Annotated in this window: 40 protein-coding genes and 8 tRNA genes (1 of these 48 running past the window's edge); 15 read left to right on the top strand and 33 right to left on the bottom strand. The window is 72.7% G+C overall.

Going from position 1 to position 41,450, the window contains the following annotated elements; translation table 11 throughout:
* Positions 1–144: 144 nt before the first annotated feature.
* From ACGFRB_RS27320 to pgsA, 15 genes are all read right to left on the bottom strand, one after another.
* Positions 145–720, bottom strand: a complete 576-nt coding sequence (locus ACGFRB_RS27320) for an adenine phosphoribosyltransferase (protein ID WP_393246769.1) — start codon at positions 718–720, stop codon at positions 145–147.
* Positions 717–1,796: a protein translocase subunit SecF gene (secF, locus tag ACGFRB_RS27315; RefSeq protein ID WP_393246767.1), complete on the bottom strand. Its 1,080-nt coding sequence runs from the start codon at positions 1,794–1,796 to the stop codon at positions 717–719. Before secF ends, ACGFRB_RS27320 begins: the two co-directional genes overlap by 4 nt.
* A 1-nt stretch (position 1,797) precedes the next feature.
* A complete protein-coding gene (gene secD, locus ACGFRB_RS27310; RefSeq protein WP_393246765.1) occupies positions 1,798–3,615 on the bottom strand; it encodes a protein translocase subunit SecD in 1,818 nt (605 codons plus the stop codon).
* A 148-nt stretch (positions 3,616–3,763) separates the two neighbouring features.
* Complete coding sequence (yajC, locus tag ACGFRB_RS27305) at positions 3,764–4,207, bottom strand: preprotein translocase subunit YajC (protein WP_393246843.1); 444 nt, start codon at positions 4,205–4,207, stop codon at positions 3,764–3,766.
* 293 nt (positions 4,208–4,500) lie between these two features.
* Complete coding sequence (gene ruvB, locus ACGFRB_RS27300; protein WP_363011230.1) at positions 4,501–5,541, bottom strand: Holliday junction branch migration DNA helicase RuvB; 1,041 nt, start codon at positions 5,539–5,541, stop codon at positions 4,501–4,503.
* Between the two features lie 44 nt (positions 5,542–5,585).
* Positions 5,586–6,218, bottom strand: a complete 633-nt coding sequence (ruvA, locus tag ACGFRB_RS27295; RefSeq protein ID WP_393246763.1) for a Holliday junction branch migration protein RuvA — start codon at positions 6,216–6,218, stop codon at positions 5,586–5,588.
* A complete protein-coding gene (gene ruvC, locus ACGFRB_RS27290; RefSeq protein WP_393246762.1) occupies positions 6,215–6,805 on the bottom strand; it encodes a crossover junction endodeoxyribonuclease RuvC in 591 nt (196 codons plus the stop codon). Before ruvC ends, ruvA begins: the two co-directional genes overlap by 4 nt.
* Before the next feature lie 142 nt (positions 6,806–6,947).
* On the bottom strand, positions 6,948–7,700 hold the full coding sequence (locus ACGFRB_RS27285) for a YebC/PmpR family DNA-binding transcriptional regulator (protein ID WP_363011224.1): 753 nt from the start codon (positions 7,698–7,700) through the stop codon (positions 6,948–6,950).
* Between the two features lie 63 nt (positions 7,701–7,763).
* Positions 7,764–8,375: a pyridoxal 5'-phosphate synthase glutaminase subunit PdxT gene (gene pdxT / locus ACGFRB_RS27280; RefSeq protein ID WP_363011222.1), complete on the bottom strand. Its 612-nt coding sequence runs from the start codon at positions 8,373–8,375 to the stop codon at positions 7,764–7,766.
* A 6-nt stretch (positions 8,376–8,381) separates the two neighbouring features.
* Positions 8,382–9,296, bottom strand: a complete 915-nt coding sequence (gene pdxS / locus ACGFRB_RS27275) for a pyridoxal 5'-phosphate synthase lyase subunit PdxS (RefSeq protein ID WP_361236820.1) — start codon at positions 9,294–9,296, stop codon at positions 8,382–8,384.
* A gap of 213 nt (positions 9,297–9,509) precedes the next feature.
* Complete coding sequence (locus tag ACGFRB_RS27270) at positions 9,510–10,052, bottom strand: hypothetical protein (protein ID WP_363011218.1); 543 nt, start codon at positions 10,050–10,052, stop codon at positions 9,510–9,512.
* A gap of 11 nt (positions 10,053–10,063) precedes the next feature.
* On the bottom strand, positions 10,064–10,729 hold the full coding sequence (locus ACGFRB_RS27265) for an MBL fold metallo-hydrolase (RefSeq protein ID WP_393246759.1): 666 nt from the start codon (positions 10,727–10,729) through the stop codon (positions 10,064–10,066).
* Positions 10,730–10,951: 222 nt separating this feature from the next.
* Positions 10,952–12,109, bottom strand: a complete 1,158-nt coding sequence (locus ACGFRB_RS27260) for a glycosyltransferase family 4 protein (RefSeq protein ID WP_393246757.1) — start codon at positions 12,107–12,109, stop codon at positions 10,952–10,954.
* Positions 12,106–13,011, bottom strand: coding sequence for a phosphatidylinositol mannoside acyltransferase (locus ACGFRB_RS27255; RefSeq protein WP_363011212.1), 906 nt, complete (start codon positions 13,009–13,011; stop codon positions 12,106–12,108). Before ACGFRB_RS27255 ends, ACGFRB_RS27260 begins: the two co-directional genes overlap by 4 nt.
* Positions 13,008–13,673 carry a phosphatidylinositol phosphate synthase gene (gene pgsA, locus ACGFRB_RS27250; protein ID WP_363011210.1) on the bottom strand — a complete coding sequence of 222 codons (666 nt, stop codon included), beginning with the start codon at positions 13,671–13,673 and terminating at the stop codon, positions 13,008–13,010. Before pgsA ends, ACGFRB_RS27255 begins: the two co-directional genes overlap by 4 nt.
* A gap of 337 nt (positions 13,674–14,010) precedes the next feature.
* Here pgsA and ACGFRB_RS27245 point away from each other — a divergent pair, with 337 nt between their 5' ends.
* Entirely contained in the window at positions 14,011–16,239 is a 2,229-nt protein-coding gene (locus tag ACGFRB_RS27245; protein WP_393246755.1) for an elongation factor G-like protein EF-G2, read from the top strand.
* Between the two features lie 196 nt (positions 16,240–16,435).
* A complete protein-coding gene (locus ACGFRB_RS27240) occupies positions 16,436–18,091 on the top strand; it encodes a hypothetical protein (RefSeq protein WP_363011206.1) in 1,656 nt (551 codons plus the stop codon).
* A gap of 127 nt (positions 18,092–18,218) precedes the next feature.
* On the opposite strand, the gene ACGFRB_RS27235 is transcribed toward ACGFRB_RS27240, so the two are convergent.
* Positions 18,219–18,785 (bottom strand): HIT domain-containing protein, encoded by a 567-nt coding sequence (locus ACGFRB_RS27235; RefSeq protein ID WP_361236797.1) that lies wholly within the window; start codon positions 18,783–18,785, stop codon positions 18,219–18,221.
* A 65-nt stretch (positions 18,786–18,850) separates the two neighbouring features.
* Between ACGFRB_RS27235 and ACGFRB_RS27230 the strand changes: the two genes are divergently transcribed.
* Positions 18,851–19,510: a potassium channel family protein gene (locus ACGFRB_RS27230; protein WP_393246753.1), complete on the top strand. Its 660-nt coding sequence runs from the start codon at positions 18,851–18,853 to the stop codon at positions 19,508–19,510.
* 95 nt (positions 19,511–19,605) lie between these two features.
* Here ACGFRB_RS27230 and thrS read toward each other — a convergent pair whose 3' ends face one another.
* From thrS to ACGFRB_RS27215, 3 genes are all read right to left on the bottom strand, one after another.
* The gene (gene thrS, locus ACGFRB_RS27225) at positions 19,606–21,582 is read right to left on the bottom strand and encodes a threonine--tRNA ligase (RefSeq protein WP_393246751.1); all 1,977 of its coding nucleotides are present in this window, start codon (positions 21,580–21,582) and stop codon (positions 19,606–19,608) included.
* A 689-nt stretch (positions 21,583–22,271) separates the two neighbouring features.
* Complete coding sequence (locus ACGFRB_RS27220; protein ID WP_393246749.1) at positions 22,272–23,654, bottom strand: hypothetical protein; 1,383 nt, start codon at positions 23,652–23,654, stop codon at positions 22,272–22,274.
* A complete protein-coding gene (locus tag ACGFRB_RS27215) occupies positions 23,654–24,238 on the bottom strand; it encodes a DUF4365 domain-containing protein (RefSeq protein ID WP_363011200.1) in 585 nt (194 codons plus the stop codon). Before ACGFRB_RS27215 ends, ACGFRB_RS27220 begins: the two co-directional genes overlap by 1 nt.
* A 121-nt stretch (positions 24,239–24,359) precedes the next feature.
* On the opposite strand from ACGFRB_RS27215, the gene ACGFRB_RS27210 reads away from it, so the two are divergent.
* A complete protein-coding gene (locus ACGFRB_RS27210) occupies positions 24,360–25,088 on the top strand; it encodes a 3'-5' exonuclease (RefSeq protein ID WP_363011198.1) in 729 nt (242 codons plus the stop codon).
* Between the two features lie 108 nt (positions 25,089–25,196).
* Here ACGFRB_RS27210 and ACGFRB_RS27205 read toward each other — a convergent pair.
* Positions 25,197–25,268: transfer RNA gene (locus tag ACGFRB_RS27205), tRNA-Val, on the bottom strand.
* Positions 25,269–25,308: 40 nt separating this feature from the next.
* Positions 25,309–25,773 (bottom strand): SRPBCC family protein, encoded by a 465-nt coding sequence (locus ACGFRB_RS27200; RefSeq protein WP_363011196.1) that lies wholly within the window; start codon positions 25,771–25,773, stop codon positions 25,309–25,311.
* Positions 25,774–25,864: 91 nt separating this feature from the next.
* Here ACGFRB_RS27200 and ACGFRB_RS27195 point away from each other — a divergent pair, with 91 nt between their 5' ends.
* The gene (locus tag ACGFRB_RS27195; protein WP_393246747.1) at positions 25,865–28,261 is read left to right on the top strand and encodes an SCO7613 C-terminal domain-containing membrane protein; all 2,397 of its coding nucleotides are present in this window, start codon (positions 25,865–25,867) and stop codon (positions 28,259–28,261) included.
* 88 nt (positions 28,262–28,349) lie between these two features.
* Here the strand turns inward: ACGFRB_RS27195 and ACGFRB_RS27190 are convergent.
* Together ACGFRB_RS27190 and ACGFRB_RS27185 are read right to left on the bottom strand one after the other, a co-directional pair.
* Positions 28,350–28,424, bottom strand: a tRNA-Val gene (locus ACGFRB_RS27190).
* Between the two features lie 64 nt (positions 28,425–28,488).
* A complete protein-coding gene (locus ACGFRB_RS27185; RefSeq protein WP_393246745.1) occupies positions 28,489–28,935 on the bottom strand; it encodes a TIGR02611 family protein in 447 nt (148 codons plus the stop codon).
* A 189-nt stretch (positions 28,936–29,124) separates the two neighbouring features.
* Here ACGFRB_RS27185 and ACGFRB_RS27180 point away from each other — a divergent pair, with 189 nt between their 5' ends.
* On the top strand, positions 29,125–29,538 hold the full coding sequence (locus tag ACGFRB_RS27180; protein ID WP_015032345.1) for an SsgA family sporulation/cell division regulator: 414 nt from the start codon (positions 29,125–29,127) through the stop codon (positions 29,536–29,538).
* A 195-nt stretch (positions 29,539–29,733) separates the two neighbouring features.
* Positions 29,734–30,291 carry a CGNR zinc finger domain-containing protein gene (locus ACGFRB_RS27175; protein ID WP_393246743.1) on the top strand — a complete coding sequence of 186 codons (558 nt, stop codon included), beginning with the start codon at positions 29,734–29,736 and terminating at the stop codon, positions 30,289–30,291.
* A 44-nt stretch (positions 30,292–30,335) separates the two neighbouring features.
* On the opposite strand, the gene ACGFRB_RS27170 is transcribed toward ACGFRB_RS27175, so the two are convergent.
* The gene (locus ACGFRB_RS27170) at positions 30,336–30,500 is read right to left on the bottom strand and encodes a hypothetical protein (RefSeq protein WP_361238042.1); all 165 of its coding nucleotides are present in this window, start codon (positions 30,498–30,500) and stop codon (positions 30,336–30,338) included.
* 132 nt (positions 30,501–30,632) lie between these two features.
* A complete protein-coding gene (locus tag ACGFRB_RS27165; RefSeq protein WP_393246741.1) occupies positions 30,633–31,085 on the bottom strand; it encodes a hypothetical protein in 453 nt (150 codons plus the stop codon).
* A 135-nt stretch (positions 31,086–31,220) separates the two neighbouring features.
* On the opposite strand from ACGFRB_RS27165, the gene ACGFRB_RS27160 reads away from it, so the two are divergent.
* Entirely contained in the window at positions 31,221–31,742 is a 522-nt protein-coding gene (locus tag ACGFRB_RS27160) for a DsbA family protein (protein WP_393246739.1), read from the top strand.
* Between the two features lie 136 nt (positions 31,743–31,878).
* On the opposite strand, the gene ACGFRB_RS27155 is transcribed toward ACGFRB_RS27160, so the two are convergent.
* The 3 genes from ACGFRB_RS27155 to ACGFRB_RS27145 form a co-directional block, all read right to left on the bottom strand.
* Positions 31,879–32,718: a GNAT family N-acetyltransferase gene (locus tag ACGFRB_RS27155; RefSeq protein ID WP_393246738.1), complete on the bottom strand. Its 840-nt coding sequence runs from the start codon at positions 32,716–32,718 to the stop codon at positions 31,879–31,881.
* Positions 32,719–32,969: 251 nt separating this feature from the next.
* The gene (locus tag ACGFRB_RS27150) at positions 32,970–33,800 is read right to left on the bottom strand and encodes an aminotransferase class IV (protein WP_393246736.1); all 831 of its coding nucleotides are present in this window, start codon (positions 33,798–33,800) and stop codon (positions 32,970–32,972) included.
* Positions 33,797–34,870: a chorismate-binding protein gene (locus tag ACGFRB_RS27145; RefSeq protein WP_393246734.1), complete on the bottom strand. Its 1,074-nt coding sequence runs from the start codon at positions 34,868–34,870 to the stop codon at positions 33,797–33,799. The genes ACGFRB_RS27150 and ACGFRB_RS27145 overlap by 4 nt, the downstream gene beginning before the upstream one ends.
* Before the next feature lie 334 nt (positions 34,871–35,204).
* Between ACGFRB_RS27145 and ACGFRB_RS27140 the strand changes: the two genes are divergently transcribed.
* The 6 genes from ACGFRB_RS27140 to ACGFRB_RS27115 all read left to right on the top strand — a co-directional run bounded on the left by ACGFRB_RS27140 (position 35,205) and on the right by ACGFRB_RS27115 (position 35,786).
* Positions 35,205–35,277: transfer RNA gene (locus ACGFRB_RS27140), tRNA-Gly, on the top strand.
* A gap of 39 nt (positions 35,278–35,316) precedes the next feature.
* Positions 35,317–35,390, top strand: a tRNA-Cys gene (locus tag ACGFRB_RS27135).
* 1 nt (position 35,391) lies between these two features.
* Positions 35,392–35,463, top strand: a tRNA-Val gene (locus ACGFRB_RS27130).
* 35 nt (positions 35,464–35,498) lie between these two features.
* Positions 35,499–35,570, top strand: a tRNA-Val gene (locus ACGFRB_RS27125).
* Positions 35,571–35,604: 34 nt separating this feature from the next.
* Positions 35,605–35,676, top strand: a tRNA-Val gene (locus ACGFRB_RS27120).
* Positions 35,677–35,711: 35 nt separating this feature from the next.
* Positions 35,712–35,786, top strand: a tRNA-Val gene (locus ACGFRB_RS27115).
* Between the two features lie 156 nt (positions 35,787–35,942).
* Here ACGFRB_RS27115 and ACGFRB_RS27110 read toward each other — a convergent pair.
* From ACGFRB_RS27110 to ACGFRB_RS27100, 3 genes are all read right to left on the bottom strand, one after another.
* Positions 35,943–36,212, bottom strand: coding sequence for a zf-TFIIB domain-containing protein (locus tag ACGFRB_RS27110; protein WP_393246732.1), 270 nt, complete (start codon positions 36,210–36,212; stop codon positions 35,943–35,945).
* Positions 36,213–36,282: 70 nt separating this feature from the next.
* The gene (locus ACGFRB_RS27105; RefSeq protein WP_393246730.1) at positions 36,283–37,371 is read right to left on the bottom strand and encodes a phosphotransferase family protein; all 1,089 of its coding nucleotides are present in this window, start codon (positions 37,369–37,371) and stop codon (positions 36,283–36,285) included.
* 377 nt (positions 37,372–37,748) lie between these two features.
* Complete coding sequence (locus ACGFRB_RS27100) at positions 37,749–37,916, bottom strand: hypothetical protein (protein ID WP_361238067.1); 168 nt, start codon at positions 37,914–37,916, stop codon at positions 37,749–37,751.
* A 461-nt stretch (positions 37,917–38,377) separates the two neighbouring features.
* Here ACGFRB_RS27100 and ACGFRB_RS27095 point away from each other — a divergent pair, with 461 nt between their 5' ends.
* Complete coding sequence (locus ACGFRB_RS27095; protein WP_393246728.1) at positions 38,378–39,739, top strand: protein kinase; 1,362 nt, start codon at positions 38,378–38,380, stop codon at positions 39,737–39,739.
* 53 nt (positions 39,740–39,792) lie between these two features.
* Here ACGFRB_RS27095 and ACGFRB_RS27090 read toward each other — a convergent pair whose 3' ends face one another.
* Together ACGFRB_RS27090 and cobA are read right to left on the bottom strand one after the other, a co-directional pair.
* A complete protein-coding gene (locus tag ACGFRB_RS27090) occupies positions 39,793–40,611 on the bottom strand; it encodes a TrmH family RNA methyltransferase (RefSeq protein WP_393246726.1) in 819 nt (272 codons plus the stop codon).
* A 71-nt stretch (positions 40,612–40,682) separates the two neighbouring features.
* Positions 40,683–41,450, bottom strand: partial view of a uroporphyrinogen-III C-methyltransferase gene (gene cobA / locus ACGFRB_RS27085; RefSeq protein ID WP_393246725.1) — the 3' portion only. It continues 525 nt past the right edge of the window; only the last 768 of its 1,293 coding nucleotides appear in the window; its start codon lies beyond the right edge, outside the window — the gene reads right to left on this strand; the stop codon is at positions 40,683–40,685.

Here is a 41,450-nt window from a genome sequence, read left to right as displayed (position 1 = left end):
GTTTTGTTGTCCCGCGCCGGGTGGGGGGGGGGGCGCGCGGCCCGCCGCTTGGTGGTGGGTGGTGGGGGGGGGGGGGCCCCCCCGCGGGGGGGGGGGCCCCCCCCCCCCCCCCCCCCCCCCCCCCCGTGCCGTGCGGAACGACCGTCAGACGGTGATCAGCGCCGTGAGCGGAGCGTCGCCGAGGGCGGGCTCCAGACGGGCGCGGCCGGGCAGGAAGCCCAGCTCCATGAGGACCGCGACGCCGGCGACCTCGGCCCCGGCGCGCCGGATCAGCTCAAGGGACGCCTCGGCGGTGCCGCCGGTGGCGAGGACGTCGTCGATGATCATGACGCGGTCGCCCGCCGCCAGGTCCTCGGCGTGTACCTCGATCTCGGCGGTGCCGTACTCCAGCTCGTACGCCTGGCTCAGGGTGGCCCCGGGCAGCTTCCCGGCCTTGCGGACCGGGATGAAGCCGAGACCGGCGCGGACGGCGACCGGCGCGGCCAGGATGAAGCCGCGGGCCTCCAGACCGACGATCTTCGTGGCCCCGGCCTCGGCGCACAGCCGGGCGAGGGTGTCGGTGAGCGCGGTGAACGCCTCCGGGTCCGCGAGCAGCGGGGTGATGTCCTTGAACATCACTCCGGGCTTCGGGTAGTCGGGGACGTCCCGGATCCGGCTGAGCAGCAGGTCGCGGGTGGTCTCCGCGTCGCTCAGGACGTCGCTGCGGGTGTCGATGCTCATCCGTGACGCTCCGTGGACCGGCCGCGACGGGAACGCTGGCCGACGACGGCGGGCTCCGCCATGTCGTCGGCGAACGCGTCGCCCGCGTCCTGTTCGTCGCCCTTGGCGGCAGCGGCGGACCGCTTGGCCAGGACGCGCTTCTTGAGGGCCTTCATGGCCGGCTCGCGCTCCTTGAGGTCGGCGACGAGCGGGGTGGCGATGAAGATCGAGGAGTACGCACCGGCGGCGAGGCCGACGAAGAGCGACAGCGAGATGTCGTTCAGCATGCCGGCGCCGAGGACGCCACCGCCGATGAAGAGCAGACCGGCGACCGGGAGCAGGGCCACCACCGTGGTGTTGATCGAACGGACCAGGGTGCCGTTGATCGAGCGGTTGGCGACGTCGCTGTAGGTCCAGCGGGTCTGCTTGGTGATGCCCTTCGTCTGCTCCTTGAGGGAGTCGAAGACGACGACGGTGTCGTAGAGCGAGTAACCGAGGATCGTCAGCAGACCGATGACCGTACCGACCGTGACCTCGAACCCGACCAGCGCGTAGATGCCGACGGTGATCGTGAGGTCGTGGATGAGCGCGACGAGCGCGGCCACGGCCATTCGCCATTCGAAGGCGATGGCGAGGTAGATCACCACGAGGATCATGAAGACCCCGAGGCCGGTCCAGGCCTTGTTGGCGATCTGCTCACCCCAGCTGGGGCCGACCAGCTCGGCCGCGATCTTCGGCTCCTCGACCTGGAGGTCCTTGGCGAGCTGCGCGCGCACCTGGTCGGACTTGCCGGTGTCGAGGCCGCCGACCTGGATGCGCAGCGAGCCGTTGCCGAGCTTTTGGACGATGGCGTCGTGACCGGACGCCTCCTCCGCGTACTCGGTGGCCTTCTCGACCGAGACGGTGGTCTTCGGGGTGGTGAAGACGGCACCGCCCTGGAACTCGATGCCCATGTTCAGTCCGCGGACCGCGAGGGCGACGATCGCCGTGATGGTGATCAGGATCGACAGGCCGTACCAGATCCTGCGGTTGCCGATGAAGCCGTAGCCGACCTCACCTCGGTGGAGCCGGGCGCCGAGATCTCCGAGCTTCGACATCTCACGCCTCCTTCGGTTCGACAGTGCCGGCGGCGGGGGCGGACGTGCGGCGGGAGCGGCGCAGCGGCGGCTTGGCGCCGAGACGCTTGGGGTCCAGGCCGGACCACGGGTGACCGTTGCCGAAGAACTTCGTGCGGGCCAGCAGGGTCATCACCGGCTTGGTGAAGAGGAAGACCACGACGATGTCGAGCAGGGTGGTCAGGCCGAGCGTGAACGCGAAGCCCTGGACCTTGCCGACGGTGACGATGAAGAGCACCGCGGCGGCGAGGAACGACACGAAGTCGGAGACCAGGATGGTGCGCCGGGCCCGCGGCCAGGCACGCTCGACGGCCGGGCGCAGGGTGCGGCCCTCGCGGATCTCGTCGCGGATGCGTTCGAAGTAGACGATGAACGAGTCGGCGGTGATACCGATGGCGACGATGGCGCCACAGACGGCCGGCAGGTTCAGCGCGAAGCCGATGGCCGGGCCGAGCAGGGCCATGAGCACATAGGTCAGCAGGGCCGAGACGCCGAGGCTGAGGAGCGCGATGAACGACAGGCCGCGGTAGTAGGCCACCAGGTAGAGGATGACCAGGGCGAGACCGATGGCACCGGCGATGAGACCGGCCTGCAGCTGGTCGCTGCCGAGAGCGGCGGTGACGGTGTCGACGCTCTGGGTCACGAAGGACAGCGGCAGGGCACCGTACGACAGGATGTTGCCGAGGTCCTGGGCGGACTGCTGGGTGAAGCTGCCGGAGATCTGCGCGTTGGCGCTCAGCGTGGTCTGGACGCGGGGCGCCGAGACGACCTCGCCGTCGAGGACGATCGCGAACTGGTTCTGCGGCTCGGCCTGCTGCGAGAGCTTGCCGGTGATCTTCTGGAACTTCTTGGAGCCGGCGTTCGTGAACTGCATGTCCACGATCCACTGGCCGGTCTGCGGGTCGAACGAGGCGCGGGCCTTGTCGACGTCCTTGCCGTCGACCTCGGCGGGGCCGAGGAGGTACTTCTCCCACATGCCGCCGTTCTCGCCACAGGCGACAGCCGGCTCGTTCGGCTTGACGCCCTGGCCGACGGCGCTGCGCTGCTTGGGGTCGAGGCAGTCCAGCGCCGCGAACTTCTGCTGGAGCGCGGCGGTGGCCGGGTCGACGGGCTGGGCCGGCGGAGTGGTCTCCTTCGCCGCGCCGGACGCGGAGGCGGAGGCGCTCGCCGTCGGGCTCGGGGCCTTCAGGCCCTCGGTGACGGCGCGGCCCTGCGGAGCGGTGGTCGCGGTCGGGGAAGCGGACTTCCCGTCCTTGCCGCCTTTGTCGTCCGCGGTGCTCTCGTCACCCTTGTCGCCCTTGCCGCCCTTGTCGGCGGGGGTGCCGGAGGCGGCCGGCGCCTTCGGCGTGGCGGATCCGTTCGGCTTGGCGCTCGGGTCCGCGGGCGGCTGGGCGGCGGCGACGGTCAGGACCGGCCGGAAGTACAGCTGAGCGGTGGTACCGACCTGCTCGCGAGCCTGCTTCTCGTTCGTCCCCTTGGGGATGTTGACGATGATGTTCTCGCGGCCCTGGGTCTGGACCTCGGCCTCGGAGACGCCGAGCCCGTTGACACGGCGCTCGATGATGCCGACCGCCGTGTTCATGTTGGACTCGTTGACGGCGGACTCCTGGCCGGGCTCCGCCTTGGCCTTGAGCGTGATCGACGTGCCGCCGGCGAGGTCGATGCCTAGACGCGGGGTGGTGTGCCCCGACCAGAACATGCCGCCGGTGAGCGCGACCATGGCGATCAGAATGAACGCCAGGGCACGGCCCGGCCGGCTCTGGCCCCCCGCCGGCCTTCGGCCCTTCTTCGGTGCTGCCACCTGTCGTTTCTCCCTGTCCGAACCGCCCCGCGCCACACGGCCGGGGACGGCCACGAAGTGTGTGTGGGGACTCGCCCCCGCAGACGTGAGACCACCGCGGGAGCCGCGCGCCCCCGAGAGGGGGACCGCGCGGCTCCCGCGCGTTGACTTACTTGGCTTCGGTCTCGCCGTTCGCCTTGGCGTCCTTGTCGCCCTCGGCAGCGCCGGTCTTCTTGGTGAGGTCGGCCTTGGGCTCGCCCACGGCCTCCTCGGAGGTCTCGGCGTCCTGGCCGGCGGCCTCGGTCAGCGAGGACACGTCGTCCGGGACGACGGTGTCGGGCTCGTCACCGTGCACGATGCGGTTGTACTCCGCGTCGTCGAGGACGGCGCCGATCGAGTTCTTCGCGTAGACGGCGTGGACGCCGGGCGCGACCTCCAGGAGGACGGTCTCGTCGCCGATCTCCTTGACCGTGGCGTACATCCCCCCGATCGTGCGTACGCCGGTGCCGGGCTGCATCTGGTTGCGCATCTCCACCGCCTGCGCCTGCTTCTTCTTGGCAGAGCGGGTCATGAGGAACATGGCCCCGATGAGCACGATGAACGGGAGGAGCATGCCGATGTTAGTCACGGGACGGAATTCCTTCGCAAGGCCGTGGAGAACTCCGCGGCCTGATTCGGGGGTGGGTGCGCCGACCATAAGGGCGGCATCGGCGGAGTCTAGGCGAGTCCGCAGCATTGGAACAACGTCCAGCATCGCATTCCGGTTCCCTAACGGGCGAGTCTCCGCGCCGTCGCGCCCCGAAGAGCCCCGGTTGTCCGGCCGGCCGATTCCCGGTGGTGAGGCGGCCTCCCGCGGCCTCGGCCGGGTCGGGAAAAATCTTGTCCGGCCGCCGGGCGGGAGCGGCGCTATTTCCCGGACACGGCCTCCGGCGGGACCATGCCGAGGTGGTCCCAGGCCGCCGGAGTGGCGACCCGGCCACGGGGCGTACGGGCGAGCAGCCCCTCCCGTACGAGGAAGGGCTCGGCGACCTCCTCGACGGTCTCGCGCTCCTCACCCACCGCGACGGCGAGGGTCGACAGTCCGACCGGGCCGCCGCCGAAGAGCTTCAGCAGGGCCGTGAGGACGGCGCGGTCGAGCCGGTCGAGGCCGCGGCTGTCGACCTCGTACACCCCGAGCGCGGCGGCGGCGATCTCGCGGGTGATCTCTCCGTCGGCCCTGACCTGGGCGTAGTCGCGCACCCGGCGCAGCAGCCGGTTGGCGATCCGGGGGGTGCCGCGCGAGCGGCCGGCGATCTCGGCCGCGCCCGCCGCGTCTATGACGACGTCGAGGAGTCCGGCGGAGCGGCACACCACACGCTCCAGCTCGTGCGGCTCGTAGAACTCCATGTGGGCGGTGAAGCCGAAGCGGTCGCGCAGCGGCGGCGGCAGCAGGCCGGCCCGGGTGGTGGCGCCGACCAGGGTGAAGGGCGGCAGGTCCAGCGGGATGGCGGTGGCGCCGGGGCCCTTGCCGACGATGACGTCGACGCGGAAGTCCTCCATCGCCATGTAGAGCATCTCCTCGGCGGGCCGGGACATCCGGTGGATCTCGTCGAGGAAGAGGATCTCGCCCTCCTGAAGGGAGGACAGGATCGCGGCGAGATCGCCGGCGTGCTGGATGGCGGGGCCGCTGGTGATCCTGATCGGGGCGTTCATCTCGGCCGCGATGATCATGGAGAGCGTGGTCTTGCCCAGGCCGGGGGCGCCGGACAGCAGCACATGGTCGGCGGTGGCGCCGCGCTGGCGGGCCGCCTTCAGGACGAGATCGAGCTGCTGGCGGACCTTCTCCTGGCCGACGAACTCGGCGAGGTCCTTGGGGCGCAGCGCCGCCTCGACGGCCTGGTCGTCGCTCTCCGCGGAGGCCGCGACGATCCGCTCCTCGGCGGCGGCCGTCTCGTCGTCCCAGTTCACGGTGGTGGTTGCCTTTTCGCTCGTACGGGGAGGGGGCGGCCGGGTCAGCGGGCGCGGTTGAGGGTCTGGAGGGCGGCGCGCAGCAGCTGCGGGACGGGCGCGGAGCCGGTCTCGGCGAGCGCCGCCTCGGCCTGCGGGGTGACGGCGGCGACGGCCTCCTCGGCCTCCCGGCTCGCGTAGCCGAGGCCGACGAGCGCGGCGGAGAGCTGTTCGGTCCAGGGGGCGGGGCCCGTCGCGACCGGCGGCCGCTGTCCGACCAGGCCACTGGCGCCGAGCGGCGCGCCGAGCTTGTCCTTCAGTTCGAGCAGCAGCTTCTGCGCGCCCTTCTTGCCGATGCCGGGGACCGCGGTGAGCGCCTTCTCGTCGCCGGTGGAGACGGCGAGCCGCAGGGCGTCGGGGCGGTGCACGCCGAGCATGGCCTGGGCGAGCCGGGGGCCGACGCCGCTGGCGGTCTGGAGCAGCTCGAAGACCTGGCGCTCGTCGTCGTCGGCGAAGCCGTACAGGGTCAGCGAGTCCTCGCGGACGACCAGGGAGGTGGCGAGGCGGGCGGGCTCGCCGACGCGGAGGGACGCGAGGGTGTTCGGGGTGCACTGGACGGCCATGCCCACACCGCCGACCTCGACGACGGCGGTCGTGGGGGCGAGGGCGGCCACCGGGCCGCTGACGAAGGCGATCATGGCGTGCGGCCTTTCGGGGTGTGCGGGGCGACGGCCCGCTGGAGACGGTTCTGCGCCGCCACGGCCTGCTGGAGGCGGCTTTGGGCCGCCACGGCCTGTTGCAGGCGATTGGTGGCCGGGGCGCGCCAGATGTGGCAGATGGCGAGGGCGAGGGCGTCGGCGGCGTCGGCCGGCTTGGGCGGGGCGGAGAGCCGGAGCAGCCGGGTGACCATGGCGCCGACCTGGGCCTTGTCGGCCCGGCCGCTGCCGGTGACCGCGGCCTTGACCTCGCTCGGGGTGTGCAGGGCGACGGGCAGTCCGCGGCGGCTCGCGCACAGCATGGCGACGGCGCTGGCCTGGGCGGTGCCCATCACCGTCCGTACATTGTGCTGGCTGAACACCCGCTCCACGGCGACCAGTTCGGGATCGAAGCGGTCGATCCACTCCTCGATGCCGCGCTCGATCTCGACGAGCCGCGGACCGATGTCGGCGTCCGCCGGGGTGCGGACGACACCGACACCGAGCATGGTCAGCGGGCGTCCGGCGACGCCTTCGACGACACCGACACCGCACCGGGTCAGACCCGGGTCCACCCCGAGGACGCGCACGCCCGCCCCTCCCTGATCTCCAGCCGATCGCAAGTCTGTTTGTGCAGGCTATCCGCTGCCACTGACAACGCCGGACAAAGCAGCGGGCCGACGGGGTGTGTCCCGTCGGCCCGCTGCCAAAAATGCCGTGATCAGCGCCCGATCAGGCGTCGACCTTCGCCATGACCTCGTCGCTGACGTCGAAGTTGGCGTAGACGTTCTGCACGTCGTCGCTGTCCTCGAGGGCGTCGATCAGCTTGAACATCTTGCGCGCGCCCTCTTCGTCGAGTTCGACCTGCATGGTCGGGACGAAGCTGGACTCGGCCGAGTCGTAGTCGATGCCCGCCGCCTGGAGCGCGGTGCGGACCGCGACCAGGTCGGTGGACTCGCTGAGGACCTCGAACTGCTCGCCGAGGTCGTTGACCTCCTCGGCGCCCGCGTCCAGGACGGTCTCGAGGACGTCGTCCTCGCTCAGTTCGCCCTTGGGGAGCACGACGACACCCTTGCGGTTGAACAGGTACGAGACCGAGCCCGGGTCGGCCATGGAGCCGCCGTTGCGGGTCATGGCGACGCGCACGTCGGAGGCGGCGCGGTTGCGGTTGTCGGTGAGGCACTCGATGAGCACCGCGACACCGTTCGGGCCGTAACCCTCGTACATGATCGTGTCGTAGTCGACACCGCCGGCCTCAAGGCCGCCGCCGCGCTTGATCGCGGAGTCGATGTTCTTGTTCGGGACCGACGACTTCTTCGCCTTCTGGACGGCGTCGAACAGCGTCGGGTTGCCCTCCAGGTCGGCGCCGCCGGTGCGGGCCGCGACCTCGATGTTCTTGATCAGCTTCGCGAAGAGCTTGCCGCGCTTGGCGTCGATCACGGCCTTCTTGTGCTTCGTCGTAGCCCATTTAGAGTGGCCGGACATCTGCCTGTCTCCTTCGCGTAACCAATTTTCTGCACGAACCCGAGAGATCCTACCGGGATCGCGTCACCGTTCCGAGCGCACCATGTCCACGAACAGCGCGTGAATCCGGTGATCGCCGGTGAGTTCGGGGTGGAACGAGGTCGCGAGGGCCCTGCCCTGGCGTACGGCCACGATGTGACCGCCGTGCTCGGCGAGCACCTCCACCTCCGCGCCGACGGACTCCACCCAGGGCGCCCGGATGAAGACGCCCTCGACGGGGCTGTCTATTCCGCGCACCGCGACGGCCGCCTCGAAGGACTCGTTCTGCCGCCCGAAGGCGTTGCGGCGCACGATCATGTCGATGCCGCCGAAGGTCTCCTGGCCCGAGCGCGGGTCGAGGATCTTGTCGGCGAGCATGATCAGCCCGGCGCAGGTGCCGTACACCGGCATGCCCGCGGCGATCCGCTCGCGGACCGGCTCCAGCAGGCCGAACAGCGCGGCCAGCTTGGAGATGGTGGTGGACTCACCGCCCGGGATCACCAGGCCGTCGACCTCGGCCAGCTCTTCGGGGCGCCTGACGGGCCTGGCCACGGCGTCCGCCGCGGCCAGGGCGATCAGGTGCTCCCGTACGTCGCCCTGGAGGGCGAGCACTCCGATGACGGGGGTCGCGGAGTCGGAACCGACGGGAGTGGTCATGAGTGCTTACCAGCCCCGGTTCGCGTAGCGCTCGGACTCGGGCAGGGTGTCGCAGTTGATGCCGACCATGGCCTCGCCCAGGTTGCGGGAGGCGTCCGCGACGATCTTCGGGTCGTCGTAGAAGGTGGTGGCCTTCACGATGGCGGCGGCGCGCTTGGCCGGGTCGCCGGACTTGAAGATGCCGGAGCCGACGAAGACGCCCTCGGCGCCGAGCTGGCGCATCAGCGCGGCGTCGGCCGGGGTGGCCACACCGCCGGCGGAGAACAGCACGACCGGCAGCTTGCCGAGCTCGGCGACCTCCTTGACCAGCTCGTAGGGGGCGCGCAGGTCCTTGGCGGCGGCGAACAGCTCGTTGTTGTCGAAGCCGCGCAGCCGGGCGATCTCGTTCTTGATCTGGCGCAGGTGGCGGACGGCCTCGACGACGTTGCCGGTGCCGGCCTCGCCCTTGGAGCGGATCATGGCCGCGCCCTCGGCGATCCGGCGCAGGGCCTCGCCCAGGTTGGTGGCGCCGCAGACGAAGGGGGTGGTGAAGGCCCACTTGTCGGAGTGGTTGACCTCGTCGGCCGGGGTGAGGACCTCGGACTCGTCGATGTAGTCGACACCGAGCGACTGCAGGACCTGGGCCTCGACGAAGTGGCCGATGCGGGACTTGGCCATGACCGGGATGGAGACGGCGTCGATGATGCCCTCGATCATGTCCGGGTCGGACATCCGGGCCACGCCGCCGTCCTTGCGGATGTCGGCCGGGACCCGCTCCAGGGCCATGACGGCCACGGCGCCCGCGTCCTCGGCGATCTTCGCCTGCTCGGGCGTGACGACGTCCATGATCACGCCACCCTTGAGCTGCTCGGCCATGCCGCGCTTGACGCGGGCGGTGCCGGTCTCGGGGGACTGGGTGGTGGCGGAAGGCGTGGTGGACACGGGGTACCTCACTCGTTCACAGCGGGTTAAGACAAGAGTGAGGAAACAGGGCACGAGCAGTCCACATCAAGGGCCAATGCGGACCCAGTGGATCATTTTCCGTGGGGTGGGGCAGGCCACCTGGTCCGGGGGCGGATTCGGGACGGGTCCGGATGGGCTCAGGCCGGCTCCGGGCCTGGCCGGGCTCGCGCTCGGAACAGGTCGGGGCCGCACTCAGGCCGGGCGGTCGGCGAGCGCGACGGGCGGTTCGTCGTCCATCTCGAAGGCCATCGGGAACGGGGCGTGGCCGGCCAGCCGGAACCAGCGGACCTTGCGGTGGCGGCGCAGGGCGCGGGCGGCCCGTACCGCGTCGTTGTGGAACCGCCGGGCCATCGGCACCCGCCGTACGGCCGCCGCGAGCTCCCCCGCCGCCTCCTCGCCGCCAAGCGCCCCGCGGACCACCTCGACCTGCTCGGGCTCCCCGAACACCGCCCGCAGCGCCTGGCTCAGCTCGCTCTCGGCGACCTCGCGCTGCTCCTCCTCGGCCTGCCGGGCGGCGTGCGCCGCCTCGTAGAGCACGATCGACGCGGCCGGATCGAGCACCCCGGAGGTGGCCAGCTCCTGGGCGACCGAGGCGCGGCGCAGCAATTGCGCGTCGAGGGCGGCGCGGGCGGCGTCAATTCGGGTGTGGAGCCGGTCGAGCCGTCCGGCGGTCCAGCTCAGGTAGACGCCGACGAGGATCAGTGCGGCTACGGTCCAGATCAGGGTTGCGGTCACGGGCGCACAGGCTACCGGGGCGCCGGCAGCACCCCTTCCCAAAGGTCGCGGTCATGGGCGAACAGGACACGGGCGGGCCGCCCGGCGCCGAGTGCGCCGAGCCGCGCGAACCAGGCGCGGTACGGGTCACGGAGCTCGTGCGCCGGGTCGCACGCGGCCCGGAACTCGTGCGCGAAGTCGTACGCCTGCCCGGCGAGCACGGTCACCCGGTCCCCGTGGTCGAGCACGAGCGACTGGTGCCCCGCGGTGTGCCCCGGGGTGGGGACGACGAGGACGCCGGGCGCGATCGCGTGCTCGCCGTCGATCTCCTGCCAGGAGACGCCGGGGAGCAGGCTGTCGATGGTGTGGCCGCCGGCGCGGGCGAGGGCGAGTTCGGTGCGCTGGACGAGGGCGGGGACGCCGGGGAAGCGCTGGTTCGCGCCGATGTGGTCGAAGTGGAGATGGCAGTTGACGACGAGACCGACCTCGGCCGGGTCCACGGTCAGGGGCCGGCGCACGGGCCGGTAGTGCGCGTCGGTCTCGGGTGAGCCCTCGCCCATGCCGGTGTCGAAGAGCACGGTGCCGCCGGGGTGGCGGACGAGGTACGCGAGAACGGGTTCCCGGCGGTCGTACGGGCCGCCCCACTCGGCGGCGGGCCGGGTGAAGTGGCCGAGGTCGAGGCAGGTGGTCGAGATCATGCGGGCAGCCTGCCCGGCGCGCGGCCGGGCACACCGCCGATCGGCCCGATCATCGCGTGACCCGCTGGCCGAGGGCGCCCGACCTCCCGCCTCGCCCGGTGGCGCGGCTTCCCCGGCCGGTCTCCCCCGGCCCGGTCGCGTACGCCCCGGGCGCGGACCGTCCCACGATCCGCGCGCCCCGGAAGCCCCAGAAGCCTCTGAAGCCCCGAAAGCCCGGTGCGCCTACAGCCTCAGCCGGGCCCGCAGACCGCCGCCCGCGCGTTCGTCCGTGGCCACGGAGGCCGCGCCGTCGGTGACGGTCTCGTAGACGGCGAGGATGTCCGCGCCGACCGTCGACCAGTCGAAGCGCCGTACGTGCGCCGATCCGCGTGCGCTCAGCTCGGCGCGGCGCCGCTCGTCACCGAGCAGGCGCACGGCGTGCTTGGCGAGGTCGTCGGCGTCCTCGTTGGCGAAGAGTTCGCCGGCCGCGCCCTGGTCGAGGACCTGGGCGAAGGCGTCGATGTCGGCGGCGAGGACGGGCGCGCCGGCGGACAGGGCCTCGACCAGGATGATGCCGAAGCTCTCGCCGCCCGTGTTGGGCGCGACGTACACATCGACGCTGCGCAGCAGCCGGGCCTTGTCCTCGTCGCTGACCATGCCGAGGAACTCCACCCGCGCCCGCATCCCGGGCGGGAGCGAGGCGACCGCCTCCTCCTCGTCACCGCGGCCGGCCACCAGGAGCCGGGTGTCGGGCCGCTCGGCGAGGATCTTCGGCAGCGCCCGCATCAGCACCGGCAGGCCCTTGCGGGGCTCGTCGATGCGGCCGATGAAGCCGAGCGTGCCGCCCTGCCACTCCTTGCGGGGCTCGGCCCGGGCGAAGAAGTCGACGTCGACGCCGTTGGGGATGACGACGGCGTCGCCGCCCAGGTGCTCGACGAGGGTGCGGCGCGCGTACTCGCTGACGGCGATCCGCGCGCTGATCTTCTCCAGGGCGGGCTGGAGGATCGGATACGCGGCGATCATGGCCCGCGAGCGAGGGTTGGAGGTGTGGAAGGTGGCCACGATCGGCCCCTGCGCCGCCCAGCAGGTCAGGAGCCCGAGCGAGGGCGAGGTCGGTTCGTGGATGTGGACGACGTCGAAGGCGTTGTCGTGCAGCCAGCGCCGGACCCGGGCGGCGGACAGGAAGCCGAAGTTGAGGCGGGCGACGGAGCCGTTGTACGGCACGGGCACGGCGCGGCCGGCGGAGACGGCGTACGGCGGCAGCGGTGTGTCCTCGTCGGCGGGGGCGAGGACGGAGACCTCGTGACCGAGCCGGATCAGGTGCTCGGCGAGGTCGCGGATGTGGAACTGGACGCCGCCCGGCACGTCCCACGAGTACGGGCAGACGATCCCGATCTTCACGCGGTCCGCTCCTCCAGGTCGGCCAGCCACAGCCGCTGGAGCATATGCCAGTCCTCCGGGTGGTCGGCGATGCCCTCGGCGAAGACGTCGGCGAGGGCCTGGGTCATGAGGGACGTCTTCTCGGTGCGGTGGCCCGACTCGGGTACCTCGATCGGCGCGTGCACCCGGCCGCGCATGACGTCGGTGTCGTCGTACCAGAGCGTCACGGGCAGCAGGAGGGCGCCGGTCTGCTGGGCGAGTATCGCGGGCCCGGCGGGCATCCGCGCGCGCGCGCCGAAGAACGACACCTCGACGCCCGAGGCGGACAGGTCGCGGTCGGCGACGAGGCAGACCAGGCCGCCGGCCCGCAGCCGGCGGGCCAGGGTGCCGAAGGCGGAGCCGCCGGTGTGCGGCAGCACCTCCATGCCCAGGGACTCGCGGTAGGCGACGAACCGGTCGAACAGCGTCTCGGGCTTGAGCCGCTCGGCGACGGTGGTGAACGGGACACCGAGCGCCCGGGTGACCCAGACGCCCGCGAGGTCCCAGTTGGCCATGTGCGGCAGCGCCAGAACGACGCCGCGCCCGGTGGCGAGCCCCTCCGTCAGGTAGTGGACGTCCTTGGGGTCGAAGCTGTTCGCCGCCCGTTCCTTGCTCCAGGTGGGCAGCCGGAAGGACTCCATCCAGTAGCGCATGTACGAGCGCATGCCCGCCCGCGACAGCTCCTGGAGACGTTCGGGGGTCGGATCCGGCACCACGCGCGCGAGGTTCGACTCCAGGCGCAGCACGCTCTTGCCGCGCCGCTTCCAGACGGAGTCGGCTATCCGCCGGCCGAGGCCGCGGGCCACCGGCTCGGGCAGTTTCTTGACGGTCGCCCAGCCGAGGCCGTACAGCCCGTCGCTCAGCCGGTCCTTGAAACCGCTCATGTCGCTGTCCCGCTCCCCCCGGAGGCGGCCTTCGCCTGCGCCTCCGCCGATTCCCTGCGCACCGTCACGACACGCTGCCCCAGGGTCACCGCCGAGCCGGCGGCGACGATCCACAGCGCGATCGGCAGCAGCACCTGCACCCCCGGCACGCCGAACGCGTGCAGTCCGGCGAGGCCGGCCGCGACCAGTGAGATCACCAGACGCTCGGCGCGCTCGACGAGGCCGTTGACGGCGACCGGCAGGCCGATCGACTCGCCGCGTGCCTTGGTGTACGACACCACCTGGCCGCTGGCCAGGCAGAAGATCGCCACGGCGCACAGGACGTTGTCGTCTCCCTTGCCCGCGTACCAGAGCGCGAAACCGCCGAAGATCGCCCCGTCGGCGACCCGGTCCAGGGTCGAGTCGAGGAAGGCGCCCCAGGGGCTGGAGGTCCCGGCCTGCCGGGCCATGTTGCCGTCGACGAGGTCGGAGAAGACGAACAGCGTGATGACGATCGTTCCCCAGAAGAATTCTCCGCGGGGGAAGAAGACCAGCGCGCCGGCCACCACTCCGGCGGTGCCGATCAGCGTGACCGTGTCGGGGCTGACGCCCCGGCGGAGCAGAAACGCGGCGAACGGTGTGAGGACACGCGTAAAAAACGCACGCGCGTACTTGTTCAGCATGGCCTTCCCGAGGTTCGGTGGGCCGCGCGGCCCCAATGACCACCGGCTCACCCATCGTAGCCACGCGGGTCCGCGCCGGAGCGGCGGCACCCGTGGTCCGCGTCGTGAGAGGGCGCCGGGGCGTGTCGCGCCCCGCCGAGCCGTCGCCTGCCGAGGGCCCCCGCGCACGACGTATGGACGCACCGTGACGGCGGTGCGAAGCTCGAAGGACGACCGCGGGCGCCTTCGGAGCCGCACGCGACGACGGGTGGCCTCATGCCGCCGCTGCCCCGCCGCTCCCCCGTACCCGCGCCGCCACCTCACCGCGCGGGACGCGCGAGCAGTCGGGAGGAACATCATGGGCGACAAGGCGAACACCCGCTCCGGAGCCGCCGGCAGGGCACCGACGGCCGACCGGCCCTCGGATGTACGGAACGTGGTGCTGGTCGGCCACAGCGGATCGGGCAAGACGACCCTCGTGGAGGCCCTGGCGCAGACCGCGGGCGCGGTGGGCCGGGCCGGGCGGGTCGAGGACGGCGGGACGATCTCCGACTACGACGAGATCGAGCGGCGCGGCGGGCGGTCGGTCCAGCTCTCGCTCGTCCCGGTCGAGTGGGGCGGCTGCAAGATCAATCTGCTGGACACCCCGGGATACGCCGACTTCGTCGGGGAACTCCGGGCCGGTCTGCGCGCGGCGGACGCGGCCCTCTTCGTCGTCTCGGCCGCGCAGGAGGCCGACGCGGTCGCGGGCTCCACGCGCGCGGTGTGGGAGGAGTGCGCGGCGGTCGGGATGCCCCGGGCGATCGTCGTCACCCATCTGGACACGGCCCGTATGGACTACGCCGGGCTCACCGGGGTATTGGCGACGCTCTTCGGCGGCGACGACCCCGACGCCGTACTGCCGCTGTATCTGCCCGTGCTCGGCCCCGAGGGCGCCGACGGGCACGCCCCGGCCACCGGGCTCGTGGGGCTGCTCACGGAGCGGATCTTCGACTACACGGCGGGGGCGCGGCGGGAGGATCCACCCGACGAGGCGCAGCGGGCGGTGATCGCCGAGGCCCGGGCCCGGCTCATCGAGGGGATCATCGCCGAGAGCGAGGACGAGACCCTGATGGACCGCTATCTGGGCGGCGAGGAGATCGGCGTCGGCACGCTGGTGGACGATCTGGAGAAGGCCGTCGCGCGGGGCACCTTCCATCCGGTGCTCGCGGCGGCTCCGGCGGTGGAGGGCGGCAGCCAGGGGCTCGGCACCGTGGAACTGCTCGACCTGATCACCCGCGGCTTTCCCACGCCCCTGGAGCGGACCGCGCCCGCGGTCGCCGCGCCCGGGGGCCCGGCCGGTCCGGCGGTGGTGTGCGATCCGGACGGGCCGCTGGTGGCCGAGGTCGTGAAGACCTCCTCGGACCCGTATGTGGGACGGCTTTCACTCGTCCGGGTGTTCTCCGGCACGCTGCGGCCCGACGAGACGGTGCACGTGTCGGGGCACGGTCTGACCGATCCGGGGCACGGGAACGGGCACGGGAACGGGGAGCTCCACGACGCGGAGGAGCGGATCGGCGCGCTGACCTCGCCGTTCGGCAAGCAGCAGCGGCCCCTGACGCGGTGCGTGGCCGGCGATCTGGCCTGTGTGGCCAAGCTGGGCCGGGCGGAGACCGGCGACACGCTGTCGGCGAAGGACGCGCCCTTGCTGATGGAGCCTTGGCATATGCCGGAACCTCTGCTGCCCGTGGCCATAGAGGCGCACGGGAAGGCCGACGAGGACCGGCTGTCGCAGGGCCTCGCGCGGCTCGTCGCGGAGGATCCGACGATGCGGCTCGAACAGAACCAGGACACCCGTCAGGTGGTGCTGTGGTGTCTGGGCGAGGCCCATGCCGACGTGGCCCTGGAGCGGCTGCGCGGGCGGTACGGGGTGCGGGTCGACACCGTGCCGCACAAGGTGGCGCTGCGCGAGACCTTCGGGGCCGCCGCGGCCGGGCGGGGCCGGCTGGTGAAACAGTCGGGCGGGCACGGGCAGTACGCGATCTGCGAGATCGACGTGGAGCCGCTGCCGGCGGGCAGCGGGATCGAGTTCGTCGACAAGGTGGTCGGCGGCGCCGTCCCGCGCTCGTTCATCCCGTCCGTGGAGAAGGGCGTGCGGGCACAGGCGGCGCGCGGGGTGGCGGCCGGTCATCCGCTGGTGGACGTCCGGGTCACCCTGCGCGACGGCAAGGCCCACTCGGTGGACTCCTCCGACGCGGCGTTCCAGGCGGCGGGCGCGCTCGCCCTGCGGGAGGCGGCGGCGGAGGTCCCGGTCCGCCTCCTGGAGCCGGTGGCGGAGCTGTCGGTGCTGATCCCGGACGAGTACGTGGGCGCGGTGATGAGCGATCTGTCCGGGCGGCGCGGGCGGGTGGTCGGCACCGAGCAGTCGGGGCAGGGCCGGACCCTGGTGCGCGCGGAGGTGCCGGAGATCGAGATCGGACGGTACGCGATCGATCTGCGGTCGGTCTCGCACGGCACCGGGAGCTTCGACCGGGTGTATGTACGGCATGAGCCGATGCCCCCTCAGGTCGCCGACCGGGTCCGCGAGAAGGCCGGGAATACCGCCTGACCGGCGGGCCTTCGTCCCGCCGGGCGCCGTCGCCGTCCGCCCGGCTCCGCTCCGGCGGACGGCATCCGGCCGTCCCGTACCAGTCCTCGGCACATGCGGTGACGCATCATGTGTCGCCCGGTTACGCTGTGGTGCCCAGCTCAGAAGGTGTGCGGGGCGCGGCAGTTGGGAAACAGCCCGCACAGGAACCGCGGCGATGGGGGCGGCAGTGACGATCGGCAGTTTCGGACCCGGGGCGCAGATCCCTCTCCAGGGCTCGGACGCGGGAACGGCGGCGACCTATGCTCTCGCCACCGCCGCGTACCGCGACAGCCCGGTCGAGGCGATCCTGGACGCCAACAGCGACTGGCACCAGTCGTCGGTCAAGCCCGGCAAGTGGCCCAAACTCTTCCGGCCGGACCTCGGCGAGGCGTTCTCGCGCGCCGTCCAGGTCCGGATGCTCGGCGGCGCGCGCAAGGCGCTCATCCAGTCCTTCGGCGCCGACCCCCGGCCGGTCGTCGAGCACTGTCTGGCGGCCTCCGGCATCCGCAAGCAGCGCGACATCAAACTCACCCTGGTCACCGCCGTGTGCGGGGTGCTGTTCCTGCCCGGGCTGCTGCTCTGGCTCGGCGTGATCCAGCTCCGCCGGATGGCGGCGGGCTCCGAGAACAAGCGCAACAGCGCCGTCGGCACCGCCCTGTTGGTGATCGCCGGGCTGTTCGCCGCGATCGTCCTCGTCAAGCTGCCCTGGGACGGGCTGCTGCCGAACTATCTGCGCGCGATGATCGTGGCCCCGGTCGCCGGCTGGTTCCTGGCCCGGCGGATCTGCGAGAACACCGCCATCGTGCTGCGCGAGCGCTGGACGGCCCTGCTGAGCGGCGGAATCGGGGCGTCCGTCCCCGAGGCCGTGGCGAAGGACCCGACCGACAAGGCCGCCCAGGAGCTCCAGGCCAACCTGAACAAGGTGTCCGCCGAGCAGCTGTCCAACGTCGCCTTCTACGCGGGCCCCAAGGGCATCCTGGGCATGGGCACCCGCTGGGGCAGCTGGGTCATGGCCGAGGAGCTGGTGCCCCTCGCCGGCAAGGAGATCCACGACTTCCGGGCCTGGGACATCATCCGCCGGATCCACACCGAGCTGACCCTGCTCGAACGCGGCGCGCTGAAGACCGGCTTCCCCAAGCCGACCGTCAAGCACTGGATCGTGTCACCGGTCGGCGAGGGCGCGGGCGAGGTCTCGCGGCCCTCGGGCGACAACATCGTCAACTACGAGGTGAAGCCGCACGAGATCCAGCGCATCTGCAACGACCAGCAGTTCGGCGCCGGGAACCGGCACTACCTGGGCGTGCAGTTCACCCTGTGGGACGGCCAGCTGGTGCTCACGATGATGGTGACCGTGACCTCGCTCCACCACACGCTGCGCGTCGAGGTCACCGGCCACGCCCTCGGCCCGGTCCACGGATTCTTCGGCTCGAAGCCGTCCGGGAAGAGCAAGACGGTCTCCAAGACCGTCCGGTTCTGGGAGACCCGTGAGATCAAGCTGCCGCTGACCGACACCGACGAGGTGGTACGCCAGGCGGTGCGCGCCCCGCTCACCTGGTTCCCGCCGATCCTGGAGTTCCTCGGCGGCAAGCTCGTGCTGCCCGAGCCGTTCGGGCTGCGGCACGCCTGGGCGGGCCAGCCCTGGCGGAACCGCTTCATGGCCGACGACGCCCTGCGGATGGCCACCCCGGTGCTGCGCGCGGTGCACGCCGCGACGATCAAGGCGCTCGACGAGCACAACGTGGACACCTCCCGCTTCACCTCGCGCTCGCTCGGCCTCGGCGGCGGCGTCCAGGACGCGAGCCCGAAGAAGGCCGACCTGTACGACGCGTAGGGGCGCGCCGGAGCCCTCCGGGACGCCCGGGCGGCCGACCGTACCCTGTGGACGCGTCAGTGCCCCCGTACCGCGGAATCATCGCGGTACGGGGGCACTGGCATAGGCCCGAATGCCGAGTGCGGGCTCAGGCTCCCGCGGTGGGCCAGGCGTCGGCGAGCATCTTCCGGGTATCGGCGAGCAGCTGCGGCAGCACCTTGGTGTGGCCGACCACCGGCATGAAGTTGGTGTCCCCGCCCCAGCGCGGCACCACGTGCTGGTGCAGGTGCGCGGCGATCCCAGCGCCCGCGACGGAGCCCTGGTTCATGCCGATGTTGAACCCGTGCGCGCCGGACGCGGTCCGCAGCGCCGTCATCGCCCGCTGGGTAAAGGCGGCCAGCTCGGCCGTCTCGGCCGCGTCCAGCTCGGTGTAGTCGGCGACGTGGCGGTACGGGACCACCATCAGGTGTCCGCCGTTGTACGGGTACAGGTTCAGCACCGCGTACACGCTGGTGCCGCGCGCGATCACCAGCCCGTCCTCGTCCGACTTCGACGGGATCACGCAGAACGGACAGCCGTCGCCGGCGTCCGGTCCGCTGGGCTTGTTCTCGCCCTGGATGTACGCCATCCGGTGGGGCGTCCACAGGCGCTGGAAAGCGTCCGGCGTCCCCACTCCGATCTGCTGTTCCGGCTCAGTCGTCATGCCGTGCAGCATATTGCGTCGCCCGTTCGGAACGTGTCGCCGGGGCGAAGGAGAACGGGCCGGGCCATCCTGATCCGGTGAGCGACAGGCCGCCGGAGCCGCCCCGGCAGGAACGCTGGGAACGCCGGATGACGATCCCGCTGGCGGTGGCCTCCGCCGTCTTCCTCGCCGGCTACTCGGTGCGCGTCCTCGCCCACGACCGCATCGGGCAGGGCTGGCTGAACCTCTGTCTGGGGATCGTCCTCGGCGCCTGGGCCTTCTTCGTCGCCGACTACGCGGTCCGCGTGCGGCTGAGCGGCCTCGGCCCGCTCCGCTTCGTCCGCCGCCATCTGCTCGACACCGTCATCGTGGTGCTGCCGCTGCTGCGCCCGCTGAGCGTGGTCAGCGTGTACGACCGGGTGCAGCGCCGCTACGACAAGCCGCGGCTCACCCTCTACGCGCGCGTGATGGCGTACGCGGGCCTCACGGCCACCCTGCTCGGCTACACCAGCGCGCTCACCGTCTACTTCCTGGAGCACGACGCGCCCGGCGCGACCATCCGCACCTTCGGCGACGCGGTGTGGTGGGCCGCCGCGACCCTGGCGACGGTCGGCTACGGGGACGTGACCCCGGTGACCCCGCTGGGCCGGACCACCGCGGTGGGCCTGATGGCCTGCGGGCTCGCGCTCCTCGGGGCGGTGACGGGCTCGTTCTCGTCGTGGCTGATCCAGGTCTTCCGCCGGGAGGACGAGCGCTGAGCGCTCCGGGGACGGGACGAACCACATGGGCGAGGCCCTGGGAAGCGGTGTTTCCCAGGGCCTCGCGAAACCACCTCGGCCGGTGCCGGGGAGGGTCAGACCTGGACGCGGTCCTCGACGATCTTGGCGATCTTGGCGATGGCCTCGTCGCGCGGAACGCCGTTCTCCTGCGAACCGTCGCGGTAGCGGAAGGAGACCGTGCCCGCGTTCATGTCGTCGTCACCGACGATGATCATGAACGGCACCTTCTGCTTCTGGTGCGTACGGATCTTCTTCTGCATACGGTCCGAGGAGGCGTCCACCTCGACCCGCAGGCCCTTCTTCTTCGCGTCGGCGGCGAACTCCCGCAGGTAGTCCACGTGCGCGTCGCCGATCGGGATGCCGACCGCCTGCACCGGGGCCAGCCACGGCGGCATCGCGCCCGCGTAGTGCTCCAGGAGCACCGCGAAGAACCGCTCGATCGAGCCGAACAGGGCACGGTGGATCATGACCGGCCGCTGGCGCGAGCCGTCCGCCGCCGTGTACTCGAGGTCGAAGCGCTCCGGCAGGTTGAAGTCCAGCTGGACGGTGGACATCTGCCAGGTACGGCCGATGGCGTCACGCGCCTGCACCGAGATCTTCGGGCCGTAGAAGGCGGCGCCGCCCGGGTCGGGGGTGAGCGGCAGGCCCTGCTTCTCGGCGACCTGCTGGAGGACCGCGGTGGCCTCCTCCCACACCTCGTCGGAGCCGACGTACTTCTCCGGGTCCTTGGTGGACAGCTCCAGGTAGAAGTCGTCCAGACCGTAGTCGCGCAGCAGGTTCAGGACGAAGGTGAGCGTCTTGTCGAGCTCGTCCGCCATCTGCTCGCGGGTGCAGTAGATGTGGGCGTCGTCCTGCGTGAAGCCGCGGGCGCGGGTCAGGCCGTGCACGACGCCCGACTTCTCGTACCGGTACACGGTGCCGAACTCGAACAGACGCAGCGGCAGCTCACGGTACGAACGCCCGCGCGCGTCGAAGATCAGGTTGTGCATCGGGCAGTTCATGGGCTTGAGGTAGTAGTCCACGCCCTCGTCGAGCTGCATGGGGGGGTACATGCCCTCGGCGTACCAGTCCAGGTGGCCCGACTTCTCGAACAGCTTGCCCTTGGTGGCGTGCGGCGAGTAGACGAACTCGTAGCCCTCCTCCTCGTGCCGGCGGCGCGAGTAGTCCTCCATCGCCCGGCGGATGACGCCCCCCTTGGGGTGGAAGACCGCCAGACCCGAACCGATCTCGTCCGGGATGGAGAACAGGTCGAGCTCGTTGCCGAGCTTGCGGTGGTCGCGCTTCTCGGCCTCGGCGAGGAAGTCGAGGTGGGCCTTCAGCTCGTCCTTCGACGGCCACGCGGTGCCGTAGATGCGCTGGAGCATCGGGTTCTTCTCGCTGCCGCGCCAGTAGGCGGCCGCGTTGCGCATCAGCTTGAACGCCGGGATGTTGCGGGTCGTGGGCAGGTGCGGACCGCGGCAGAGGTCCTTCCAGCACAGCTCGCCGGTCTTGGCGTCCAGGTTGTCGTAGATCGTCAGCTCGCCGCCGCCGACCTCGACGTTCGCGCCGTCGTCGGTCGACGCGGCGCCCTTGATGCCGATGAGCTCCAGCTTGTACGGCTCGTCGGCCAGCTCCTCGCGGGCGGCCTCGTCCGTCACGACACGGCGGGCGAACCGCTGGCCGCGCTTCTGGATCTCCTGCATCTTCTTCTCGATGGCCTTGAGATCCTCGGGCGTGAAGGGCTTCTCCACGTCGAAGTCGTAGTAGAAGCCGTCCCGGACCGGCGGGCCGATGCCCAGCTTGGCCTCCGGGTACAGCTCCTGCACGGCCTGCGCCATGACGTGCGCGGTGGAGTGGCGCAGGATGTTCAGGCCGTCCTCGGACGAGATCTCCACGCCCTCGACGACGTCGCCGTCGGCGAGCTCGTACGACAGGTCCTTCAGCTCGCCCGCGACACGGGCGGCGATCACGGCGCGGTCTTCGGCGAACAGGGCGCCGGCCGTGGTGCCCGCGCTCACCGTCCTCTCCTCGGGCCCGGAGGCGGACGGGACGGTCACACGGACTTCAGACACAGATGCTCCATACATTAGGGCGCGGGCAGACACGAGGTGCCGGCGCCGGTGGCGCGCGGCAGAGACGAGGTGCCGCGCGGGTACGAGTCTATCGGGGCCGGGGGGTGCGGGGTCGCGCTGTGGTGAGATCCCGGACGCACGAGGGGCCCAGGGCCCCCGCGAGTGCGGGCCGGGCATATGCCGTCACACCTGTTTGCGGGCCCCTGCCCAGCGAGCCCGGGCCCTCTGCCGTTGCGAACCAGTGCGGGCGCGCCTGCCTGTGTGAGTGCGGGCCGGACACCTGACGACGCCAAATACAACCGGGCTGCCTCCTACGGCCGAGTGAGCCGAAGGGGTGCGTCGGGGGAACAGTGCCGAACGCGCACAGGCCCGCGAGGAACGAGTGGGCCGAGCACGATCGGTGCTGTGAGTCCGACTCCAGCACCCCGTGGGGGTCCCCCCGCCGAAGGCAGGGGGAGAACCGAGTCATAAAAAGGCCAACGCGGCGCAAACAACATGCGCCCACCCTTAGCCACCTCGCGCCCATGCGGGCCCAGCCCCAGCCCTCTCGCTGACGCACAACCCCAGCCCCAGCCGCCTCGTGCCCGTGCGGGCCACGCACCAGCCCCGCACTCACATACAAGCACCACCCCAGCCGCCACACTCACGCACAAGCCTCACCCAGCCCCCGGCCCTCCCCCCTCGGCCCCTCAGTCCCCTTCCGTGAAAAAGTCCGGGGCGTCCTGAAAAGACTGCAGCGATTTCATCAGGCGGTCGCGTTCCGCCTCGTCGACGTGGACCGGGGCGACGGCGCTCGCGTCCGTGAGGCGGCGGAAGCCGCCTCGGCTTTCGAGGCGGCCGACGACGCGGATCGGGAGGCCGGTGAGGTGGGCGTGGCCGGCGGTGCGGTAGCCGTCCTCGTCGAGGGTGACGCGGACGTGGCCGACCTCGGCGCCGGACAGGACGCGCAGCCGGACAGTGCCTTCGCCGTGCGGGCCTGAGCGGCGCATGCGGACGACGGTGCCGGTGATCCGTACGGGTACGGAGGGTTCGCCGGCCAGGTAGCGGGCGCCGGCGGCGCGCAGGGCGGGCAGGTCGCCCGGGGAGAACTCGACGGGTTCGGGGCGGGCGGCGCAGCCTTCGGGGGTGCCGGCGGCCGGGGACCAGGCGAGGGCGATGCCGGCGCCTTCGGTGCCGCGGACCAGGGCGACCAGCGCGTCGGTGAGTTCGCGGCTCACGCCGGCCTCGACGGCGGTGTCGAAGGCGTCCGTGTTTCCGGTGGCCCGCTGGTAGTCGATGGCCTCGCGGGTGGCGGACAGGGCGTGGTGGAGCCGTACGGAGACGGTCCGGCCGGTGTCGACGGGCAGGAAGGCGGTGAGGCCTCGGCCGCCGGGTGCGGCGCCGACGACGACGGACGCCAGGGCTGCCTGGGCCTGCCGCCGGTGCCGGGAGCCGTGGTAGCCGGTGCGGGCACGGACGGCGAGGGCGCCGGCGAGCAGCACGGCGCGGGCGGCGGACCTGAGCTGTTCCTGGACGGGCCAGGGCACGGCTCCGGCCGGTCCCGGGGGGACGTCGCGCCACCAGCGGATCTCGTCGCTGGGGACGGTGAGGCCGGTGAGGACGTCGCGGGCGGAGGGCACGGCGCTGCGGGCGAGCGCGGTGAGGGCTTCGCCGAGCAGGTCGTCGGCGTCGGGGAAGGCGCGGCTGTCGGGGACGAGGAGGCTGGTGACGCGGCCGGTGTCGCCGGGGCCGGGCGGGGTCCAGCGGCTGTAGCGGCCGGCGGCTCCGCCGCGCCGCCGCCAGCCGTGGCGGGCGAGCAGCGCGCCGAGGACGCGGGGGTCGACGCGGCCGGGGTCGGGGGTGTCCCCGGCGTCGGCCCAGGGTCCGGGTGGCACGGCGGGTACGCCGCTCCAGTGGCCGGGCCGGCCGCCGGGCACCGGATGGGGCGGCGATTCCGGGTGGTGCGGTGGTTCCGGGTGGGGCGGGTGCGGGTGGGGATGGGGCCGGGGGTGCGGCTGGGACCGTGAGGTCGTGTGCGCGGAGGAGGACGGGGGGATGGAGCCGTACTCGGGTTCGTCCATCGGCCGGTGCATCAGGGTCTCCCTCCCACGCCGACCCGCGCCATGATCTCGCACAGCGCCCGGTCGTCGAAGATCCTTGTCGTCGGGACGCGCACGGTGGTCCGGTGGCGGCCCGTGACCGGGTGGCCGGCCAAGTTGATCCAGTAGCAGCAGTGCCGCAGGTCGAGCCGGTCGTGCCCGGCCCGCAGCCAGTCGTCCTGGCTCCGCGGCGCGAGCATCACGACCAGGATCTTGTGCACCGCCACGGGGGTGCGGGCGAGTTTCACCAGGTGGTCGTTGTCGAGCGTGAACGAGAACGCCGCGGATGCCCCGGCCGCCGTTCCGGGCACCCGCGGCGGTATCTGATAGGTGCATTTGAGCTGGACTTTGATGGTCACTTCGTCGTCGACGGTGTGACCGGCCGCGCTGTGGCTCACATGCCAGTCGATGCCGTTGTCCGGGAACGGCTGCGACAGCGAGCAGCCTGCCGCCGCCGCGACCGCGTGGAGATATCCCACCTGCAGGGTCTCCATGCACGCGGTGGTGGCGAGTGAACCACGCAGGGGGGCTTCCCGCTGGGGCGGCAGCCCTCCCGACTCGGGCTGGGCGAGCGCCATGTCGATTCCCTTCCCCGTCCTTGTTGTTGTGACCGGTCCGCGTACGGCGCAAACAGCCCGGGTATCTACGAATCGGGGCAGGGGGTTGGCCATCTGCCGCGCGCGTGCGAGGAGTTCGGGGATGACGACGCAGTGGTACGAGGGGCCCCTGGCCGCATTCGACACGGAGACCACAGGAGTCGACGTCGAGGAGGACCGGATCGTGTCGGCCGCCCTCGTCGTCCAGGACGCGGCGGGCACCCGGCCGAGGGTGACCCGCTGGCTGGTGAATCCGGGCATACCGGTGCCGCCGGAGGCGACCGCGGTCCACGGCCTGACGGATCGCCACCTCCAGCGCAACGGCCGCTGGCCGTCGCCGGTAGTGGAGGAGGTGGCCCGGGCGATAGCGGAACAGATCGCGGCGGGCCGCCCGCTGGTGGTGATGAACGCGCCGTTCGATCTGACGATCCTGGACCGCGAGCTGCGCCGGCACCGCGCGTCCTCACTGGGCCGCTATCTGGACAGCGTTCCGCTGTGCGTCCTGGACCCGCGGGTCCTGGACAAGCATCTGGACCGCTACCGCAAGGGCCGCCGGACGCTGACCGATCTGTGCGTCCAGTACGAGGTGGTGCTGGACGGGGCGCACGACGCGGCGGCCGACGCGAGTGCGGCACTGGAGGTCGTACGGGCGGTGGGGCGGCGGTTCGCGGGGCGTCTCGAACGGCTGTCGCCGGGCGAGCTGCACACCCTCCAGGCGGTGTGGCACGCGGCACAGGCGCGGGGGCTTCAGGCGTGGTTCACCCGGCAGGGGACGCCGGAGACGGTGGACCCGGCGTGGCCGCTGCGGCCCGAGCTGCCCGCGGTGGCCTGAGCGGGGCCGGACCCGCAGTCCGCCGGCACACCCGCCCGCCCGCATTCCAGCGGCGGGGCCGGGAATGGCAAAGGCCGGTCCGTCAACTGACGGACCGGCCTGACCCGGTGGGCGATACTGGGATCGAACCAGTGACCCCTTCGGTGTGAACGAAGTGCTCTCCCGCTGAGCTAATCGCCCGGGCAACGGGTTGAACCATACAGGCCCTCGCGGGTTTCGTTCAAACCGGCGATGCCGGGGTGCGCAGGTGGGCGGCCAGGCCACGGCGTCCGCCGCGCATCATCAGGGCGTGGTTGGCGCGAAACAGCAGCCGTCCGGGGACGGCGAACGCCCGCATCAGGGGATCGCGCACCTCGACCTCCTGCTCGTAGAGGGCGCGGGTGCCGGCCTGGCCGGGCAGAGCGGTGAGGGTCCAGCGGGCCCAGCCCGCGAGGTCGCCGCCGAGCCCGATCTCCAGGACGCGCGCCACCGGGTCGCGGCGCCGGGACTCGGCGGTGACGACGAGGTCGTAGGGGAGGACGGAGCGGAAGCGGGCGGTGCCGGTGCGCTCGTCGCGCGGGACGACTTCGCGCACCTGGGGCCACCACCGCGGGTACTCCTCGGCGCGCTCCAGGACGGCGTAGACGGCCTCGGGCGGGGCGGCGAGACGCCAGACGCTGCGAAAGCGGTAGCGGCACCAGTCCATGACCTCAGTCTGCCCGGCGCGCGGGTACTCAGACGCGGACTGAGTACCCGCGCGCATCCCCTGACCGGGTGTCCCGGCGCACACTCCGGCCATGGAATCCTCGTTGCCTCCCGCGGAAGAGCTGGTGCTCGTCGACCGCGAACTCGCCCGACTCGACGCCCACCGGGCCCAGTTGCTGCTGCGCCGGGACTGGCTGCTGCGGGTGCTGCGCCCGCAGACGCAGGCGCGGGCACCGGTGGCGTGGGGGCCGCCGGGCGGGCCGCCCGCGCCCGGCGCCTCATGGCCCGCTCCCCCCGCTCCGCGCCCGGAGGCGACGCCGCACAGCACCCAGAACGTGCTGCTGACTCTCGGCGGGGCGCTGCTGACCGTGGCCGCGCTCGTGTTCACGCTGGTGAGCTGGGGCTCGATGGGCATCGGCGGCCGGGCGGTGGTGCTCGCGGTGGTCACGTCGGCCGCGCTCCTCGCGCCGGTGGGACTGCTGCGCCGGGGGCTCGCGGCGACGGCGGAGGCGGTGGCCGCGCTGGGACTGGTGCTGACGGTCCTGGACGCGTACGCGGTGCAGCGGGTGGCCCTGCCGGAGACGGGCTTCGCCGCGTACGCGGCGGGGGCGTCGGTGGCCTTGGCGGCCGCCTGGGCGGCGTACGGATCCGCGCTGCGCGGCCTGCGGATCCCGTGGCCGGCGGCGGTGGCGGTGGCCCAGCCGGCGCCGCTCCTCGCGGTGTGGGCCCTGGACGGCGGCCTGGTGACGTTCGTCTGGGCGGCACTGGTCACGGCCGCGGTGGACCTGGTGCCGGCGCTGCGGGCGGGGCTGCCGGCCTCGGTCCGCGCGGCGGCCGCCGCCGGGGCGGGCCTGCTGGGCGGCTGGGCACTCGCGACCGGTCTGGTGGTGTCCTCGTACGCACCCGGCCGGGCCGCCGCTCCGCTGCTCGCGGTCGCGCTGGTACTGCTGTACCTGGCGACGCGCCACGCGCCGGCCGCGCTCGCCGCCGCGACGGCGGCGGGGGTGGCGGTGCTCGCGGCCTCGGGCGGTCTGCTGCGGCAGGTGGTCCCGGCCGACTGGGCGGTGCCGGGGTACGCGCTGTGCGCGGTGCTCCTGGCGGCGGTGGCGCTGCGCGCGGGCATCCGGGCCGGGCGGGCGGTGCGGCACGGTCTGGCCGCGGCGGGCGCGGGGGTGCTCGCACTCACCGGGCTGTGGGCGCTGCCGCCCGTCGTGGCAGGCCTGCTCGGTCCGCTGGCGCGTACGGGCGACGTCTGGTCGGGCACGCACGCCACGCCCGTCCTGACCGGTTTTCCGGCGACCGCCCCGGTGGTGCCGCTGCTCGCGGCGGGGGCGCTGACCTTCGTCCCCCGACTCTGGGCACGCTGTGCGGCCCTCGGGTGCGGCTGGGCGCTGCTCACGGCGCTGCCGGTGTCCCTGGAGCTGCCGTACGCGGCCTCGGTGACGCTCCGGCTCGCGACGGCCGCGGCGGGGCTCGCGCTGGGCGCGGGGGTGGTACGGGCGGCTCGCAGGTCGCCGGTGGTCGGGTGGCTCGCGTACGGCTGCGGCCTCGCGTCGGCCGTGGGGGCGGTGGCGCCGGCGCTGGACGTGCGGGGGGCGACGTTCGCGGTGCTCGGCGTGCTCGCCGTGCTGTTCGCCGGGGTCGCGGTGCGGGCGGACGGGGCCCGGCGGCTCGTGGGGGCCGGTGCGGCGGTGGTGACGGTGGCCGGTCTGGTCTGCGCCGGGGCGGCCGCCGCGCAGACCGGGCTCGCGGTGGCCGGGCTCCTGCTGCTCGCGGTGCCCGCGGGGACGGCCGGGCTGGGCGCGTGGCTGGGGCGGCGCTCCGGGCTCGGCCTGCCGGGTGTGATGGTGGAGGCGACGGGCGCCGGGGTGGGGCTGTGCGGGCTCGCGGCGGCCTCGGCGCGGCCTGAGCTGCTGGCACTCGGGCTCGCCCTCGGCGGAACGGTCGCGGCGGCGACGGCGCTGCGGCCTGCGCGGCGCCCGCTCGCCTCGTGGGCGGCGGCGGCGCTGTTCGTCTCGGCGACGTGGGTACGGCTGGCGCTGTGGGAGGTGACGGCGCCGGAGGCGTACGCGCTGCCGCCGGCGGCCCTGGCCCTGGTGGTGGGCGTGGTGCGACGGCGGCGCGATCCGGAGACGTCGTCCGGGGTGGCGTACGGGCCGGGTCTGACGGCGGCGCTGGTGCCGAGCCTGTGCGCGGCGTGGGCCGACCCGTCCTGGGTGCGGCCACTGCTGCTGGGCCTCGCGGCGCTGACGGTGACGCTGCTCGGGGCGCGGTTCCGGCTGCGGGCGCCGCTGCTGCTCGGCGGGGTGGTGCTGGTCTTGAACGGGCTGCACGAGCTGGCGCCGTACGTGGTGCAGGTGGTGGGCGCGCTGCCGCGCTGGCTGCCGCCGGCGCTGGCGGGCGGGCTGCTGCTCGCGGTGGGCGCGACGTACGAGCAGCGGCTGCGCGACGCCCGGCGGCTCCGGGACCGGCTGGGGCGGATGCGCTGACCGTTTCGAAGTGCCGCCGGAGGGGCCGGCGGCACTTCGAATGCCGAAGGCCCGGAGACAGTGACTGTCTCCGGGCCTTCGGGCCGGGTGGTGGGCGATACTGGGATCGAACCAGTGACCCCTTCGGTGTGAACGAAGTGCTCTCCCGCTGAGCTAATCGCCCCGGCGCACCGCAAACATTACCGCATGTCAGCGGGGCTTCCGAACCACCCCGGGGCAGCCCCGGGTCACTCGTGGATCCTCCACGGCATGACGATGCCGAACTTCCACACGTAGACGCCGACCAGCACGGCCACGATCACCAGACCGACGGCCGTGAGGATCAGGTTCCGGCGCCGGACCTTCGGGTCGAGGGCGCGCTGCGCGGCCTCGGTGACCTTGCGCTTGGTCCAGCGCAGCACCAGCTGGGCCCAGACGAACTCGGTGGCCCAGATCGCCATGCCGGCGAAGATCACCAGCCAGCCGGGACCGGGCAGGGGCAGCATGACGATGCCCGCGCCGACCACGGCGAGACCGACCAGGAACACGCCGACCTGCCAACTCACATGCAGGCTCCGGCGCGCTTTGACGAATTCGGGGGCCCGGGACCCCAGTGGGGCATGCTCGGCCGGCTCTCCGCCGCCCGCCCCGTCGGCCGCGGACTCCCCCGCCCGCCCGTCACTGTCCGCATTCATGACCCCAACTTACCGGACCGGCACACCCCCCTGAAATGGCGGTATTACCCAAAGTCACACGCCACCAATCGAGCTACCCGAACAAGCACAAAACAGACAGAGGGGTTTACAACGGCACCGTAGGTGGCATGTCGATTGCGCCGACGTGCGAATCCCCGAGCGCACACTGAGCGAAAGGCCCTGGCGCTTATGAACACCACGGTCAGCTGCGAGCTGCACCTGCGCCTCGTTGTGTCGAGCGAGTCCTCACTGCCTGTACCCGCGGGCCTGCGGTATGACACGGCCGATCCCTATGCCGTGCACGCCACCTTCCACACCGGAGCCGAGGAGACGGTCGAGTGGGTCTTCGCCCGCGACCTTCTCGCCGAGGGGCTGCACCGGCCCACCGGCACGGGCGACGTCCGGGTCTGGCCGTCCCGCAGCCACGGTCAGGGAGTCGTCTGCATCGCACTGAGTTCCCCGGAGGGCGAGGCCCTCCTCGAGGCCCCCGCGAGGGCCCTGGAGTCGTTCCTCAAGCGGACCGACGCAGCAGTGCCACCGGGCACCGAACACCGGCACTTCGACCTCGATACGGAGCTCTCCCACATCCTGGCCGACAGCTGAGCCAGTCCGTCCGGGAGCCGCCCGGCGCCGTCCGACTCGGGGAGACGGCGCCGCGCGAGAAGCGGCACGGTATGTCCCTCGGCGTCCTCCACCGCGTGTCCGGCGCGGCGGAGGACGCCGTTGCCCGTTTCCGGGTCACGCTAGAGTCAGCGCAATTCCGCGGGCGCCCGCCCGTACCCGGCCAGGGAGCGAATCGTGCTGATCCCCCACGACACCCGCACCGCCCTCGACACCGTCGTCGACCTGATGAACACCGCGCCCCGCGACGGCCGGGACGACGAGCTGTCCGACGTCCGGGCCCTGCGGTCCTTCGTGGGCGGCCACAAGATCAGTGACGTGGGCGAACTGGGGAACGGGGACCTGCGGGCCGTCCTGGAGGTGCGCGAGCGCTTCACCGCCGTCTTCTCGGCGCCGGACGCCAGGATCGCGGCCACCCTGATCAACCAACTGGTCGCCGCCGCCGGCACCACCCCGCAGCTGACCGACCACGACGGCTACGACTGGCATGTGCACTACTTCGCGCCCGGCGCCTCCGTCGCCGACCACCTGGCCGCCGACTGCGGCATGGCGCTGGCCTTCATCGTCGTCTCGGGCGAGCAGGAGCGACTGCGGCGCTGCGAGGCCCCCGATTGCGGCCGGGCCTTCGTGGACCTCTCCCGCAACCGCTCGCGCCGCTACTGCGACAGCCGCACCTGCGGCAACCGTCTGCACGTCGCCGCCTACCGGGCGCGCCGCAAGGAGGCCGCGGGCTGATCCGGGCGGGGCCGCGCGGCACCCTGCCCGGCCCGTGGGCGGGCTCACAACAGGAACAGGTCGTGCACGGCCGCCATGAGAATCAGGCCGCCGATCACCCCCAGGAAGATCATCAGTGGTGGCTGGGACAGGGCGAACAGGCAGCCGCGCGGCTCCTCGGCAGGAGGGGCGGCAGGGCGGTGGGCGGAATCCCGCGAGGTATCGAGCATGGCGGGGGGATGATTGCGCACTCGAGAGCCCCAAAAGCCCGTAAAGGCCTCTTGGCGGGCTCGGTTCACCCCATCCCGTGGACTCGGGACGCGAGAAGCGTCAGAACCGGTCGGACCGTGACGCGGCCACGGTCATATTCCGTGCTTCTTCAAAATCGCCTCGATGTCGCTGAAGTCGTCCTCGCCGGCCTTGGCGGCCCGCTGCGGCTTCGCCGGCGCACTCGGCCGGCCCGTGCCGAGCGACGGCGCGGACGCGGCAGGAGCGGCGGGTGCGACCGAGGTGGCGGCCCGCCCGCTTCCGGCCCCGGTGACCTCGCTCCTCCCGGCCCGGCGCCGCTCTATCGCCCTCACGGACGAGAACAGCAGCCAGGACAGACCGAGCAGACCGAAGCCGATCCAGACCGTCGGACTGAAGGTCAGCAGATTCGCCACCCAGTCGATCGCGCCCGTCATCACCAGTCCCAGCGGCACGAGCGAATAGGCGGCGATGCGGGTCGCGGTCAGGAACCGCTTGCGATACGCCGTGATCGCGGCGATACCCAGGCCCGCCGCGGACACCGCGGAACAAATGGTCTCGGCAAGCATGCGATCCTCCTGAACCCGGGCGATCCGTCTTCTCCATCCTGCACCGTCCCTCCCGTCCGGGGCCATGGTTCCCGGCCCGGATCAGGGACATCTCCGGGTCGTCCCCCAGGGAACGGCCAATGCGAGACTCTTCCCATGAGTGAGTCCACCACCCCCACCACCCCCGCTTCCCCCGTCGCCCTGGAAGCCTGGTTCGACCTGCAGTGCCCCGACTGCTTCACGGCCCTCGCCGACCTGAACGCGCTGCGGGAGAAGTACGGCGAGCGTCTGGACATCCAGCTGCGCCACTTCCCGCTGCCGAAGAACAAGCACGCCTACGCCGCCGCCCAGGCCGCCGAGGAGGCGTACGCCCAGGGCAAGGGCCGGGAGTACACGGAGGCGCTGCTGGCCCGGACCGAGCGGCTGCGCGACCGGGGCGAGCCGGTGCTGATGGAGGTGGCGGCCGAACTGGGCCTGGACGCCGAGGAGTTCGACACCGCACTGATCGACGGCCGGCACCTGCTCACGGTCGACGCCGACCAGGCGGAGGGCCAGGCCCTCAAGGTCACCGGCACCCCCACCTACGTCATCGGCGGCGAGCGGCTGGACGGCGGCAAGAGCCAGGAGGGCCTGCGCGCTCGGATCGAGGAGATCGCCGACCGCCTCCTGGCGGGCTGACCCCCGCCGCTCGCACACCGCCCCTGCTCCCCCGCCCCGCCGCCGTACCTGCGACGGGCAGTGGGGGCAGGGGCGGCGCCGTACCCCTGGGGTCCCTCGGGGTTCCTTCAGAGGCCCCTCAGCTCCCCCGGGGTCCTCAGATCAGCTTCTTGGAGCCGTTCACATACGTCGTGCGGTAGCCCAGCGACTCGTAGAGCCGGATCGCCGGAGTGTTGCCCGTGAAGACGTGCAGTCCGATCAGACGCTCCCCCGCGCCCGCCACGACCCGCTCGGCGAGCAGCATCAGCGCCCGGCCGTAACCGTGGCCGCGCCACTCCCGCGCGACCTCGATGTCGTACACGAAACCGGCCCTCGTCCCCGGCTCGACCTCGCGGGTGCCGGTCCAGATCCAGCCCACGACCCGCCCGTCCCGGACCGCGACGTTCATCGCCAGGTCCTCGGTGGCGAGACCGTGCGGCATCAGCTCCCGGTGGCTGGCGTCCGCCTTCGCCCGGGCCTCCGCCTCCGGCACACCGCGCTCGATCCAGCTGCGCGCGAAGCCCTCCCTCGCCCGGGGCTCCCACTCGTCGAACTCCGCCTGGGTCATCGGGCGGACCTCGATGCCCTCGGGCAGCTCCGGCGGCTCCGCGGCGACTTCCTTGATCATGTTGCGGCTGCGCTCGGTGTAGCCGAGCGACTCCGCGAGCCGCACCGCGGCCGGGACCCCGGCGGGCGCCGATATCCCCACCTCGCGGCAGCCCCAGCCGCGCAGCACCTCCTCGGCGGCGAGCGCCGCCACCGTGGCGCGGCCCCGGCCGCGGTCCGGTTCGTCGACCGCGAGATCCAGGATCCGCGCCATGGAGGTGCCGAAGCCCGGGTCGGTCGCAAGGCGGACGGTGCCGACGCGGCGGCTGTTCACGCAGATGTCGTAGGTTCGCGAACGGCCGCCGTCGGCGGACTTCTGAAGCGGCTCGGACGGCCGCAGAGTGGTGGTCATCACCGGTGTTCTACCCACCCCGCCGCCCGTCCGTCATCCGGATTAGGGGCTGTCCGGTGGATCAGGGTCGGATAGGCCGGGGCGTCTGGTGCGGTGGACGGCAAGGCGCCGGAGCGTCTTGACAGCGGAGCTATCCAGGCATTTCGGCAACGCGGCCAGGTGCCGTGCCAGACGTCACGGCCCCGGCCAAGATCCGCCGGGCAGCCCCTGCCGCAGCCCGCGACCCGGATCGCCCGAGTGCGTGATCCGGATCACCCGAGTCGAGGGTCCCGGTCGCGGGCGGCCCGCTCCTCGAAGATCCGCATGGCCTTGGCGGTGACCGGCCCCGGCGCCCCGGCCAGATCCCGGTCGTCCACCCGGTGCACGGCCTGGACGTCGCGCAGCGTCGAGGTCAGGAAGATCTCGTCGGCGCTGTCGAGGATCTCCAGCGGCAGATCGGTCTCCTCCGCGCCGGTCCACTCCACGGCGAGCGCGCGGGTGATGCCCGCGAGGCAGCCGGAGGCGACGGGCGGGGTGAGGATCCGGCCGTCGACGACCACGAAGACATTGGAGCCGGTGCCCTCGCACAGCTGCCCGACCGTGTTGGCGAACAGCGCCTCCGTGGCACCCCGCTCGGCCGCCCGCGCGAGGGCGACGACGTTCTCCGCGTACGACGTGGTCTTCAGGCCGGTGAGCGCGCCGCGCTCGTTGCGGGTCCACGGGACGGTGATCACGGCGGTGGAGTCGGGGCGGCGGCCGGTCTCGCCGAGCGCCACGATCAGGCTCGGGCCGGTCGCGCCGCGCTCGGAGCCGAGCGGGGAGAGCCCGCCGGTGTACGTGACACGGAGCCGGCCCAGCTCCATCGGGTTCGCCTCCAGGACGGCGGCGCAGGCCCGCCGGACCTCGTCCAGGTCCGGGTCGGGCAGGCCGAGACCGCGGGCGGAGCGGGTCAGCCGCTCCAGATGGAGGGTGAGGGCGAAGGTCTCGCCGCGCTCGGCCTTGACCGTCTCGAAGATGCCGTCGCCGACCGTCAGACCGTGGTCGAGGACGGACACCAGCGCGTCCCCGGCATCGTGCAGTGCGCCGTTGACCCAGAGTTTCATCGAGATATGGCCTTTCCGCTCGCCTCGTACTCCTCCGAGTGCTCCTCGGATCCCGCCGACGCTATCGCGACCAGCCGGGACGCCTTCAGCTCGGTCTCCGCCCACTCGTGCTCGGGGTCGGAGCCCCAGGTGATGCCCGCTCCGGTGCCGAACCGCAGCGCTCCCGCCGCCCGGTCGATCCAGAAGGTGCGGATGCCGACGGCCAGCTCGCCGGTGCGGCGGTCCGCGTCGACCCAGCCGACGCCGCCGCAGTACGGGCCGCGGGGCGCGGTCTCCAGGGCGTCGATGATCCGCAGCGCGCTGGACTTGGGGGCGCCGGTGACGGAGCCGGGCGCGAAGGTGGCGGCCAGCAGCCCGGCCCAGCCGGCCCCCTCGCGCAGTTCGCCGCGCACGGTGGAGACCAGGTGGACGAGACCGGGGTGCTCCTCGACGGCGCACAGCGCGGGCACCGTGACGGACCCGGTGGCGCAGACGCGGCCCAGGTCGTTGCGGACCAGGTCCACGATCATCACGTTCTCGGCGTGGTCCTTCTCCAGCAGGTCGGCGGCGGCCTTGCCGGTTCCCTTGATGGGGCCGGACTCGACGACGGCGCCGTCGCGGCGCAGATAGAGCTCGGGAGAGGCGGTGGCGATCTCCACGCCGTGCGCGGGCAGGCGAATCGTTCCCGCGTACGGGGCGGGGTTGCCGCGCGCGAGGAGAGCGGTGAGGGCGTCGACGTCCGCGCGGGCCGGGTCGGGCAGCGGCGCGGACATCACCCGGCACAGATTCGCCTGGTAGACCTCGCCGCGCGCGATGTGCTCGCGTATGCGGCGCACGCCCGCGGTGTACGCGGCGCGGTCGAGCGAGGAGATCCAGTCGCCGGCCGCCGGGCCGCGCCAGCGGCCGGGTACGGGGGCGGGGACCGGGTCGGGCCGTACGTCGCCGAAGCGGGCGCAGGTCAGGCGGCCCTCGAAGTCCGCGCAGACGGCCCAGAAGCCGGAGGAGTCCAGGGCCTCGGGATCGTGGGTGACGTCGCGGAGGTCCGTGGCGAGCAGGCCGCCGAAGCGGGCCATGGGGGTGAGGGGGTACACGCCTGTCGAGTCTAGAAGCCCCGGCCGCGGGCGCGTCGCGGGCCGGCGGTGGGCCCTCGCGGGCCGCGGACGCCCGCCGGCCGACCGTGTGACCAGCCGTGACCGTCTCGCTCCGGTGACCGTCCGCGCCCGCCCGCGGACACCGTGGGACATCGTGCGGACCTCACCCTCGGGCGGGTGGGAGAGGCGTCCGGGGCAGGTACCCGGGTGACCTTGATCGGCGCCTTCCGGGTGCGCGGCTCAGCACGCTGCGGAAACGCGTTTTTGTACTGGCCCAGGAATCCGCTAGAGTTCAACACGTCGCCGGGACGCGCAAGCGAAACGGAAACGACAAGCGGACGTGGCTCAGTTGGTAGAGCATCACCTTGCCAAGGTGAGGGTCGCGAGTTCGAATCTCGTCGTCCGCTCGATGTGGGGGATCTTCCCGAACCCCTGCACACACTCCTGGTGGAGTGGCCGAGAGGCGAGGCAACGGCCTGCAAAGCCGTCTACACGGGTTCAAATCCCGTCTCCACCTCCAAGGACGATTAGCTCAGCGGGAGAGCGCTTCCCTGACACGGAAGAGGTCACTGGTTCAATCCCAGTATCGTCCACTGGACCTTCGAGTCCTCGATCTACGGATCCCCCCGCGCGATTAGCTCAGCGGGAGAGCGCTTCCCTGACACGGAAGAGGTCACTGGTTCAATCCCAGTATCGCGCACCGGGCCTTCGGGCTCCGGATCCACAGATCACCCGCGCGATTAGCTCAGCGGGAGAGCGCTTCCCTGACACGGAAGAGGTCACTGGTTCAATCCCAGTATCGCGCACCGGATCTTCGGATCCCGGGTCCACGGATCCCCCCGCGCGATTAGCTCAGCGGGAGAGCGCTTCCCTGACACGGAAGAGGTCACTGGTTCAATCCCAGTATCGCGCACCAGACAAGAGCCCCTGGACGCTTCGGCGTCCGGGGGCTTCTTCGTGCGCTCTTCGTTCAGTCCTCGGGTGCTCTTCGGACGACGCGGGGCTTCCCCTTCGTGCCGTCCGCCGCGAGGAGCGGGGCGCACGGCACGAAGGGGCTCGGGGGCTTTTGGGCTCAGGAGGAGAACAGCAGCCGGCCGAAGCCGCGGTGGCCGTGGTGGCCGCCGTGGTGGCCACCGTGGTGCGGGGCGCCCCAGGCCGGAGCGGCGGGCTGCGGCGGGTACGCCGGCGGCGGGGCCGGCTGCGTCCACTGGGACTCCAGGCGGGTCAGCGCCTCAAGCTCGCCGTAGTCCAGGAAGATGCCACGGCAGCCGCTGCACTGCTCGATCTGGACACCGCTGCGGTTGTACGTGTGCATGGGGGCGTGGCACTTGGGACACTGCATGCGCGTCTCAACTCCCTGACGTTCGAATGGTGATCTCACTGTATGCGGACGCCGTCGGAGCCAACTCGGTTCAGAGCGCGACGATTCGCGCACAAGTGTCGATCATCACGTTCTCCACCTCGTCCAACGGACGCCCCTCGGCGGTGGACTTGGCGAGCGCGAGCGCGGCGGTCTGTACGGTCAGCGCGCGGGCCGGGACGTCGAGCCGGGCCCACGGATCACCGCCGTTCCCCTCTCCGCCTCCCCCATGGTTCTCGTCACCGGATCCCGCGTCCCCGGGCCGCCGCCCGGTCGCCGGCCCGCCGGCCGCCTCGTACGCGCCGAGGAAGCGCGCCCAGACCTCCGGCGCCAGCAGTCCGGCCGCGAACCACGCCGCCGGGCGGGCCAGATCCCAGGCCGGGTCGCCGAGGCCGAGGTCGTCGACGTCGATCAGCCGCCAGTGCGGGGCCCGGACCAGCTGCCCGAGGTGGAAGTCGCCGTGGCAGAGCCGGTCCGTGGCGGAGGCGGGGTACTCCTCGGGGAGGGTGCGCCAGGCGCGCAGCACCGTGGCGGTGGCCGGATGGCCGGGGGCGGCGCGCCGCATCCGGTCCACCGCGAGCGCCGCCTTCAGCGGTGCCCGCATGGCGGGCAGCCCGGGCGGCGCCGGGGTGCGGTGCAGCAGGGCGAGCAGCCGGGCCGCCGCCTCCCAGGGGGCCGCCTCGGGGGCGTCCGGGTCGACGGGGATCCCGTACGGCCAGAGGGTGAGCGGGCGGTCCCCGAGCACCGCCGTCCGCGCGCGGGGCGGGGACGACGCGTCCGGCGGACAGGTGCCCGGCAGCGGGACGTGCGGCAGGGCGGCGCCCGGCAGGGGCGGGAGGAGGACGCCGGCCAGGGCGGGCAGGGCCGCGACCGCGATCCGCGCGTCCAGATCGCCGTCGGCGGCCCCCTGCCCGGACCTGTCACCGGACCTGGCACCAGAGGTGTCACCGGACCCGGCGGCGGTCCGGGGCGCGTGCGCCTTGAGGACGAGGGGCCCGTGGCGTACGACCGTCCCGTCGTCCCGGTCGGCCAGCAGGGCCACCGGGCAGGGACACGTCTTCGCCCCCTCGGGGTGCGCTGCGGCGCGGGCGAGAGCGTGCAGTTCCTGGAGTACGGGGGTGCCGGGGGCGGTGTCGTCCACGCCGGGAGCCTACGGCGGACCGCGTTGCGGCAGGACGGCAGGAGATACGTCCCCGGGCCGGTGCTCGCCGGGGCGTACCGGCCAGCGAACGGGACCCGACCACACCGCGCTCGCCGCCGCCTCCTCGCATGGGCGGAGCTGGAGCACTTCCCGCGGACGCCGGTCCTGCGGTCTTCGCAGCCGGGGTCGCGGGGCTCCAAAGGGAGACGGGCGCAAAACCGGGACTCCGGGCCCCGGAACCCGGCCGGGAACGCGCGAAAGCCGGTCGGCTCCCCAGCCGACCGGCCCCGCGCTGCCGTCCGCCGCACCCCCGTCCCCACGGGGTTGTTGGCCGGATGTCCCTGACCCGGGCCGCTCTCCCGGGTCCGGGGCGCCGCTCAGCGCCCCAGCATCACGCCCACGGACGACGCCTGTGCGACCACCGCGTCCCAGCCGCCGAAGACGACCACGAGAAGGGCCGCGAGAGGAAGGACCATCGCGGTCGCCACCAGGGGGTGACGACGGCCGGAAGGGCGCGAGGTGAGCCGCTGGGCCGGGAACGCCATGGTCCTCATCCTGTTCGGGTGGTCGGGTCGGGCTGTCGTGTCGGACGAGCGGCGGACGCGGTGACCTCGGGGGACGAGTGCTGCACCCGCCGCTCGATTTCAAATCTACGCAGCGGGCGCGGCCCGGGCGTCATGCCCGCGTACCGGCTTTCGGGCCTCCGGGAGGATGACCCCGCTTCCCCCGGTGTACTCCCCTGGGTGGAGACCCCGCCGCCCGTCTCGGGGACCTCCCTGAGGGGGACCGTGACGTCGCTCACGTTTGCCCACCGTGTCCGGGGTGGCGCCCGACGTACGCGCCAACGCCCCTGATAAGACGGGATGTTGACAAGGGGTATGGCTGACCGGCCATCAAACACCGTCGTCGGCACCGACAATCCGGACCACCCCGAGGGCGCGGCCTGTGAGCGGGCCGGGGCGGCACTACGTAAGCTGTGCCACGTCGAACGGACGAGGGGACGGACATGGCGATGATGCGGCTCCGGCGCGAGGATCCGCGGATCGTCGGGTCGTTCCGGCTCCACCGCAGGCTCGGAGCCGGCGGGATGGGAGTCGTGTACCTCGGATCCGACCGGCGCGGACAGCGGGTGGCGCTCAAGGTCATCCGGCCCGACCTGGCCGAGGACCAGGAGTTCCGTTCCCGGTTCGCGCGCGAGGTGTCCGCCGCCCGGCGGATCCGCGGCGGCTGCACCGCCCGGCTGGTCGCCGCCGACCTGGAGGCCGAGCGCCCCTGGTTCGCCACCCAGTACGTTCCCGGGCCGTCGCTGCACGACCGGGTCGCCGAGGAGGGTCCGCTGCGGGCCGCCGACGTGGCCGCCATCGGCGCCGCCCTCTCGGAGGGCCTGGTGGCCGTACACGAGGCGGGGGTCGTGCACCGGGACCTCAAGCCGTCGAACATCCTGCTCTCCCCCAAGGGCCCGCGCATCATCGACTTCGGTATCGCCTGGGCGACCGGCGCGAGCACCCTCACCCATGTCGGCACGGCCGTCGGCTCTCCCGGTTTCCTCGCCCCCGAGCAGGTGCGGGGCGCGGCCGTGACCCCGGCGACCGACGTCTTCTCGCTCGGCGCGACCCTGGCGTACGCGGCGATGGGCGACTCCCCGTTCGGGCACGGCAGCTCCGAGGTCATGCTCTACCGGGTGGTGCACGAGGAGCCGCAGCTGACGGGCGTACCGGACGCCCTCGCCCCGCTCGTACGGGCCTGTCTGGCGAAGGATCCCGAGGAACGGCCCAGCACCCTGCAGCTGTCCATGCGGCTGAAGGAGATCGCCGCGCGGGAGGCGCAGGGGCTGCCGGCGGCCCGGCCCGCCGGCAGCCGGGAGCGGGGCGACGAACGCGGCCTCGCGCGGCCGACGGAGCGGTACACCGAGCGGGCGACCGAGCGGTCCGTGGAACGGGTGGGCGAGCGGCTCGGCGACCGGCCGGGCGAGCGCCCCGGTGACCGGATGCCCGACCGGATGTCCGAGCGCGCGGGCGAGCGGATGGCGGGTGAGCGGCCCGGCGACCGGGCGGGTGAGCGTCACTCCGAGCGGCCCGGGGAGCGGCGCTCCGAGCGGGCGGGCGAGCGGCCGCTGCCCGACCGTCCGGCCGGCGGCAAGGGGCGCCCGGGCAAGGCCCGGCCCGCCGCCTCCCGGCCGAACGGTCCGCGCGCCGGCGGCGCGCGGGCCCCGCGGTCCCGGCCCGGCACCCGCCCCGGGAACCGGAACACATCCACCGGACTACGCCCGGCCAACCCGAGGCTGCTGCGACAGCGGCTCTTCGTCTTCGTCGTCGTGACGCTGATCGTGGCCCTGGGCATCGCGGCCGCCCAGGCGCTCCAGGGGTAACGGCTCCGGCCCGGACCCGGGGGCCGATAGGGCCCGGGTCCGAGGCCCGTACGTCAGCCCTGCGGGCGACCGCTCGTCACCGCGTAGAAGGCCACCGCGGCGGCGGCCCCCACGTTCAGCGAGTCCACCCCGTGCGCCATCGGGATCCGCACCCATTCGTCGGCCGCGCGCAGCGCCTGGGTGGACAGGCCCTCGCCCTCCGCGCCCAGCATCAGCGCGACCCGGTCCAGCCGGTGCGGGGCCGCCTCGTCGATCGAGGTGGCACGCTCCGCCGGGGTCAGCGCGAGCAGCTTGAAGCCCGCCTCCCGGACCGCCTCCAGGCCACGCGGCCAGGTGTCCAGCCGGGCGTACGGCACGGAGAACACCGCGCCCATGGACACCTTCACGGACCGCCGGTAGAGCGGGTCCGCGCAGTCCGGCGACAGCAGTACCGCGTCCATGCCGAGGGCCGCCGCGCTGCGGAAGATCGCCCCGATGTTGGTGTGGTCGTTGACCGACTCCATGACGGCGACCCGGCGGGCGGTGCCCAGCAGCTCCGTCGCCGTCGGCAGCGGCTTGCGCTGCATCGAGGCGAGCGCGCCGCGGTGCACGTGGTAGCCGGTGACGCGCTCGGCCAGCTCCGGCTGCACCGCGTACACCGGCGCCGGGACCTCGTCGATGACATCGCGCATGGTGTCGACCCACTTCGCCGACAGCAGCATCGACCGCATCTCGTACCCCGCCTGCCGGGCGCGGCGGATGACCTTCTCGCCCTCGGCGATGAACAGGCCCTCGGCGGGTTCGCGCCGGCGCCGCAGTTCGACGTCGGTCAGTCCGGTGTAGTCGCGCAGGCGCGGGTCGTCGGGGTCGTCGATCGTGATGAGTTCGGCCACGGGGTGATACTGCCTTGTCCGGTGGGAGGTGCCAATGCGTGCGGGAGTGCGGAGGTACGGGGGTGCCGCGGTTACGGGAGCGGCTTGCCCGGGCCCTCGGCGACGACGTCGCCGATGACGATCACGGCCGGCGGCCGGACGTCCTTTGCCCGTACCGTCTCGGCCACGGTCGCCAGTGTCGCATCCACCCGGCGCTGAGCGGCGGTGGTGCCCTCCTGGACGAGGGCCAGCGGGGTGCCGGGCGCCTTGCCGTGGGCGATCAGCGTCTCGGCGATACGGCCGATCTTGTCGACGCCCATGAGGATCACCAGGGTGCCGGTGAGCCGGGCGAGCGAGGCCCAGTCGACGAGCGAGCGCGGGTCGTCCGGCGCGACATGGCCGCTGACCACGGTGAACTCGTGCGCGACGCCCCGGTGGGTGACCGGGATGCCGGCCGCGCCCGGCACCGAGATCGAGCTGGAGATGCCCGGGACCACGGTGCACGCGATGCCCTCGGCGGCGAGCGCCTGCGCCTCCTCCATGCCTCGGCCGAAGACGAAGGGGTCGCCGCCCTTGAGGCGGACCACCGACTTGCCGGCCTTGGCGTGTTCGATCAGCGCGTTGTTGATGGCCTCCTGGGCCATGAACCGGCCGTACGGGATCTTCGCGGCGTCGATCACCTCGACGTGCGGGGGCAGTTCGCTCAGCAGGTCGCGGGGGCCGAGCCGGTCGGCGATGACGACATCCGCCTCGGCGAGCAGCCGGCGGCCGCGGACGGTGATCAGATCGGGGTCACCGGGGCCGCCGCCGACCAGGGCGACGAACGGGGTGCGGGCGCGGTGCGCGGGCGCCGCCAGGGA

It is taken from the genome of Streptomyces sp. NPDC048718, from assembly GCF_043198875.1.
GTDB lineage: Bacteria > Actinomycetota > Actinomycetes > Streptomycetales > Streptomycetaceae > Streptomyces.
The sequence above is the reverse complement of the archived record's forward strand: the minus strand, read 5'-3'. Positions and strand labels throughout refer to the sequence as shown.

Coding starts and splice junctions, on each gene's coding strand:
- ACGFRB_RS27235 (WP_361236797.1), bottom strand. CDS start 18,785: ATGCTGCACGGCATGACGACTGAGCCGGAACAGCAGATCGGAGTGGGG.
- ACGFRB_RS27170 (WP_361238042.1), bottom strand. CDS start 30,500: ATGCTCGATACCTCGCGGGATTCCGCCCACCGCCCTGCCGCCCCTCCT.
- ACGFRB_RS27255 (WP_363011212.1), bottom strand. CDS start 13,011: ATGAGCGGTTTCAAGGACCGGCTGAGCGACGGGCTGTACGGCCTCGGC.
- ACGFRB_RS27200 (WP_363011196.1), bottom strand. CDS start 25,773: ATGGACTGGTGCCGCTACCGCTTTCGCAGCGTCTGGCGTCTCGCCGCC.
- ACGFRB_RS27100 (WP_361238067.1), bottom strand. CDS start 37,916: ATGGCGTTCCCGGCCCAGCGGCTCACCTCGCGCCCTTCCGGCCGTCGT.
- ACGFRB_RS27220 (WP_393246749.1), bottom strand. CDS start 23,654: ATGCACCGGCCGATGGACGAACCCGAGTACGGCTCCATCCCCCCGTCC.
- secF (WP_393246767.1), bottom strand. CDS start 1,796: ATGTCGAAGCTCGGAGATCTCGGCGCCCGGCTCCACCGAGGTGAGGTC.
- ACGFRB_RS27095 (WP_393246728.1), top strand. CDS start 38,378: ATGGCGATGATGCGGCTCCGGCGCGAGGATCCGCGGATCGTCGGGTCG.
- ACGFRB_RS27245 (WP_393246755.1), top strand. CDS start 14,011: ATGGGCGACAAGGCGAACACCCGCTCCGGAGCCGCCGGCAGGGCACCG.
- ACGFRB_RS27285 (WP_363011224.1), bottom strand. CDS start 7,700: ATGTCCGGCCACTCTAAATGGGCTACGACGAAGCACAAGAAGGCCGTG.
- ACGFRB_RS27240 (WP_363011206.1), top strand. CDS start 16,436: ATGGGGGCGGCAGTGACGATCGGCAGTTTCGGACCCGGGGCGCAGATC.
- ACGFRB_RS27215 (WP_363011200.1), bottom strand. CDS start 24,238: ATGGCGCTCGCCCAGCCCGAGTCGGGAGGGCTGCCGCCCCAGCGGGAA.
- pgsA (WP_363011210.1), bottom strand. CDS start 13,673: ATGCTGAACAAGTACGCGCGTGCGTTTTTTACGCGTGTCCTCACACCG.
- ACGFRB_RS27195 (WP_393246747.1), top strand. CDS start 25,865: ATGGAATCCTCGTTGCCTCCCGCGGAAGAGCTGGTGCTCGTCGACCGC.
- ACGFRB_RS27265 (WP_393246759.1), bottom strand. CDS start 10,729: ATGATCTCGACCACCTGCCTCGACCTCGGCCACTTCACCCGGCCCGCC.
- ACGFRB_RS27180 (WP_015032345.1), top strand. CDS start 29,125: ATGAACACCACGGTCAGCTGCGAGCTGCACCTGCGCCTCGTTGTGTCG.
- yajC (WP_393246843.1), bottom strand. CDS start 4,207: ATGCTCCTCCCGTTCATCGTGCTCATCGGGGCCATGTTCCTCATGACC.
- ACGFRB_RS27185 (WP_393246745.1), bottom strand. CDS start 28,935: ATGAATGCGGACAGTGACGGGCGGGCGGGGGAGTCCGCGGCCGACGGG.
- ACGFRB_RS27210 (WP_363011198.1), top strand. CDS start 24,360: ATGACGACGCAGTGGTACGAGGGGCCCCTGGCCGCATTCGACACGGAG.
- ACGFRB_RS27155 (WP_393246738.1), bottom strand. CDS start 32,718: ATGACCACCACTCTGCGGCCGTCCGAGCCGCTTCAGAAGTCCGCCGAC.
- ACGFRB_RS27150 (WP_393246736.1), bottom strand. CDS start 33,800: ATGAAACTCTGGGTCAACGGCGCACTGCACGATGCCGGGGACGCGCTG.
- ACGFRB_RS27165 (WP_393246741.1), bottom strand. CDS start 31,085: ATGCTTGCCGAGACCATTTGTTCCGCGGTGTCCGCGGCGGGCCTGGGT.
- ACGFRB_RS27160 (WP_393246739.1), top strand. CDS start 31,221: ATGAGTGAGTCCACCACCCCCACCACCCCCGCTTCCCCCGTCGCCCTG.
- ruvA (WP_393246763.1), bottom strand. CDS start 6,218: ATGATCGCCTTCGTCAGCGGCCCGGTGGCCGCCCTCGCCCCCACGACC.
- pdxT (WP_363011222.1), bottom strand. CDS start 8,375: ATGACCACTCCCGTCGGTTCCGACTCCGCGACCCCCGTCATCGGAGTG.
- ACGFRB_RS27110 (WP_393246732.1), bottom strand. CDS start 36,212: ATGCAGTGTCCCAAGTGCCACGCCCCCATGCACACGTACAACCGCAGC.
- ACGFRB_RS27320 (WP_393246769.1), bottom strand. CDS start 720: ATGAGCATCGACACCCGCAGCGACGTCCTGAGCGACGCGGAGACCACC.